Raw genomic sequence first — 57,671 nt, 5'->3', positions numbered from 1 at the left:
TCATTAATATTTTTCGACTGAACATTCTCGCGGTTGTCCATCATTTCACCTCATTCTATATTTTCACATAGAGTTTACTTTCAGCTTTGTGATTATTCCAAAAACCCAAAAGTCATAGGTTAAATTCCCTCTCAATGGAAATAATGGAATCTAAAAGATCTTTTGGAGAAGACTAATGACCAATATATTATTAATTGCAACACTTGCAATGATTTCCTTATTATATATTTTTTTATTATTTATGCTTGTTATCGGCTGGCGCTGGATCATGAAGCGGGCAGTGAAGCAGGCAGGAAAAATTATTATGACAGACAGCTATCAGGAAAACCTCATTGAGCTGATTCCCGGCTTTAAGCATATGGGCATTCAAAATGCGCTTGAAAACAACCTTCGTGCTGAAACGGGGGATGTGCTTCACCGTCCATTTGGCTCCTCAAAAAAATGGCCGCATTTTGAAGAAATTACGTTTATCCCTGCACAAACATCACCTTTTCCCATTGACGGCGACGAAGATGTTGATGTGAAAGTGACAATTGGTCCAAAAGCGAAAAAGCCGATGAAAATCAAAATTCCACTGATGATTAGTGGAATGGCCTATGGAATCGCTTTAAGTGAGCAAGTCAAAATTGCATTGGCCACAGCTGCCAAGAATACAGGAACAGCCATCAATTCCGGTGAAGGCGGAATACTGCCTGAAGAGCTTGAAAGTGCGGGGAAGTACATTCTTCAGTTCTCCAAGACGGAGTGGGGTAAGGAAGAAAAGACTATTAAAAGGGCGGACATGATTGAACTTAAGCTGGGTCAGGGAGCTACACTGGGTATGGGCGGCAACATCTCCCCTGAAAATTTAACCGGTCGTGCAAGGGAAGTCATGGGGTTAAAGGAAAACGAAACTGCCCATATAATGGAACATTTTTTTGAAAAACAGACATTGAAGGATTTAAAAGAGCTGGTGGATGAGCTGCGTAAAATGTCCGGAGGTGTCCCGATCGGCGCAAAAATAGGGGCAGGCGGAAAGATCGAAGATGATATTGATCATTTAATCGAAATCGGGGTGGATTTTATCGCGGTTGATGGGGGACAAGGGGCTTCTGTCGGTGCACCTCCCTTATTGGCAGACGATTTTGGAATACCAACCCTGCATGCTATCACCCGTGCCTCAAACCATCTTGAAAAAAGAAAAATGAAGGGGGATATCAGCTTAATTGTTTCTGGCGGTCTTTTTACACCAGGACACTTTTTAAAAGTCCTGGCGCTTGGAGCGGATGCGGTTTATCTGGGATCTGTAATGCTGTTTACTGTTTCTCATAAACAAACATTGAATGCTCTTCCTTTTGAACCGCCAACACAGGCTGTCTGGAACCAGGGGAAATTCAAAGATGTATTTAAAACGGAGGATGGGGCTAAGTCGGCGGAAAAGTTCTTGACCGCTAGCACCGAGGAAATCAAAATGGCTTTAAGAGCCATGGGGAAAAAGTCATTAAAAGAATTATCCAAGAAAGATCTTGTGTCTTATGATGAACTCACCGCGAAAATGATCGGAATCCCATTTTCCTTTGAACCATGGGAGGACAAATCTAAGAAGATATAAAAAAAGCCTGGCACTTGTAAGCCAGTGGTATGATCCCCTTCAGGTAGACTGTAAAAAAAGAGAACATGATATGATGTTCTTACTAGTCTACTTAGGGGTTTTTTTTTCTATGGCCAAAAAAGGACAAACCTTTTAAACCTATACAGAGGGGCAAATTGGGTTCAAAAAGTACGAAACGGAGAATCATTTGATGACCAGCGTGGGCATTGGAATAAAAAGAACTTTAATAGCCTGGAAGAAGAGAATGCCTTTCTGAAAGCGCAGGTGGAATAATTAAAAAAGCGCAATCCAAATCTACATGGGAAGGACTGATCCTAAAAGCAGATCGATTTCAAATTATTGATAACTTAAGGGAAAAGTATCCCCTTACGTGGCTATGAAAATTGGGGAGGTTTCAAAAGCAGGATATTACAAGTGGCGCAGCACAAATCCTATACGAAGAATCCGTTTTGAGGAGAATATGTTATTAAAAGAGCATATCCTAGCCATCCACAAAATGCATCCTTACTATGGATATAAACGAATGACAAGGGCTCTTTCCCAGGAGGGAATTGTAGCTAATCATAAACGGGTCAGAAGATTGATGAGGGAATTAGGTATTCGTTCTGTCATTCGCAAGAAACGTCCATTCTATGGACAGAAAGGATCCGTTTTATTTCCCAATGACTTAAATCGTGAGTTCTTTGCTGAAAAACCGTATGAAAAACTCGTCACAGATATTACTTACATTCGAGTTGGGAATGAGTTTGTCTATCTGTCAGCTGTATTAGACTTATATAACAACGAAATCGTTTCATGGCAGTTATCTTGAAAGGAACGATCTTAAGTTAGTCCTAGACACTATAAAACAGCTAGGAGGCAAGCAGTTCGAAAAAAATGCTTTACTCCACTCGGATCAGGGGTTTCAATATACAACCAAAGCATACGAAAAACAAGTGAAGGAAGACCTCCAAATTATAGGCAGCCATTCAAGAAGAGGAAACTGTCATGATAATGCTTGTATAGAGTGTTTCTTTTCTCATTTAAAGACGGAGAAAGTTTATTTAGTACGCCCTAAAACAATGGAAGAAGCTTATGTAGCAATCCAGGAATATATACATTATTACAATCAAGACCGTTTTCAAAGTAAATTAAACGACCTTTCCCCGATTGAATATCGTGAAAAGGCCGCAGCTTAGTATACTCTTTTTTCAATGTCTACTTGACAGGGTTATGTGCACAGGCTCTCTTTTTTATTCATTCATCAATATCTTTCTTGACCTTTAATTTTTTCTGAGGCTGGAACCGATGGGGATTTTGCGTTCTTAAATACACAGGCCTCAAAGGCTGAAACGGGAATCTTATAAATGAATCTTTCAAGTCCCGATATCTGGGAGGATAAAACGGCTCCATAAAGGGTCTGCCGAGAGATGTGAGCCTGATCATATGAGTTAACAAAATACATGAACAGAACAGCACACCTACAAAACCCCATAAATTTGCGAATAATAAAAACGGAAATCTTAGAAATCGGATGGTATTATTCATCTTATATACAGGTGTAGTAAAAGCGGCAAGTGCTGCAAGGGCGATAAAGATTAACAGGACATTACTTGTCAGCCCTGCCTGTACAGACGCAGTCCCAATAACAATCCCCCCTACGATACCGATTGTCTGACCAACTTTCGTAGGCAATCTGGCTCCAGCTTCTCTTAAAAGCTCTATTACCAGTTCAAGCATTAACGCTTCATAGAAAGGAGGCAAAGGAATATGCTGCCTTGAAGTTACCAATGTTCCTAATAAATCGGTGGGGACAAGCTCCATATGATAAGTAAGCGTTGCAACATAAATAGACGTGATCTGTATGGAAAAAATAACAGAAAAGGCCCGCAATATTCTGGCAAAAGAAGCGATAGTCCAATTTAAAAAATAATCTTCAAAGGAACTGAAGAATTCAGAAAAAGTTGTAGGGGTAATAAGTACATGCGGTGACCCATCTACGGCTATCACTATTTTTCCTTCAGCAAGGACAGCGGCTGCCCTGTCCGGTCTTTCTGTATCCAGCAGCTGAGGAAAGGGGGAGTTCTTATTATCTGAAATGAGCTGTCCAATGTAAGAACTGTCAGTGATTTCGTCAAAATCTATATTTTCGATTCGTTCTTTTACCATGCTGACATTATCTGTATTCGTAATTCCCTCAATATAGAGAACGGCCACTACTGTTCTGGATATGCTTCCGATTATATATTCCTCGATGATCAGTTCAGAGATGGGCAGCCGTTTGCGGATTAAATTCAAATTATTCTCCAGAGACTCAACAAAGGCTTCCTTTGCTCCAATAACCGTTTGCTCGACTTCCGGATGTGTGATTTCCCTGACATATGAACATTTAGCAGCCATAAAAGCCGCTTTTTGCTTCTCGGCTTCTGATGTAACCATCACATAGCCATTCAAAAGCATATGTTCTGCTTTTGAGAGATCTTCGCATATTTGAATGCTTGCAGATGGCAAAAGTTTTTTCAAATCATCAATTCTGTTGAACTCACCAAGAAGAAGCTGAGGGAGCAAACTTTTTGTGATTATTTTTTGGTCAATCAGTGTTTTGAAATAAGTAAAAGAAAAGCAGAGGCTAGTTTGTCTGTTACAATAATGAACTTTTTGAAAATCATGAGACCGTGAAAGCGACTTTTCCAGCTCGTCAAGTTCAATCTCTGACACAGGTCTCTTCTTTTTTAACTCTTTTTTCATTCTGTAATCACCAATTTTTTCGGCATTAAGTGTAGTGTTACCGTTTTTGGAAGGATTATGAATGAATAGGGGAAATAGCTAAAAAAAGCCTCCCTCAGAATGGGGCAGGCCTAAAATTATACCGGTTCTTCTTCCAGGTGTTTAAAGCAGGATGAAACCAGATTTTCAAGATTCTCAAATTCTTTGGCATCCAAAAATGCAATGCACCTGCTCAAAGATTGGAGTGCGCTATCAATGAGAAATTTTCTTGGCTTTTTCGAATGAATCATTTCTTCCTGGATAAAGTCCAGAAGATCCATGCAATCGTTCTGTTCTTCCTGGTTGATGGATTTCTTTAAAATCAATATGGATTTGCAGAGAATATGCACATTTCTATAATCTGTCTGCTTAAATCTATTTTCAATCAGTTCAGGCTTCAGCAAGTATTCATCGGCAGAACTGACCTCTTCAACGATCTTCCTGATTCTCTCGACACTATAACGGACCACTGGATTAATGCTGGAAGAGAATTCAAAGAATTTTGTATAGTATTTTACGTTATGATGGAGGATGCCAAGGAACATTATGGCACAGTCCAGTAAATAGGGTTTCTTGTCCTCACCAAAGATTTCAATAAACCGGCTGAAAATCCAATTCACCATTCTAAGCTGGCCTTCCTTAATAAACTGCTTGAGCTCAGGGTCATTTGACACAAGTACTTCTTCAAAAAGGGCAACCAGCTTATTGGTCCGATTCATATTCATTTGTAATTCGATCTGCTGTGTGAATACTTCTAAGCTGCTTGGGTCCTGGCCAATAAGAAGTTTATTGCGTTCTGATTCCATTTTTTCATGCAATGTTTTAAAAATGGAGATAAGAAGCTCGTTTTTTGAAGAAAAATAATTATAGAAGGTGCCCTTAGAAATCCCGCTGTAATCTAAAATATCCTGAATGGATGTAGCCTGAAAACCTTTATCCAGGAATAATTGATGTGCTTTTTTTATAACATGCATTTTCCTGTTATTCATCTATAATCACCTGTCATTTTATTTGAACTATGTGTATAACTTAATAGTACCTCATTGTATTATTTTACACAAACCCTCTATTTTACAAGGATTTTTTTGTTGCAAAAGTTGAACTCATAGTATATTATATGATTTGTGTGTAACGAGAGTATAAAAGAATGAACTGATTGTACAGGAGGAAAGATAATGGAACAAGCAATAAACAATAAAACAGACCGGCCGCCTTATGGGATTCTTGCTGTTTTAATGATCGGGGCATTTATTGCCTTTTTGAATAATACATTATTAAATATTGCCCTGCCATCTATCATGGCAGATTTAGAAATAGAAGCGGCAACAGTGCAGTGGCTGACTACCGGTTTTATGCTGGTTAATGGTATCTTGATCCCGGCTACTGCCTTTTTAATTGAAAAATATACAGTCCGCAGGCTATTTATTGTGGCAATGGGACTATTTACAATCGGTACGCTTGTAGCGGGTATTGCTCACGTATTCCCGGTTTTGCTGGCAGGCAGAATGCTGCAGGCTTCAGGGTCGGCTATTATGATGCCGCTTTTGATGAATGTAATGCTGATCAGCTTCCCGGTTGAAAAACGCGGAGCAGCCATGGGTGTATTTGGTCTGATCTTAATGTTTGCCCCTGCAATTGGGCCAACTCTCTCAGGATGGATTATTGAACATTATGATTGGAGAATGTTATTCCACTTCCTTTCACCAATTGCGGGTGTCATTTTAGTTCTTGGAGCCGTCATGCTGAAAGACAAAAAGGAAAAAGTGAATATCCGTCTGGATATGTTTTCTCTTGTCCTTTCAAGTATAGGGTTTGGCGGAATACTTTACGGATTCAGTTCTGCAGGTAACAAGGGCTGGGACAGCCCTCATGTGTATTTAACAATTGCAGTTGGAGTCATAAGTTTAATTTGGTTTATTTTAAAACAAACCAAATCAGAACGTCCGATGCTTAATTTTGGTGTTTATAAGTACCCAATGTTTGCATTATCTTCAGCTATCAGTATGACGGTAAATATGGCACTGTTCTCAGGAATGATTCTGATTCCGATTTATGTTCAGACATTAAGGGGGATTTCACCGCTGGATGCGGGATTGATGATGCTTCCAGGTGCCCTTGTTATGGCTGTGATGTCGCCATTAACTGGAAAGCTGTTCGATAAAATCGGGGGCCGGATTTTGGCGATCATTGGTTTAGCCATTACAGTAGGAACTACGTATGTATTCAGCAGGCTGACTCTAGAAACAACCTATACTCAACTGATTATACTCAACTCAATCAGGATGTTCGGGATGTCCATGGTCATGATGCCAGTTTCAACAAATGGCCTGAACCAGCTGCCTAGAAGATTATATCCGCATGGAACTGCAATGAACAACACACTGAACCAGGTGGCAGGTGCCATTGGCACAGCCTTATTGGTAACAGTTATGTCAACAAGAACGGAAACGCATGCTGCTGAAATTGCGAAAGAAGCAATGAAAGGCGGGGCTATGGCTAATGGCGGCCAGATGACTGAAGCTGCTGTGGCGGAAATGCAGCAGCAGGTTCTAATGAAAGCCATGCTTGAGGGAATCAACGATGCTTTCTTCGTAGCAACCTTTATAGCTGCAGCTGCACTTGTTCTGGCTTTCTTCATTAAACGCGCAACACCAATGGAGGACTCGGTTGAAGAGCCTAAGCAGGAGAATATGGTGCCTAAATTGGCTAAGAATTAATCGGAAAGGGAAATCAAGGATTTCCCTTTTTTTTATGCGCAGGAAATGAATATGAAATATAATTGGCCCGTCGTGCGTCTAAATTGGTATGCAAAGATTGTTTTACTAAAATGCTGATTTGGAGGTTGAACATTTGTCGATTAGGGGTATAAATCATTTCTTATTTTCCGTTTCAGATTTGGAGAGGTCGATACAATTTTATAAAAATGTATTTAATGCAAAGCTGCTGGTAAAAGGCAAAACGACTGCATATTTTGAATTGGCGGGAATTTGGATTGCCCTGAATGAAGAACGGAACATACCAAGGAATGAAATTGCCCATTCGTATACTCATGTTGCTTTTAAAGTCGATGACTCAGATTTTGAAAATATGTGCAATAAACTTGAAAAGCTGAAAGTTCATATCCTGCCTGGTCGTGCGAGAGACATGAGAGATAAGAAATCGATATATTTTACTGATCCGGATGGACATAAATTTGAATTTCATACAGGAACATTAAGGGATAGATTGGAATACTACAGATCTGAAAAAGGACATATGGAGTTTTTTGGTTAAAAAAAGCCTGCAATGCTATGTGAGCATTTGCAGGCTTTCTTATTATCTATTTTTTCCTACTAATTTAATTGATTGATGTCCGCTGTGAGGGTGAGGAGAAAACAAAATATGATCCAGATACAGAGCTTCCAGCTTTCGGTCACTTAAATTAAACAAGCTGTGATTATGCTGGAATTTAGAAAGTGATAATAATTTGCTGATTAACGTTTCTCTGTTTAATGGCATGTAATGAACCCTCCCTTATTGTTAGTTTTATTTTAATTCATATTTATCCGATTAGTCAAGTAGGAATTAAATTTTGTCTGTTAATTATGAACAATTTGCACTTTGACTGCTCTTAATCCCAAAACCAAATTGATAAAAAGATCACTTAAACAAAGTTTAATAGCACAGGCTACCTGTCCTCAAGGTTAATAAAGTAGTATAAATATCTAATAAGGGTGGGTATAGCCTAATAGGGAGAGAGTTTTTATCCAATTGTAATATCGCCCATCATGTTGCCAAAAAACGTCTTCAGCTTTCACCGTGTAGCAGAAATGGAGATCCGCTTCAGTTCACCATCAGCAAAAGATTCTTAAACGTAAAGGGATACATTTCCAACATGCAGACTGTTTGCCCTTTCATGAAATGGTTTGCTCCAATGCGCTGAGGAATTGGGACTAATGCTTAACATAAAATTTACTCTTATGAATTTTCTGTCTATATTTGCTGATTCCTAAAAATAACATGCTAAAATAGGAAGAAGACGAATATTTAAAAAAGGGGGGTTAGTATGAACAATACGGCACTATTAATCAATAATCAATTGCTGGACTTGATTTTTGAAAGTACATACTATGGAATTGTTATTGTTGATGCAGATGGAATCATTCAATATATGAGCAATAATTATTGTGATTTTCTTGAAGTTCAAAGAGACGAAGTTATTGGCAAACATGCAACGGATGTTATTGAAAATACAAAAATGCATCTCGTTGCACAAACTGGTAAACAGGATTTTGCTGATTTACAATTTTTGCAAGGCGATTTTGTCATCGCCAACCGCATTCCGATTATCGAAAATAATGATATTGTCGGAGCAGTCGGTACGATAATATTTCGTGATTTGGATGAATGGAAGAAATTGAACAGTCATATTAAAGGGGTATTATCTGAGCTCAATTATTATCGAAGCGAATGGAATGAGTCGAATGGATTAAGATATTCCCTTCATGATCTGATCGGGGAAACACCGGAGATTAAAGATCTGAAAGATAGAGTCATGCGCATTGCAAGAGGCGATATTTCTGCTCTTTTGAGGGGGGAGAGCGGTACAGGGAAGGAAATCGTTGCCCAAAGCATTCATCAGCTGAGTGAAAGGAGCGAGAAGCCTTTTGTTAAAGTAAACTGCGGCTCCATACCTGAACATTTATTGGAATCTGAGCTGTTCGGCTATGAGGATGGAGCATTTACAGGTGCAAGAAAAGGCGGAAAAATAGGGAAATTCCATTTGGCTGATGGAGGGACTATTTTTCTTGATGAAGTAGGGGACATGCCATTGCATATGCAGGTGAAACTATTAAGGGTTCTCCAGGAAAGAGAATTCGAGCCTATTGGGGCGCTTCAGCCTAAAAAAGTGAATGTGAGAGTGATTGCTGCTACAAATCGTCCGCTTGAAAAAATGATCAATGATCAATTATTCCGGGAAGACTTGTTTTACAGGATTAATGCGGTGCAGTTATTTATACCGCCTTTAAGGTCCAGAAGATCTGATTTGCCGATCTTGACCGAACACTTTTTGAGGAAAGCGACTAAGCGGATAGGCAAAAGGGTGACTGGAACAAGTCCTGAGGCAGCCGCTCTGATTAGACAATATGACTGGCCGGGAAATATCCGGGAATTAGAAAACGTTCTGGAAGCCAGTGTCCACTTAACTGACAGTGAATTGATTGGTGTTGAGGAACTTCCTGATTATCTAAAAGGCGGGAAAAAGAAACCAGAAGTGAAAAATCTAAAAGTTTTATTGGAAGAAACCGAAAAGAATGCAATCGAAGCCGCTCTAAAAAGGTACAGGTATGACAAAAATAAAGCTGCAGAATCATTGGGAATTGGCAATTCTACTATTTACGATAAAATAAAAAAATATAATATTTCTTTTTAATGCCAAAAATCCGGGAACTCGGAATCCAATCCGAAATCCCGGATTTTTGCGTTTTTCATTTTAGTTTTAATATTTGAGGACATGTATATGCAGTAATATTTCTGAAAAGTCGGAAAAATAATATCGTGAATCTGGCAGGAATGGCTTATCCATTGAAATTCCAATGTGGCACAAAACTTGCATTATGTTTTTAATAGAAAACTATTTTGAAAGATATGTATACGCTTACATAACTAAAGGAGGAGGATTTCTTGGATCTCGGATATTTTACAAGGAAAATGGCACTTGATATTAATCGTGAAAATCCTGCCAAAGTGGCTATTAAAGAAGAATCCGGCAGAGAATGGAGTTACGAATGCCTTCACCGGACTTCAAACTCTTATGCAAACAAGCTTAAAGATCTTGGTGTCCAAAAAGGCGATAGGATAGGGATTCTGCTCTATAACTGTCTTGAGTATTTCGCGTTGTATTTTGCAGCTGCAAAAATTGGAGCTATCGCTGTCCGTCTGAACTTCCGTCTGACCAGCAGCGAATTTGAGTATGCCCTAAATGATTCCGGTACAAAAATTTTATGCTTTCACTCGGAGCTGGCTCCCAGGATTGAATCTATTCGCAAAAATACAGGAGTGGAAAGGTATATTTGCCTGGCGGGTAGGACTGGGCCGATACCGGTATGGGCTCAAAGCTGGAGTCTGCTGGAGAATGGCGGTGAAGATGAAATCAGTACAGACTCCATTCGCCTCAGCGATCCCGTAATGTTAATGTATACGTCCGGTACGACCGGTAGACCGAAAGGGGCCATCTGGACTCACGAAACCACTTTTTGGTTCTCTGTTATGCAGGCTCTTAAGTGGAACTTTAAAGGAAAGGAAATCGGAATGACTACCGGCCCGCTCTATCATGTAGGAGCAATGGAAGATATTGCGCTTCCCATTTTAATGATGGGGGGAACGGTGATTATAACTGAGAGCAAAGGTTTTGAAATAACCAGAATCTTATCAGTGATAGAAAAGGAATACGTAACGGATTGTTTCCTTTTCCCTTTTATGATTTATGAAATGCTCAATCTTGCTAATCTTGTGGATTACAAATTTATAAATCTAAAGACAATTTATACAGGCGGAGACCCGTTAATGCCTTGGGCACTTGAAAAATTAAAAGAGAATTTCCCGCATATAGGCATTGTTCAGGTTTATGGACTTACAGAAGGAACTCCCATTGCCGCCTGTCTTGATTCCGAGGATGCTTTGAAAAAGGGGAAAACGGTTGGAAAGCCATTGCCATTGACTGAAATTCAAATTATTGATCAGAACAGAGTGCCCCTTCCTCCAGGGGAAATCGGGGAAATTGCCATTAAAAGCCCTGCCGTGTCAGCTGGATATTGGCGAAAACCGGAAGCCACCAAAGAAACTTTCACAGGCGGATGGTGCAGGACAGGAGATTTAGGGGTGCTGGATGAAGAAGGATATTTATCCATTGCCGGACGAAAAAAAGATATGATTCGGAGCGGCGGAGAAAATGTGTATGCTGCTGAAATTGAAGATGTCTTATACCGCCTTGAAGGTGTGAAGGAAGTATCCATTATTGGTGTTCCTGATCCGAAATATATTGAAGCTGTATGTGCAGTCATAGTCAAAAAGGAAGGCAGCACGTTTACAGAAGAAGAAGTCATCGAACATTGCAAAAAGTATCTTGCAAGCTATAAAAAACCAAGAAAAATTATCTTTACAGAAGAGCTGCCCCGCACACCTTCAGGTAAGGTTCAGAAGTTCATGCTAAGAGAACAATATAGCTGAGATGAGGAGGAATGAAATTGGAAAAAACAAAAGCTGTTTCCTGGTCCATTCAAAACAAAATTGCCATTATTATAATCGATAATCCACCACTGAATGTTCTAAGTGAGGAAGTCATTGAGCTTTTATCAATTGCTGCGGATGAAATTGAAAGCGATTCCAATATCAAAGCTGTTATCGTTACGGGGGCTGGAGAAAGGGCTTTTGTCGCAGGTGGCGATATAAAGGGTTTTCCTGATTGGATGGGAAAAGGGATTGAACTGGCAAAGGAAAAGTCTCTCTGGCTTCAGGAGCCTTTAAATAAACTGGAAAGGCTGCCGCAGCCCACGATAGCTGCCATTAATGGGTTTGCTCTGGGAGGTGGCTGTGAATTGGCTTTAAGCTGTGATATCCGGATAGCAGAGGAGCACATAAAAATCGGGCTGCCTGAAATCAAGCTTGGCTTATTTCCAGGTGCGGGAGGAACTCAGCGGCTATCACGTCTTATTGGTAAATCAAAAGCAAAAGAAATGATTTTCACCGGTGAGCCACTGTCTGCAGAGGATGCCTGGCGGATAGGCTTAATTAACCGGATTGCCCCTAAAGGAAAGTCGCTTGAAACAGCCTTGGATCTGGCGGAATCTATCAGCAATCATTCACTTCCCGCCCTGGCTTTTGCCAAGAGGTCGATAGATAAAGGTTATGAGCAAAGGCTTGAAAACGGACTCATCACCGAGGCTGAATATTTTGGCCAAGTTTTTCAGACCGAGGATATTAAGGAGGGGGTCGGGGCTTTTATACAAAAAAGGGACCCTAAATTTACTGATCAATAATTTAAAGATTAGGAGGAATAAAAATGTTTGGATTATCGCCATTAATGACTTTTATGTTATTTGTTTTTTGGCCGCTGTCATTGGCCGCCGCTGGATTATGGGGATTATTGGCATTTAAAAATAAAGAGGAAGAGGATGATGCTTTATGATTTTGGCAATCGGAATTATCTATCTGCTTGTGATCCTGGTTATAGGGTTATTATCGATGAAGCATCAGAAAGACATGGACACCTTCTATACCGGGGGCCGGAGATTTGGCCCGTGGCTTGTTGCCCTGGCTGTCTCTTCCACAACCATGTCCGGATACGGTTTTATTGGATTGACTGGGCTTGTGTATGAGCATGGCTATGCCATTTTTATGATCGGTATTTTTGCCACTGCCGGGATTTTTGTAAGCTTTTTGGTATTGGCTAAGCCGATGAGGAGAATTACACAAAAATTTGGCGCTCTGACCATTCCGGATTTATTGGAAATCCGCTATAACAGTAAAACAGTGCGGGCCATTACTGCACTTGCCATTCTTGGAGGAGCAATAGGCTATCAGATGGCTCAATATAAAGCATTGGGCAATATGCTTGAAACTGTCTTAGGAGTTGATTATAAACTTGCTTTATTTATAGGAGTGGCCATATTAACGGTTTATGTTGTTGGCGGCGGAATGATCAGTGCCGTCTGGACAGACTTTATTCAAATGATTGTCATGATTGTTGGTTCTTTAATTGTTTTCATAGGCGGAATGAGAATGGTTGGAGGCATGTCCCAGATGAATGCTGAACTGACAGCTATTAATCCTGATATGGTTCAGGCCTTCCATACTACAGGCCCAATCGGAATTTTTGCTTTTATTTCTTATTTCTTTATTTATGTAATTGGACATCAGGGACAGCCGCATGTGGTAACCAAATTTTATATGATCAGAAAAATTTCCATGCTTAAGTGGGCTTGCATTATAGCGGCATCCACTTACGCATTAACAGCTTTATTATGGTTTGTAGGATTATATACACGCGTAATGGTAAACCGCGGGGAAATGGCAGCACCGGCAACTCCTGATATGGTGGCCCCAATGTTTATCGAAAACTTTTTCCCGCCTGTTGTCGCCGGGATCATATTTGCCGCTGTAATGGCAGCAATCATGTCAACCAGCGAAGCATTTCTTCTAGTAGCAAGCTCATCGATTGTAAGAGATATATACCAGCAGATTATTAAGAAAGGTGAAAAATTACCGGAGAAAAAGGAATTGGCCCTATCCAGATGGTTTACTCTTATCATCATTGCTATTACATTCCTGCTCTCACTAAATCCGCCTGATCTCGTTGGCTGGCTTGGCAATGCATCCTGGGGAATCTTCTCAGCCTCATTGCTGCCTGTATTGAGCATTGGTCTGCTGTGGAAGCGCGCAACAAAGACAGCTGCTATTTGCTCATCTGCATTAGGTTTCATCTCGAGCCTTGGTCTTTACATTCTGAAAGTAAAAGGGATTTTTGTTCCGGCACTTGATACTGGTGCTATTGCTATGATCATCTCTACTTTATCATTGGTTGGAATCTCCCTCATCACAAAACCGGCATCCAGCCCAATTTTTGAAGATAAGCCCGGTCAGGCTGCTAAAACCGATCCTGCTGCAGCTAATCTTTCATAGTTTAAGAAAACTTCCGCAGGTGTTTTTTTAAATAGGTAAAAAGGTACAACTTAACTTGCAGAATGGCAGGAATACCCCTTTCCGCCGGTGAATACAATTAGAAAATGGAAACAGCTTTCTATATAGAGAAAGGAAGCAAATATTTAAAAAAGCTGGGGGAAAAATGACTAAGCGAAAATGGGGAATAGCACTTTTGTTTATTGTCTGTTTCATAGGATTAGCCGGGTGTTCAGGAAAAACTGCCGGCGATAATGAGCCGGAGAAAAAGGCCGCGGAAGAGAAGTCTAAAGAAGATAAGACAAAAGAGGAGGCAAAGGCAGAGGAGCAGGCTAAAGAGGAAGAAAAGAAGGAAGAAATAAAGCCGGTTGTGGTTAATGTCATCGATCCTGATGCAAAAACAGTGCTAAAGACCTTCAGCCCTGCTGAAATGGGATTTGGTGAGGATGATGAAAAATATAAAGCAGATCTTTCCCAATGGGCCAAGGAAATAGCGCGAGGAACGGATACAATAAAAGGCTATGACCAAAGGATGACCCTTGACAAAATTGGTCCCGATGGCAATATCATTAAAGGGCAGCCTGAGATTATTCTTGAAGAAAGCGAATTAGTGGATAAGATTTTCGCTGCTTCTGTAAGCGGCGGGGATGTTGAGCTGCCGCTCTATGTTTCAGAAAGCGGTTATGATCCTGCTGATGTACCTCATTTAGGAGAAGTAATCGTCGCATCCTATAGTACCAATTTTAACAGCGGCGTGGCAGGCAGGACAAAAAACATTGAACTCTCAGCAGAAGCCATCAATAATATCATTCTTGGTGAGGGAGATCACTTTTCTTTTAATACAACAGTGGGGCCCAGTGATGAAGCACATGGGTATCAGCCTGCAGAGGAAGCCATTAATGGCAAGCTCGTAATGGGGATTGGGGGCGGTATTTGCCAAACATCCTCCACTCTATACAACGCTGTTGATAAAGTCGGGGTCAGTTATGTAGAAAAACACCATCATTCTGTAACGGTGGGTTATGTCCCAAAGGGCCGGGACGCAACCGTTTCATATGGAGGCAAAGACTTCAGGTTTGAAAACACAACCGGCATCCCGCTTCTTGTAAAAGCAAACTTCGGAAATGGTGTCTTAACAATTGAAATCAGAACAGCAAAAAAGTATGAGGGAATGCTTAAGAAAGCAGTTTAACTGCATCAGGCACCTAAGACTTATTTCCGGTTTAGGTGCCTGAGCTGTTTTTAATGCACTGAATAAGTTATGGAAAAATAAGCAAATAGCGGAGGGGTTTGTCCACACCATTCCAGTCACTTTTAATACAATAATATAGAAGATCTCCTCCCTAAGGATCTTTGGTCTGCATAGTCGCCGCTAATCTGCCAGCCGGATTAGCGGCATTTTTTTTGTATTATTATGAAAATAATAGCGAAAGAAGGAGAATTTTCTGTACATATCTGAAGATCCAGGTAAAAAGTACCTGACTTACCAGTTGTGTTCATGATAAATTATAAGTAGAATATCCTATCATATCTGGAAATGAGGAAAAGGCATGAAATTATCTGTGGCAAAAAAACTGTTCCTCGGGTTTTTGTCTGTCCTTTTATTATTTGGTCTTGTCGCCGGTTTATCAAATTACGAACTCGGTAATGTTAACAGAAATTATCAAAGTTTAATAGATGATAATGTCTCTGAAGTGATGCTTGTAAAAACACTGAAGGCAGAGCTTATGAATGAAGCAGGGGGAATCCGCGGCTATCTCCTGACAGGCGACTCTACATATCTGAGTGACTATGAAAGTTCCCGCAAGAGGATGGAACATCATATCAATAAACTGAATGAATTAGCCGGCAATAAGAAGGAGAAGGAATTGGCGCAAGAACTGGAAGTGCTCCATAATCGCTATCAGAGCATTATTGACAAAGAAATTAAGTTTAAGCTGGAGGAAAATAATGCTTATATGTCATTAGTTGAAACTTCCGATAAACAGATCAGCCAGGATTTTAATAAAAAAGCGGATGAACTTGTAAAATTTTATGAATCCCAATTAAATGCCGGGATAAATGAAACTGTCTCTGGCGTTAAATTCTCTCAGACGATTACTTTAATTATTTCGATTACAGCCGTTATTGCTGCCATGCTGATCGCTTATTTTATAAGCAGAATGATATCCAGGCCGATTAACCTGGCTGCAGGAGCGATAGACAAAGTGGCAGGTGGAGATTTAAGTCAGACCTCTATTAAAGTAAAAAACCGGGATGAAATAGGAGTGTTTATTTTATCATTAAATAAAATGGTCCAGGACTTGAGGTCTCTAGTCAGCCAGGTAAGAAGCACATCAGAACAAGTGGCATCAAGCAGTGAACAGCTGGCTGCAAGTGCAGACGAAAGTTCTTTGGCTTCTGAACAGGTAGCTGCTATTTCGCAGAAAAATGCTCTGGGGACTGAACAGCAGCTTTACCGTTTTAGAGAGGTATCTTCTTCAATTAAGGAGATTGCTTCCGGAATGCAGCAAATTTCTTCAAGTAGCGAGCTGATGCTTGAAGCAGCGGAAAAGGCAGATTTTTTAACTAAACAAGGCACTAATTCAGTCGATAATGTTGTAAGGCAAATGAATGAAATAAATACTACAGTAGGCAGTGCTGCTCAGCATATTTATACGCTCGAATCCCGGTCAAAAGAAATCAGCAATATCGTTGAATTGATCACGAATATCGCAGAACAGACAAATTTGCTTGCACTCAATGCTGCCATTGAAGCTGCAAGGGCGGGTGAGCACGGGAGAGGCTTCTCGGTTGTCGCTGACGAGGTCCGTAAATTGGCAGAGGGATCCAAGCAATCTGCCATTCAGATTCAGCAAATGATAGGGCTTATTCAGGAAGAAACAAAGCATGCCGTTCTGGCAATGGAAAAAGGAAATGAACAGGTAAGGGATGGCCTCGAAGATACAATGGAAGCAAGTGCAGCTTTTGATGAGATCGCCCATTCAATGGGTGATGTAACATACAAAGTTGAAGAAGTCTCATCCTCAGTGGAAGAACTGACTGCCTTAACCACCCAGATTATTGATGTTATGTCCAATGTGCAGGACATTTCAGAAAAAAACGCAGCAGCTTCACAGGAAACTTCAGCCGCAACAGAAGAGCAGCTTGCCACCATGGAAGAAGTATCAACATCAGCGGGGTCTCTTGCAAAACTTTCTGAAGAATTGCAGGAACTTGTATCAAGATTTAAATTATAAAAGGGACTCAGCTGAGTCCCTTTTGAATTTTACTACAAGATTTTAATGGTTAATGGATACAGGTATGGAATGAACGGCTCCTCAATTTCTTTCCATTCCTTAATTTTAATCATCGGCATCTCTGTTCCATTATAGGCTGCTTTATCTATAACTCCGCTAACTTTGACCCACATATTATCATAGAGGTCCGGAGCTTCCTCCAACTCTGATAGAAAGCCAATCATACTTGCATCTGCCACACAATGCGTAATCAAAAATCTCGAAATGACAAGCTGATTGGAAGCAAGTCCTTCTTCTTTATATATAAATCCCTGAAATTCAATTTCCCTGCCAATGAATTTATCAATATCCTTACTGATTTCCTCATAATACAAGCTAAAAACTTTATCATCCATCTTAATAGCAGAAGCGGAATAAAGGTCCTTTTTTAATTGCTCAAACTCTTCATTGGATATTTCCTCTACTTCTTCATTTACAGACAGGTCATGTTCCAGCTCCCCGGCTTCCTCCAGCTCTTCTTCAAAAGAATAGTCTTCTAGGTCAAAGTCTGATTCATCAGACCCTGTCGAGGAGCTCACCTCTTGTTTTTGATTACCAAGTATGGCCAGTCCGCCTTTTTTTTCAGCTATGGAAGCATCAAGCGTCTTTGCAGGCAAGAAGAATCCTGTTAATAGCGGAAATAATATAATGGAATAAGACAGCAGCTTTTTTACTGTAAACGGTGTATCTCCATGATCATGATGATGAGAACAGGTATCAACATCATGATGGCAGCAGTCCTGACCTTGATGATGTTCGTGAACAACGTTTTCTCTATTAAAAGTCCATATTCTTGTAATTTGAATAAAAAATAAAAATAAAAACAGTATGGAAGCGGATTGGCTTAAGCGGACATATTTGGGATTAATATACTTGGTTATGTCGCCTGTATAATGAAGCTGAAAAATCAGGCCGCAAAAAGCCAGTAGAATCAGTGCCCTTAATGCCTGCTGGAAATGGATTTTCATAGCAATCCTCCTAAATGAAATTCTGTACAAGAAGCAGCGTGAAAAAGACAACAGAAGCAGTCAGCGCTAATACGCCAAGAACAAACTTCATCCGAAACACACTAAGCATCATGATTGTATTTTTAAAATCGATCATCGGACCAAAGATCAGGAATCCCAGTACGGAAGACTTAGGAAATATGCTGCTGAATGAGGCACCAATAAAAGCGTCGGCCTCTGAGCATAGTGACAAAACATAAGCAAAGCCCATCATGATCAGTAAGGATACAACTGGATTATCAGCATTTTGCAGAAATGTTTTTGCAGGCATATAGACTTGTACAATGGAAGCTAATAAAGCGCCAATAATCAAATATTTGGCCATGTCAAAAAATTCATCGATTGAATGAGTCAGCATGGACCAAATCCGGTCCAGGAAAGGACGATTGATTTCACTGCTGTGGGGTAAATGAAGAGTTTTCTTCAATTGCCCGGACTTAAAGAAGATGCTCACACTAAAGGCAACTATAATGGCAATTAGGAATCCCAATCCCATTCGTAAGCCCGCCATTTCAAAATCGTTTCCAAAAGCCATGTATGTAGAAGCAATAACGATGGGATTAATCAAGGGCCCAGTCAGCATAAAACCAATCGCTGCATATACTGGAACACCCTTGGACATAAGACGGCGGATGATAGGAACAATTCCGCATTCACACGCTGGAAAAAGTGCGCCAGCCACACAGCTCATGACAACAGCAGCTGTTCTATTTTTCGGAATCCACCTTTTAATATGGTCTTCTGTAATGAAAATTTGGATAAACCCTGCAATCAGCACACCTATCAGCACAAAAGGCAATGCTTCTATTAAAATGCTGATAAAGATTACGTTCAGATTTAACAGGGAAGTCGGAATATCAAAAGACAAACCTAATCCAGAGCTGAAAGATATTAAATATACCAGAATGGCTATCAATATTATGCCTGTTATATCAATAATATGGCTGCGAAAAATTCGGTTCATAGTATCCTCCTGAATTAAAATCGTAATGATTTCGTTTTATACTCTATATTAATTTTATGAAATTGTAAATGGGATTATGAGCATTTTGAAAGGATAGGAGAATTGGAGGATAAAAGGATATAAAGTTTATCCTTGCAATCGCATAAAAATTTTAATATCATTTAAATCGAAACAATTACGATTTATCAGATACTTCTCCATACCCACCAGTAATTCTTGATTTATCAGAGCAAGGGGGGAATTAATCAATTGCAAATCGTAATGAATACTATTTATATTCAAAAGGAGAAAGTCCATGACAAAGAAGATACCCGTCACTGTACTGAGCGGCTATTTAGGTTCAGGAAAGACCACTCTGCTGAACCACATTTTAAATAATCGCGGCAATAAGAAAATGGCAGTGATTGTAAATGATATGAGTGAAGTCAATATTGATGCATCCATGGTTAAAAAAGGCGGTTTTTCAAGGACCGATGAAAAACTGGTAGAGCTTCAAAATGGATGCATCTGCTGTACGTTGAGAGAAGACTTAATGATAGAAGTGGCAAGGCTGGTTAACGAAGGGGATATCGAATATATCCTGATTGAATCCTCAGGCATCTCAGAACCTATTCCGGTTGCCCAGACTTTTACTTATATGGATGAAAGTTTGGGAATTAATCTTTCAAATAGGTGCACGCTCGACACCATGGTTACAGTTGTAGATGCAAATCGTTATTGGCATGACTATGCATCCGGAGAAACACTGCTGGACCGCAAACAGGCCACAGATGAAAGTGACGTCCGGGAAGTTGCTGACTTATTAATTGACCAGATTGAATTCGCAAATGTCGTGGTGCTGAACAAACTGGATCTGGTTGATTCAGAAAGTGCTGATGAACTGAAGGCTGTATTGGAAAAATTAAATCCAGATGCAAAAATAATTAAAGCTGTAAATTCAGAAGTTGAATTAAAAGAAATACTCAATACAGGTCTTTTTGACTTTGAAAAAGTAAGCCAGGGAGCAGGATGGATTAAGGAACTGAATGAGGAGCATACGCCGGAAACTGAAGAATATGGAATTTCATCATTTGTCTATAGAAGAAAAAGGCCTTTCCATCCAGAAAGATTTATGCGATGGCTTGAAGATTTTCCGGTAGATATTGTGAGAGCCAAAGGTTTTTTTTGGCTGGCTTCACGAAATGACATAGCCGGTCTCCTGTCTCAGGCCGGTCCATCTATAACACTGCAAGGGGTAGGGAAATGGATTGCAGCACTTCCAGAGATGGAGAGAAACCAAATCTTAAAAGATGAACCAGAACTGCTTGATAGATGGGATAAGGATTTTGGAGACAGGATGACAGAGCTCGTGTTTATTGGCCTGGGTATGAAGAAATCAGAAGAGATCGCATCAAGTCTAGATGGCTGTTTACTAACTGATAAAGAAATGATTTCAGATTGGAGCAGGCTTGCTGACCGGCTGCCAGCTTTTCAAACTAATATGATGGAGGAAATAATATGAGAGCATTGGCATGCACTGTAACAGGGGATCGCAACTATATAACAGCCAAAAGATCCTGAAAGAATGGAATTAATGAAATACTCTCCAAAGCTAAAAAGGTACACTAAGCACAGGGAAACAAAATTACACAATCGTTCCCTTTAATATCTGGTTGAGCTCAGACATATATAACAGAGCAATTTGAAAAATTATGTTGCTTTTTCCTGGTCTTGCAGATATGCTCAAATTAGGAGATATACGGAAGGGGAATTGAAATTCTAAATGTGGCATAACTTGTAATCATTTTAATTTAATAAACGTCTGCCTGCTTTTTTGGGGAGAGGTTTGTCTATTTATAAAATGATATGAACAAGGAATGCTTGCTGTGGAATTTCAAACCATAAATTCGCAGATACCTTGTTGTGTATCTGCATTTTTATTGGAATCCAATCTCCATGCCAGTCCCGGCAGGCCCTAAATGGAGGGAACGCTGTATGATCGAAAAGCAGAATAAAACCGCAATAGTTACAGGTGTCAGCAGCCATCAGGGTATTGGTGCAGCTATTTGCCGAAAATTAGCCAGCCAGAATTTTAATATTTTTTTTACTTATTGGGACGCGGAGCCCCTTTGGGAAAAAGTATTCAGCAAGGAATTATCGGAAACTGGCATCGTATGTAAAGGCCTCGAAATTGACTTATCGAATGTTCAATCAGCAGAAAAGGTGCTGAAATCTGCTGCCTTGACAGTCGGAAATCCGATGATACTTGTTAATAATGCAGCCCATTCAACAAGAGATGGATATCTGGAGTTTGATGCAATAACACTGGATGCACACTATGCTGTTAATATGAGAGCCGTATGTCTTCTTTGTACAGAATTCGCCAAAAGATTTCCAGAATGGAATTTGCCTTACGGCCGAATCATTAATATGACTTCCGGCCAAGAGCTTGGGCCAATGCCCGGCGAATTGGCTTATGCTTCTACCAAAGCTGCCATAACGGCATTTACCAGGTCGCTTTCAACAGAAATTGCTCATTTAGGGATTACGGTAAATGCGATTAACCCGGGACCTACTGACTCTACATGGATGAATGAGGAGATAAGAAATCACCTATTGCCCAAGTTTCCAGCGGGCAGAATCGGCCAGCCTGAAGATGCAGCCAATCTGGCAGCATTCCTGGCAGGAGAAGATTCAAGGTGGATAACAGGACAGGTGATTCATTCTGAGGGAGGGTTCATACGCGGTTAACACGAAAGCAAGTGACATTTACTTAACAAATTAGAGCTATTTATATCATTTTCGATACAAAATACCCAAATGGGTTTATTGATCTCCTCCAATGTGTATAAATAGAAGTTATAGAGGGGAGAGAACAATGTTAAATTTATTAAATGACCCTGATTTTGTGCAGAATTGTGAAACTGCTTCCCCGCTTGAGCTGGTTGAGTACTTAACAGGCGGCAATATTAGAGGATTGGAAAAAATCGCTTTGGGCACGCTTGCAAACAGAAAACAGCTGCCGCCAAATGTCGTTAATGTTCTGATCGTTTATTTTTTCAGCACGTTTGCCAATAAAGTATATGACCGAAATGATCTTGCCAGGCTTTATGATTACTGGGCATCGAATCATGTATACAGTTTTGGAAAAGCACACGAAATGACTGCCGAAGATATAGAAAAAGTCCTGGCCGGCTTAAAATAATAGATTATATAAAAAGTTCATCCCAATTGGATGAACTTTTTTGATATTACCTATTTCTTTTTATTGCTGTATGCACCTTCTATAGTCTGTTTCATCATTTGATGTCCAAGCACCGCCACGCCTGCTGCAACGATTCCATTAAGGAGCCCTTCAAAAGAAAAGCCAAATGCAAGACTGCCTGCAGAAATCGAAATCATTAGAAGAATCCATACGATGGACCAATCGGGAACTTTGGGTGTCTGTTTCAATGCATACCCAATTACCCACAAAGCCGGGACCAGCATGTAATAATTCTGATTTAAAAAATCCAGTAAGTTCAATCCACTCACCCCCTGGTTAATGTTTTTATATAGTTTATGAAATCCCCTTATAAGTTGTTTGTCTGCTTGTCTATAAAATAGTAGAGATTTTATTAATAAGCTTGGGAATTATTACGCTCGAAAAAGACGGAATAGTTTGATAAAACGCTATCAAAGACGCGCAGAATAGTTGACAATCATTTCTATAAGTGCTAAATTTGAATCAGCCGTTATGCATCGTGTTATATTTTGCTAGCTGCTTTTTCAACCGTTAGGCAATGGTCTGGATGAGTAATGAACGTAAAGTAATAAGCGTGTATATGGTGAATTTACACATGGCTTTTTCTAGCCAATAGGAGGATTTTTTTCATGAAAAACGGTAAAGTAAAATGGTTCAATGCTGAAAAAGGTTTCGGATTCATCGAAGGTGAAGACGGAAACGACGTATTTGTACATTACTCTGCTATCCAATCTGAAGGTTTCAAATCTTTAGAAGAAGGCCAAGAAGTTTCTTTCGAAGTTGTTGAAGGTGCACGCGGACCTCAAGCAGCTAACGTAACTAAACTATAATCGACACACCCATACAAAAACAGCCTGGCCATTAGGTCAGGCTGTTTTATTTTGCGCTAACTTGAATATTCCTCCACCAGTTCCATACCCTATTAGAAAAAGGAAGGTGTATCCAGATGAATTTTGCCTGGCAATCAGTGATTCTGGTTTTAGCAGGAGTTTTGCTTTTACGTGTAGCAGGCAGGAAGTCTATTTCCCAAATGACGCTGGCGCAAACGGTAGTTATGATTTCCATAGGTTCCATTATCATTCAGCCTATCATTGAGACAAGTGTATGGAAGACCATCGTGGCTGCTGGAATCTTTGTTGGATCACTAATTATAATGGAATACTTGCAGGTGAGATACAATTTCATTGAAAAATTTATTACAGGCAAATCCAAAATAGTGATTGAAAATGGAAAACTAAAAACAGCAAATATGAGGAAATTGCGCTTTACAGCAGATCAGCTGGAAATGAGGCTCAGAACCAACGGTATTACTAAAATTTCAGATGTTAAAATGGCTACACTTGAGCCAAATGGACAGCTTGGGTTTGAATTAATGGATGATGCAAAGCCTTTGACAGTTGGAGAATTTAAAAAGCTGATGGGAGAAATAATTTTGCAGTCACCCGTTCAGCCTGCTCATCAAGCATCAGATGATATTTTTCAGGAGCTGAAAAAGGGCCATTCCCCGCCGAATTTTAAAGATCTTCACTAGTTTTTAGCCGCATTGCGGCTTTTTATATTTCAATCTCCGTCTTTCCCCCTTTAAGCATTATTCAAATTCCAATTCCATTAAGAAAAAAGTACTTGAAGTTTAGCGAGTTTCCTGTATAATTTTCAAACGTGAGTTATTTTAGAATAATTTAATACTATTCACTTATCAAGAGAGACGGAGGGGCTGGCCCGAAGATGTCTCGGCAGCGGGCTCTGCAGAGCGCTGTGCCAAATCCAGCAAGCATTAATGCTTGGCAGATAAGAAGAGAACAATTGGTAGATCAAGATCTCTTCTTGCTTGAAGGGGTCTTTTTATTTTGCTTGGAAAATCCATTATTAAAGGAGAATTCAATGAAAAACAGGGGCAATCCATGGGCTTTATTGCCGCTAGCCGCTTTCCTGCTTATTTTTATTGGCAGCGGTATAGCAACTGGTGATTTTAACAGCATACCAATTATTGTCATTGTATCCGCAGCAGCCGGAATTGCGCTGGCAATGAATAGAAAAAAGCCATTCATGGAAAAAGTAGAGATATTCACAAAAGGGGCTGGACATCCTGATATTATATTAATGTCCATCATTTTTATCCTGGCAGGGGCTTTTTCCGCTACGGCTAAAGGAATGGGTGCGGTTGATTCGACTGTGAACCTTGCACTCTCTTTTATCCCGCAGAATCTGCTCATGGTCGGAATTTTTATCATTGCATGCTTTATTTCATTATCGATGGGAACATCAATGGGGACAGTTGTTGCTCTTGCTCCAATTGGTGTAGCCATTTCAGCAGAGACAGATATTACAGTAGCTCTAGCCATGGCAGCAATAATTGGCGGTGCAATGTTTGGCGATAATCTTTCTGTCATTTCTGATACGACGATTGCAGCGGTCAGGACGCAGGGAACGAGAATGACTGATAAATTCCGTGTGAATTTTTTAATCGTACTGCCTGCTGCAGTTCTTACTGCTATAATTCTTGCAATTTTAACAGCAGGTCAGGAAAGCGTCGTGACCAGCGGAGATTTCAACTTCTTAAAAGTAGTCCCTTATCTTGGCGTATTGGCTGCAGCTTTGTTCGGCATGAATGTTATTCTTGTGCTTAGCGGGGGTATCCTTCTTGCAGGCCTGATTGGAATTGCTGACGGCAGCTATACGTTTGTTTCATTCCTGCAGATGATTGCTGAGGGAATGGCCGGTATGCAGACCCTTGCGATTATTGCCATCCTCATTGGCGGATTGGTGGAGATCATCCGGGTTAATGGAGGAATAGATTACTTGCTTCACATGGCTACCAGCAAAATAAAATCCCGCAGGGGAGCAGAATTTGGTATTGCGTCGCTTGTCTCTGTGACAAATCTATCTACAGCCAATAATACTATTGCCATCATTATTGCAGGGCCGCTTGCCAAAAAAATTGCTGACCAATATGAGATTGACCCGCGTAAATCAGCAAGTATACTTGATATATTTGCCTGCTTTGTACAAGGGACTATCCCTTATGGAGCACAGATGCTCGCTGCTTCGGGGCTCGCTGCCATTTCGCCGGTGAGCATCATGGCATATTCCATTTATCCAATATTAATTGGCATTTGCGGTATTATTGCCATTCTGATCAACTTTCCTAAGTTAAAAAGCAATAAATGAGAGAGCCTGCCGGGCTCTTTTTTCTTTGAACAATGCTGTGTTTTAAAAATAATTGATGATATAATTAGAACGAATGTTCTGTGAATTGTTGCTGAGCCTCAGCCGTTTTTTGATTTGGTATAATGGTAATATTGCAGAAAGAATCTCAGGCAAGGAAAAGAGGGTGTAAGATATGAAATTTATCCATACAGCTGATTGGCATTTGGGCAAGCTGGTCCATGGTGTATATATGACCGAAGATCAGCGCCATTTTTTGAATCAATTTATTGATGTGGTAGAGGAAGAAAAGCCGGATGCAGTCGTAATTGCAGGAGATTTATATGACCGGTCCGTACCTCCGACTGATGCTGTAGAATTGCTGAATGAAATTCTTTTTAAAATAAATGTAGAGCTTAATACACCTGTGGTTGCCATCGGAGGAAACCATGACAGTGCAGAAAGGCTGTCATTTGGGAGCTCCTGGTATAAGCAAAGCAAGTTCTACTTGTCTGGAAAACTGTCAAATGATTTTAAGCCCGTAGATATTAATGGTGTGAACTTTTTTCTGGTTCCGTATGCTGAACCCGGAATGGTCAGGCATTTGCTTGATGATGACCGTGTACACTCACATGATGATGCAATGAAGGCAATTGTGAGCAGAATTGAAAAGGACCTGAATCATAATGAACCGAACGTTCTTGTAGGACATGCTTTTGTCCTGGGTGGCTCTACCAGTGATTCGGAGAGGACCCTTTCAGTCGGCGGATCAGGCTGTGTCCATTCAAGCTGCTTTGATCCTTTCTCTTATACAGCACTGGGGCATTTGCATAGTCCTGATGCCATAAAGCATGAAAAAATTCGGTATTCTGGCTCCCTCTTAAAATATTCTTTTTCAGAAGCCAAACAGGAAAAATCGATTTCAATTATAGAAATGAAGGAAAATGGCGAATTTGATTTGCGTACCCGTTCACTGAAGCCCCAAAAAGACTTGAGAGAAATCGAAGGGCATTTAGATGAATTGATGGATCCAGCATTCTATGAAAAACAGAATCTTGATGACTACCTGAAAATCACCCTTTTTGATGAAGGCGCATTGCTTGATCCAATTAATAAGCTGAGACAGGTCTACCCGAATGTTCTTCATCTGGAAAGAAGAATTGCCGTTACAGATTTGAAGAAAAAAAGCTCATTCTTATCGATGAAGGAAGAGAAAAAGTCGGAGCTTGATCTGTTTAAACAATTCTATGAACAAATGACTACTTCTGAGTTTACAGAAGATAAACAGCAAGTAATGACGGATGTGATTGAAAAAGTGCTTAGGGAGGAGGCCCTGAAATGAAGCCATTAAAATTAACGATGCAGGCATTCGGCCCCTATGCAGACATTGAAAGCATTGATTTTACCCAACTTGGAAATCGGACCATGTTTGTCATATCCGGAAAGACGGGTTCAGGCAAGACCACTATTTTTGATGGCATCAGCTATGCCATTTATGGAAAGGCAAGCGGAGAAGATCGAAATGGTCCTGAGCTTCGGAGTCAGTTTGCCAAAAATAATACACTAACCGAGGTTTCCCTGGAATTCTTTTTAAGAAATAAACGGTATCATATTATAAGATCTCCTCAGCAGGAAAAGAAAAAAGAGCGGGGCGATGGGACAACAACAGTAAGTGCAAAAGCAGAACTGTATATATATGATGAAAATGGAGAGCAAAAGCTCCTGGCTTCAAATGTCAGGGATGTTGATGAAAAGATAAAAGAAATTATGATCATTGACAGCAATCAGTTCAGGCAAATTCTGATGATTCCCCAGGGAGAGTTCCGAAAGCTCCTGACTTCTGAAAGCAAAGATAAGGAAATCATTCTGCAGCGGTTATTCCATACTCAAATATACAAGCGCATCGAAGAAAAACTTAAAGAAGATGCAACTGAATTAAAAAGAGCGGTAGAAGAACAGATTAAATTGCGAGATCAATACTTTAATCATGTGCAGCCTGTATACAGCGGGGAGCTGAAAACGTACCTCGAAGCAGGAAGTGTTAATGACACCCTGCTCTTGCCGCTCCTAGCAGAGGAAATTAAGGAGATGGCAGAAGGTCTTGCCGAGCTGACAGAAGCAGGCAGGAAAAAGAAGGAACAGAGAGATCATCTTCAGCAAAAGCTCTATGAAGCAGAAATGGTGCTTAAACAGATGAAGATGAAAGAAGAGCTTAAGCAACGGAAAGAACAGCTTGAAGAGCTGAAAGACCAATATACTGTCAAAGAGAATGCCATTACTCTCGCCCACAAAGCAGCACTGCTTAGTCAGCAGGAGAAGCTCTGTCATGAACTGAAGAAAGATCTGGATGCAGCACATGCTGATATTGAGGGACTTCAGAAAAAAATAGGCACTCTTGAATCTCTGCTAAAAGAAAAGCAAGAAAAATGGGAATCTGAAAAGAACCGGGAGGAAGAAAGAAAACGAGCTGCCGAACAGGTCAATCACCTGCAAAGTATGAAAGAGGATATTCTCTCTTATGCAAAAGTGGAAAAGCTTGTCCGTTCTCTTGAAAAAAATCTTGAAAACCTCAGGCTTCAAAAAAAACAGAAAGATGAAGCCCTCCTAAAAGCTGATCTGCAAATAAAAACACTTGCTGCAGAAAAGCAGGACATTGAAAAGAGCAGGCTCGCACAGTTTGAGAATGAACGAAACCTGGAGAAATTATCAGACGAAATAGAACGGCTTCAAAGATATGAAGAGCTTCATAAAGAGCATCTCTTATCACTGAATGCTTTCAGCAAGAAAAAAAGTTATTTTGAGCAGACTTCGTCCAGGCTGACTGACGCCAAACTGCTTGTAGATGAACTGGAGGGCAAATGGCTTCATGGACAGGCATCAATCTTAGCTGACAGGCTCCAAAACGGAGAGGCATGTCCAGTCTGCGGCTCAGAACACCATCCAAATCCAGCTGTCTCTCCTCAAGATATTCCTGATGAAAAAGATCTGAAGGAAGCAAAAAAACAGGCAGCTGAAATGGAAGCAGAGAAAGCGAAAGCAGAGTCTGCATTTTATGAAGCTCGGTCTCAGCTGAATTCCAGTGAAAGTGGATTAGCGGAATTAACAGCCCAAATACAGAAGCACCGTCCTGATTTTAAACCTGAAAGTCTGCTTGTGCTGAAAAATACACTTTCCGATCAAAAAAAGGATTTGCTGACACTTGATGCAGAACTGAAGGAGAAATCTTCAAGACTGGAAAACTGTTCTGTAGAGTTAGAAAATTCACAGGAGATGAAAGAATCTCTTGCTGCAGAAATTGACCTTCTGCAAAGCCAAATAAATGACGCTGCCATTATGCATGCGGAAAAGAGAAGCAACTTAGCGAGGATGACGGACACAATTCCTGAAAACCTGCGGTCTGTTGAAGCTTACGAGTCAAGTTTTAAAAAAGCGGCTGAAAAACTTGAAATTATGCAAAGACAGCTGGAAACTGCCCAGCAGAATTATCAAGATGCAAAGTCGGTTCATATGGCAGAACAGGCAAAGCTCGAGACACTTCAAAAGCAGGCTGTTAAAAACGAGCAAAAGCTTGCAGCTGAAAGGCAGAATTTTGTACAGCGCATGAAGGACCAGGGCTTTGAAGTATACGGAGAATATCGGGATGCCAAAAAATCAGAAGAACAAATCAGGCAGCTTGAAGGTGAACTTCGGGAATATCGGGAAGAAGTCCGTTCTATTCATGACAGATACGCTGAACTGGTGGAACTCTTAGAAGGGATTGAAAAACCTGACCTGGAAAGCTTGCAGCTATTATTGCAGGAAACCGATGATCAATTGAAACAGCTGCAGGATCAATATACAAATCTGTTTATGAAGAAAAAGCAAAATGAAGAGACTTTGCAAAAAATCAAAGAAATAAATGAAGATATGAAGACCCTTGAGGAAAGGTATAAAGTAATCGGACACTTATATGAAATTTCCAAAGGGCAGAACACTTACCGTATTACTTTTGAACGTTTTGTCCTGGCGGCATTTTTAGATGATATACTGAGGGAAGCCAACGGACGTTTATCGAAGATGACCAGCGGGAGATATATGCTGCTTCGAAAAACAGACCGCTCAAAGGGCAGCGCACAAAGCGGCCTGGAATTACTTGTGTTTGATCAATACACTGGGCAGGAAAGGCATGTTAAAACTTTATCCGGCGGGGAAAGCTTTAAAGCCGCGCTTGCACTTGCTCTTGGTCTGGCAGACGTGGTGCAGCAATACGCAGGAGGCGTATCTCTTGAGACGATGTTCATTGATGAAGGATTTGGGACACTAGATCCCGAATCATTGGATCAGGCAATAGAAGCATTGATCGAAATTCAAAGCAGCGGAAGGCTAGTAGGCATTATCTCGCATGTTCCTGAGCTGAAGGAAAGGATAGATGCGCGTCTGGAAGTAACTGCAAGCCAGACAGGAAGCCGAACACAGTTTCAATTTTTAAATTAGGATTCAGAGGAAAAAGGATAGACCTCCTATCCTTTTTCCCATACTATTAAAGTTGGTGATGACTCTTGAGTAAGAAAGTCGTTTTATCATGGAGCGGCGGCAAAGACAGCTGTCTGGCTCTGGATGTTCTGGTAAAACAGGGATACGAGGTTGCATGTCTTCTGACAACGGTTCCGCAGGAAATTGGCAGAACCTTTGGGCATGGAGAAAAAAAGGAATTAATCCAGCTTCAGGCTAAAAGTTTATCCATACCTGCAGAGTTTATTTATTGTACCTTTGAAGATTACTCTGAACGTTTTGTGAGTGATTTAAGAAAAATAAAAGATACATATGGGATTACAGGCATTGCATATGGGGATCTTTACTTGGGTGGACACCGTGAATGGGGAGAAAAAACAGCGGCTGAAGCAGGATTGGATGCGGTATACCCTCTATGGATGGAGGAGAAAGATAGTCTTAAGGCTTTAAAAGCCTTTGTGGTATCAGGCTATAAAGCCAAAGTCATACGGGTTCGGGAAGAGGTATTGGACAATTCCTGGCTGGGCAAAGAACTTGATTATGACTTTGTAAGCAAAATAGAAGATGAGCCTGTATGTCCGATGGGTGAATCAGGTGAATATCATACATTTGTGTATGACGGTCCGCTATTTTCTAATAGGATTCAGCTGGACTCTCCTGAAGTGATTCAGCTTGAGACAACAAAAAAATTGGAATTTGGCGAGTTTAGGCTCGCTGTAAAATAATAATAAACGTCAATGACGGGAATGTGCAGGTAACGAAATGATTGAAATTAAGACATCAGCAGTAAGCGATGGCGAACATAACAGAGGAGTCTTTGCTACTCGTGATATCAAGAAGGGTGAATTGATTCATGAGGCTCCGGTTCTGCCTTATCCAAACAATGAGCATCAGCATATTGAAAAAACGGCTCTGGCTGACTATGCATTTGAATACGGGAAAAATCACAGTGCCCTTTTATTAGGCTATGGAATGCTTTTCAACCATTCCTACCAGCCAAATGCAGTATATGATATTAACTTTGACAACCATACGTTTGATTTTTTCGCCTATAAAGATATTAAAGCGGGTGAAGAGGTTTTGATTAATTATAATGGGGAAGCTGAAAATGATGATCCCCTTTGGTTTAATAAATAATTTTACTGGAGTCCAGCTCTTTCCTGGCCGGGGAGTTATAGTCTCCAGGCCAGAAGGGAGGGTATAGTTTGTCTCATTTTTTTTCTCACGATTATCAAGCTTTCCCTTTCAGTACTTTTACCCTATCCCATATTGCCATGATTGCATTATTTGCTGGAGTTGCGGTGTTTTTATACAAATTCAGAAAAACTATAAAAAGATATGACCGGAAACTCAGGATGACTATGTTTCTCTTGCTTTTTGTATTGGAGCTCCTCTATCATTTCTGGCTTTATCTTGGAGGCTATTGGGAAATTTCCTTCACTTTGCCGCTTCAGCTTTGTTCCATAAGCTTACTTCTTTGTTTAGTATTATTAGCAACGGAATCTAAGGCCGTCTTCCAAATTGTCTATTACATAGGCGTCACAGGTGCGTTAATGGCCATTCTGACTCCTGAGCTGTTTTTAGGCTTTCCTCATTTCCGATTTTTTCAATTTTTTATTACTCATAATCTAATCATCTGGACTTGTCTTTATTTCGTGTTTGTTCGTCAATTCAGACCAACAGGAAGGGGTCTGATCGAATCTTTTATCTTCTTAAACCTTTGCGCAGCTGGGGCATTTTTTGCAAATAAGCTAACGGGCGGGAACTATATGTTTCTGGCCCGTAAGCCGCAGAATAATTCATTATTAGATTACTTTGGGCCTTTTCCTTATTACATAATAACACTGGAAATAGCGGCATTACTCCTGTTTTTATTACTGCTGCTTCCATTTAAAATGATTGGCAAAAATAAAGATGGAAAGGCGGAATCTGCATGAAACCTGCAAAAATAGGGATTGATGCCGGAGGTTCTTTGCTGAAGATGGCATTTGAAGAACAAGGACAAATCCATTATAAAAACTATCTGATTGATGAGCTGGATAATTCAATGAATTGGCTTAAGATGACTGCTGCTGATGCAGAAGTTGCCTTGACAGGCGGGAAGGCTGAATATCTTAAAAAAGAGTATTTTCAAAATGCCCCGATCTTTCCTGAATTTGAGTCTTCCAGTATAGGTGCATCCTATTTGCTTATGCAAGATGGATTATCCTATCAGAATTTCATCTTAAGTATTATAGGCACAGGGACATCGATTTGCCTAAACAGCGGCGGGAATATCTCAAGGGTTTCCGGAAGCGGCATCGGCGGGGGCACATTGATGGGACTGGGACGTTTACTGACTGGTGAAAAGGATTTCACCAGGCTCGTTTCGCTGGCTGGCAGCGGGAAAGCGGAGAATGCAGATATAATGGTCAATGATATTTATTCACCATTCGATTCGCCGATAGATGGAAGCCTGACTGCCAGTAATTTTGGGAAGATTAAGGATGATCAGATAAGTAAGGAAGACAAAGCTGCCAGCTTAACTAACATGATTGCAGAAACGATTGTACTCCTAAGCACTCAGGCAGCAGTTCGGAATCAAATCGACGATATCATTTATATAGGAAGCACGCTTCGGCAAAATGCCCCCTTAAAGCACCTTTTAGAGAAATATACCGCTATGGTTGGCAAAAAACCTGTATTTATTCAAAACGGAGCTTACTGTGGAGCACTAGGTGCGCTGCGCTCCTGATAAAACCAGATGATTGAAAGATTCTTTTTTTCAGGATACAGTTGAAAAAGAATGCAAAAGAAGCAGGTGGCAGATTTAATGAAAAGATATTTTACAATCGGTATGGCTGGCCATATCGATCATGGAAAAACTACATTGACGAAAGCATTAACAAATGTGGATACAGATAGGCTTAAAGAAGAAATAGAGAGGCAGATATCCATAGAACTGGGATTTGCCCCTTTGCATGAAGATGAGGAAATTCAAATATCAGTAGTGGATGTACCAGGTCATGAACGCTTTATCAGACAGATGATTGCCGGAGTTGCAGGGATAGACTTAGTCATCCTTGCTGTCTCAGCCGATGAAGGAGTAATGCCCCAAACAAGAGAGCACCTGGAAATTCTCGACTTCCTCGGGATCCGTAATGGCATTGTCGCCATAACAAAGATTGATCGTGTCGATGAAGAGTTCACTGATCTTGTAAAAGAAGAAATTCTTGAGGAACTGAAAGGCACTATTTTTGAAGATGTTCCATTTATGTTAACAGATAGCCTGTCAGGCAAAGGAATTGAAGAGTTAAAGCAGCTGATTATCCAAATCCTGAAAGAACAGGACACACGGGATGCAAAAGGCGCCTTCCGGCTTCCAATCGATCAGGTATTCACGGTGAAAGGGCAGGGTACTGTAGTCAGAGGCACTGTTTATGAAGGAAAAGTAGAAGAGGGACAGCTTCTAAAAATCATGCCAAATGGCATCGAGACCAGGGCACGCCAGCTGCAGGTGCATCATCAGCCTGCAAAAGCAGCATTCGCAGGGCAAAGGGCGGCGATTAACCTTGCGGGTGTTTCGAAGGAGGATATAGAGCGGGGGGAGGTCCTTGTTTCATCTGAGCATTTCAGCGTCACAAAAACCATTGATGTAGCTGTAAGAATGGTAGGGGATTTAGAGCATATCGTCAAACAGAGAATGCCGATTAAATGCCATATTGGTACGGCAGAAGTCATGGGCAAAATCGTCTTTTTTGACCGTAATGAATTATCCAATGCAGAAGGTGAAATTCTCTGCCAGCTGCGTTTGGAAGAGGAAGTGGTAGCAAAAAGGGGGGATCGGTTTATTTTAAGACGGCCAAGTCCCCAGGAGACCATCGGGGGGGGCTGGGTTATTGATCCCAATGGAGAAAAGTACCGGTTCGGCCAAAAAACCATTGAGGATTTAAGCAGGAAAAAAGAAGGAACATCGACAGATCGCATAATAGCCGTGTTGTTCGAAGATAAGGTCCTTTCTCTTTCAGAGATTACAGCAAAGACTTCACTGGATGAATTGACGGTTCAAGAAATACTTAAAGAAGAAGATTTCCAAGGCATCAGCAGCAAGGAATTCACTTTAGCAGCCATCCAAGAGGCAATAGAGGAAGAAATAGCTGACCGCCTGAATGAGTTCCATCTGGAAAATCCAATGAGGCAAGGGGCCAATAAAGCAGAATTGCTGCAGGCAATGCAAAATATATATCCAAAAATACTGGTTGAATTTGTCTTAAATTCAGGTATTGAAAAAAATGCATTTCAACGAAAAGGTCAGTTTTTGCAGAATAAAGGTTTTCATCCTCATGTACCGAAAAGCTGGCAAAAACGTACTGACAACCTTCTTGCTGAATTAAAAAGAGATGGCTATAAAGTAAAGCCGTTTGATGAATATTACGCTTCCGCAGGAATCCCTGAGAATCTAAAAGGCGATCTAAAACGATATTTAGAAGACCAGGAAATAGTCATACCGCTTGATTCACAATACTTTTGGCACGGTGATCATTTTAGGGCAGCAGTAGAAGAATTAAAAAAGAGAACAGATGCTGAATTTGAAGTAAGCAGTGCAAAGGAAGTATTAGGTCTTTCCAGAAAGTATATGATTCCATTTCTCGAAAAACTTGATTCTTTAGGAATGACACGCAGAGCAGAAAATAAGAGAATCTGGATGTAAAGAGTTTGTTAATAATAGATCAGCCTTAAGGGCTGGTCTATTTTTATTGTATAAAAGAAAGTTTAGTTAAAATATTCAGTTAAACAATGAAAAACTACCCGGTTACACCAGAAAAGTTACCCTTTTTTACCAATATATCCGTGTCGAAATTACTACAGATTGACCGTTTTATGCAATTATATGAAATTATAGATTATTTTACCTGTTTATCCATAATTTTAGGGTAGGATTTTACTAGAATAATTACTAATATTAGGATGTCAAAGAAATTTAAGGAGTGTACAACTTGAAGAAACAACTACTTACATTGGCTGCGACAGCTGGTTTTTTGATTACACCGTTCAATGGAGAAGCAAGTGCTCATGAAAATAAATATATTGTTCAGACTGGCGACACATTATGGGGAATCTCACGCTCTAACAATCTTTCAATTGAAGAGTTAAAGACTTGGAATAGTATCTCAGGATCGACAATATATAAAGGACAAGCCCTGACTCTGTTAGCACCGCACAGCCATAACGATTCAACAAGCGGGTCTCAAAGCGCTGCAGTCAGCTACACTGTGAAATCAGGCGATACTTTATGGGGAATTGCAAGAAATCACGGCCTTTCGGTCAGGACACTAAAGAGCCTTAACGGAATCAGCAGTGACACGATATATCCAGGGCAAAAGCTGCAAGTTAAAGGCTCTGCTCAAACAGCTGCACCTTCTGCTCCGGCAGGCACTGGATCTTATACCATCCAAAGAGGAGACACTCTTTCGGGGATTGCATCTCGCCATAACATATCGGTTTCACAATTAAAAGCAATGAACAATCTTTCTTCTGACTTAATTTATGCTGGCCAAACTCTAAAGGTATCCGGTTCAGCAACAAGCAAGCCGGCTGAATCACAGGTTGCAGCTCAATCGACATCAAAGGTGAATGAACTCGTTTCTGAGGCAAAGAAATACATCGGTTCACCTTATGAATGGGCAGGCAGCACACCTGCAGGGTTTGACTGCAGCGGCTACCTGAACTATGTATATGGTAATGTGGGAATCTCTATTCCTCGTACAGTAGCATCCATTTGGGATGCCACAAAACATGTTGCATCACCAAAAGTTGGGGATTTGGTTTTCTTTGAAACTTACAAGTCCGGACCATCCCATGCCGGAATCTATCTTGGCAATTACAAATTTATTCATGCTGGATCATCACGAGGTGTAGAAATCAGCGACATGAATAATTCATATTGGAAGCCTCGTTATTTAGGAGCTAAAACAACTTTCTAATAACCTGCTCTTAAAAATACTCAACGCCTCTAATTCGGCGTTGAGTATTTTTATTAATCTCTCCGATCATTGAAAGTCTTTGACAGTGCTTCTTTTGCATCTCCCCATTTTTCCTGGGCCTGTCCTTTTACTTTATCCATATTTCCTTCAGCTTCTTTGGATTCATTATTGGTCAATTTGCCGTATTGTTTTTTAAGTTCGCCTTTTAATTGATCTGCATTGCCATTTGTCTGATCTCTGTTCATTTGTATTTCCTCCTCTATTACTGTTTGATTATTGTTTACCCAAATTCTATTATTCAAAACTACCCAAGTTTTTTTTCCTGGCAGCAGCTGCACTTATTTTATTTGCAGTAAGGACTAAAATAATAATCGATGACAATTTATGAAAGGTGAAGTTTTCACAAAGTCTTGTTACAATAAGAAACAGCAATCTGTGGAACCCACAAAGAAAGGACAAAAAACCTTGCTTTTTAGAAAACTAAGAAATTTTATTGTTTTTTTATTAGTCCTTGCAGCTTGCGGACTTTTAATCTATCAATATATTCATTTTATAGAAGAAACTGATTTCCCTGATGTGCCGCCACCAACTTCCCTTCACCCTTTGGTTGAAGATAAGAAAGACGAGCTGATTGCCGAGGCTGCTGATAAGGGCATTAACGTAGTCATCACCCAGGATTTCAGAAGCATTGAAGAACAGGATGCTTTATATGAAAAAGGCCGTACTGCTGAGGGAAATATTGTTACCCATGCAAAAGGCGGGGAGTCCTACCATAATTTTGGCCTGGCAATTGATTTCGCACTGATGTCCGTAGATGGCCAGGTGATCTGGGACATGAATTATGACGGCAACGGCAACAGCAGGGCCGATTGGATGGAGGTTGTTAAAATTGCAAAGGACCTTGGTTTTGAATGGGGTGGAGACTGGACACAATTCAAGGACTATCCACACCTTCAAATGGATTTCGGTCTTTCTATCTGGGAGCTGCAGAGAGGGAAGGGGCCGCCTGAAGCCGAATGATAATAAGAGAAACTGCACTCGAGTGCAGTTTCTTTATTTGCTAAATAATCATCTCAGATTGTACATAGTGATACAGCAGTTTAGCCGTATTTTCAATCGAATCCTCATGTGTACGCTCAAAAGCATGTGATGAATCAATTCCTGGGCCGATCAAGCCGTGTACGATATCATGGCCGGAACGGATGGCTGCTGATGCATCAGAACCGTAAAATGGGTAAATATCCAGCTTGTACCCGATTCCATTTTCCTCGGCAAGCTGCACGAGACGCTTTCTTAATTCGTAGTGATAAGGACCGCTTGCATCCTTCACACAGATGGATACCGTATATTCATCAGTGGATTGGCCATCACCCATCGCACCCATATCCACAGCCAGATATTCGACCGTTTCCGCTGTAATATTGGAATTGCCGCCATAGCCGATTTCTTCATTGTTTGAGATGAGGAAATGGGTTGTGTACGGCAGCTCAGTGTTATCGGCTTTCAGCTGTTTAATCAGCTGAAGAAGGATCGCCACACTAGCCTTATCGTCAAGATGGCGTGATTTAATGAAGCCTGCAGGGGTCGTCTGCACACGCGGGTCAAAGGATACAAAATCACCGACCCCGATTCCCAACCCACGGACTTCGTCAGCATTATGTACTTTTTCATCAAGGCGAATTTCCATGTTTTCCTGGTTTCTTTCAGCTTTCCCGGCATCTTTATAGACATGAACAGAAGTCTGATGCATCAGAATAGTGCCGGTGAATTTTTTGCCTGATGATGTTTCGATTTCACAGTACTCTCCTTCAATCGAGTTGTATTTAAATCCGCCGATTAAATCAATCTTCAGGCGTCCGCTCGGCTTTATTTCCTTTACAATCGCGCCAAGGGTATCAACGTGCGCAGTCAGCATTCTGTGATTATTTTCGTCTTTTCCAGGAAGGGTTGCAATAAGTCCTCCTTTCCGGTTGCGCTTCGTTTCCACATTAAGCTCGTTTAAAAACTTTTCTACATATGTAATCACTTCATTTGTATTTCCGGAAGGACTTGGAATTGAAACAATCTTTTTTAATAAGCTGATCGTTTCTTTTGTACTCGGGTATGCCATTCAAAAACTCCTCTCAAATTATTCTCACGCAATTCTTATTATACTGTTATTTGTCGGGATAAGCATGTGCTATAAATAAAAAACTGCCATAACGGCAGTCCATTTGATTAAATCTCTTCGGATAGCAGGCTTTTCCTTGTTCTTAATCGGTAAAACCTTCTGAAGTCTTTTACGAGAACCTTTATGACAGAATAAAAAGGTATAGCAATCAGGATTCCGATAAAACCATAAATCGATCCTGCTGCCATTAAGATAATAATGACTGTAAGCGGATGGAGGTTAAGTCTTTTGCCCATCACATGAGGTGAGACGAGATTGCTTTCAAGAAGCTGAACTGAAATCAGTACCATGATAATTTTCAATACCATTCCCGGTCCCTGCAATAACCCGATGAATACTGCAGGAATGATTCCGAGTACAGGACCAAGAAAAGGGACAACAGTCAGGAACATCGCAAACACAGCTAATATCAATGCGTATTCCAATCCGATAATCATATATCCGGCATACATTAACACGCCATCGACGACTGCCACAATAAACTGGCCGGTTACATAGGAAAATAAGGTCTTGTCTATATCCCCCAAAATCCGCTGGCCTTCTTCCTCGTGTTTGTCAGGAAGGTATTTTAAAAGAAAAGGCCTGAGCTTGTGGTCATCCTTAAGGAAGTAGAAAAGAATAAAAGGTACAACAAAGATGACAGTGACAATACTAGTAATGGTAGAAAAAACTTTCATAACATTTTCTCCTGCCCCTGATAAAAGTGTTTCCAGGAAGTTCAGTACTTTATTTTTTACACGGTCATAGGAGAACATGCCCATATTATTTTCCTCAACCACTTTCTCCGTTTCATCCGATAAGTCTTCCATCTTAGCAGGCAGATTTTCGCTGATTTCTGCTATCTGGCTGCCAATTGTTGTGCCCAGCAGATTAAAACCTAAATATCCTAAACCCAGGACCGCAGCAAAAATAAGCAGAATGCTCGCTGTTTTTGGCACAGCCCTTGAAACCAGCCTGACGAGGGGTCTTAGAATATAGTAAAAAATGCCGGCAATTAAAACAGGGAAGAAAATAGTTGCAATCAGGGCACGGATCGGCCATAAGAAATAATCAATTTTCCCAAGGAGGAAAATGATGATTAAAACGAAGATAGTGCCTGCTGCATATTTAAAAAATGGTTTATTGATCCACATGCATATACCCCAACCCTTATATATGTATTTACTACTCACTGTTCCTTTTTTTAAACAGGATTAAACACCGGTTTAAGAATCTATGTAAGAGGAATAGTTTAAGAATGAACTATATTACAGTGAGGGAATCTGACGATGCTATTTTTTAAAAATGTAACCATGCAGGAAATACTGCTGTTTTTATTGTTTGCAGGAGTGATATTGGCTGCCAAATGGACAGTTAACTTTCTTGTGAAAAAGAGGAGGGGCAAGTCTGTTCAGAACGACCGGATCATGCAGGGAGTTTCTTCACTCGTGAACTGGGCTGCTTTTTATGGAATTATCATTCTATTCTTGTTCTATTTTTCAAAGGAGAAGTGGCTTTTTTATACCTTGTTCACAGCAGGGGAAGTAGATGTGACGCTATATTTAATAATTGTAGCGTTTTTGACAGTCTCACTCGCAAGTCGAATCGTAAAAGTATTCACCAAATATGTATTAACATCTGTTTATGAATTCTATGGGGTTGACCGGGGGCTCGGCTATTCATTCAACAGAATGATCTATTATACTGTCATGATTGCAGCGCTCGCCATCAGTCTGACAGCGGTTGGCCTTGATTTAACAGCGGCTGCTGCCATACTGGGTGTTCTCGGTATTGGGATAGGGTTCGGCATGCGCAATATTGCCGGTAACTTTATTTCAGGCATTATTATCCTCTTCGAACGACCCATTGAAATTGGGGAAATGATTGAGATAAACAACAAAATCGGTAAAATAGAAAGCATCCGTCTCAGATCCACTATCGTCCGCACAGCTAAAGAGGGAACCCTGATTGTGCCAAACCAATACTTTATCGAACAGATCATTAAAAACCGTACAGGCTCAGAAATGCTTGCCCAGGTTCAAATCAGCGTAGTGTACGGGACTGATACTGAAAAAGTTGATAAGCTTCTGAGAGACGCTGTGGATATGGTAATCCCCAAAACAGAAGGGGTTTTAACCGCTCCTGCACCTGATATCCGCTTTGTCGATTTTCGCAGTAAAGCCATGGACTTTCTAATAGAGGTCCCTGTTGCAAACTTTGAAGCCAAGCAGAAATTTGAAAGCCGGCTAAGACATGTAATTGCAGAGAGCTTTTATTTGAACGGAATTGAGCTTGCCTCAGCACAGCTGCTGCCCAGTGAATGAAGGATAAAGTTAGCAGGAGAAATAACGAAAACACCAGCTGCTAAGGGCTGGTGTTTTCCTACGTAAAATCTATTTTCCTAACAGAGCTTTCACTCCAAGATAAAGAATGGCAAGACCAAAGATGATCATAGCCAGACTGCCGACAACGGTGAAAAAGCTGGCAATACCTGAAGTAATAACTGCAGAAACAGGTACCATTGTCATGCCGTAGCCAGCAAGCATACATGCAAGATATAATAATGCCAATTGATACATTACAAATCCCTCCTTTCCATACTAACGTATGAAAAGGAAGCAATCTTGCTTGGTCTAATATCCCGAATCTTCAGAATAACTCAAAAATAATTCTGTTGAATTATTTAATGTGCATGCTTTGCTTCCTGTACTGCAATGATTTTCAGGGCAGTTAATTCTTCCTCGGATAACCTTTCTGTTAAAAGACTGTATAGTTCGTTTTTCTCTGCAGCAGTCAATCCGCCTTTAACTTTTGAAGCACTCTTCTGGATTTCATCAATCGAGAAGCTTTCTGATATCTTTTTCATAGCCTCTTCTTTTGTCTTGATCGGCAATGATGTCTTTTGAAGATCTACAGCTATTAAATCATCCTCACTGCTTCCAAGCAGTGCCTCTACATTTGGGTCACTGGCAAGCATCGCAAGGTCATCCTCAGTAATGCTGCCGGCAACTTCTGTCATTACTTTATTTGATATGGAGTTCATTGAAGCAAAATAAATGAGAAAACCCAATAGAATAAAAGACCCTCCAGTGATTGTCCAAAAAATAATTTTTTTCAACTTTATGGACTGCTCAAGAAGCGAACAGTTCCATTCACACTCCTCTCATTTTCTTTCTTCTTAAATTGTATATGGTTAGTTCCTTCTTTTGCAAATCTTTCTTATATGCAGAACGTATGTGCTATAATAGATGAATAGTAAAATAAGGGGCCGTTTCAATGGATAATAAGATAAAAATATCAGTAAGATCACTGGTTGAATATGTATATAAAAGCGGCAGCATTGAAACGGGCTTCCGTTCTGCAGTGCCGCTTTCAGAAGGAACAAGAATTCATCAGAGAATTCAAAAGCAGTATGGGGAAGAGGATCAAAAAGAAGTGTATCTGCAAGCAGGATTAACCTTCAATCACCTCGACTTTCAGCTCGATGGAAGATGTGACGGGCTTATCATTAAAAATGGCGAACGGATTATTGATGAAATTAAGTCTGTATCTCTCCCTCTATCTGAAATTGATAAATTTGCATATCCAGTCCATTGGGCTCAGGCTAAATGCTATGCTTTCATGTATGCGAAAGACAAAAATATTTCAAATATGACAGTTCAATTAACATATGTACATGCTAAAACAAATGAAGTGAAAAGATTTCTGCAAAGCTATTCGTTTTGTGAACTGGAAGAATTCATAGTGCATCTTCTCGAATCCTATTCTCCCTACACAGAATTAAGGGTTCGGCATCAAAAGGATTTAATAAAAAGTCTTCAGGAACTGACTTTTCCTTTTCCAGCTTATCGAAATGGCCAGAGGAAATTGGCAGGGGCAGTATACAAAACCATTGCCGAAGGGAAAAACTTATTTGCCAACGCACCTACAGGCATTGGCAAAACCATTTCAACCCTTTTTCCAGCATTAAAAGCCATTGGGGAAGGACATATTCAGAGGATCATCTATGCCACGGCTAAAACCATTACCCGTCAGGCTGCAGAAGGGGCCATTAGCCTGATGAGGGATAATGGTTTGAATCTTAAATCGGTCACAATCACGGCCAAGGACAAAATTTGCTTTAAGGAAGAAACCAAATGCCACAAAGACAGCTGTGAGTTTGCCAATGGGTATTACGACAGGATTAATAATGCAATACTTGATCTCCTGAAAAATGAGAGCATGATAACCAGAACGACAATTGAAAAATATGCACTGAAGCATAAAGTCTGCCCTTTTGAATTTTCATTGGATGCTGCATATGCAGCTGACACCATTGTTGGTGATTATAATTATATTTTCGATCCGAAGATCTCACTTAAGCGATTGCTGGAAGAGGAGAAAAAGAAGACGTCGCTCCTGATCGATGAAGCACATAACCTTGTGGACCGCGGAAGGGAAATGTATTCAAGCTCGCTTGACAAATCAGCCTTTCTTCAATTGAGCAGAAGCTTTAAGGGGAAGGGTGAAAGGATTCAAAAAAGTGCAAAACAGGTTAATGGAATTTTTATTGCATTAAAAAAGAAATGTGGTGAAAATCAGGAAATCGCAGAAAAAGATCCTCCTGAAGAACTTTTTGAAGTTCTTGAGGAATTTGTTCAATATGCCGAAGACTATCTGGGGCAAAACAGAGACAATACGGACGAAGAATTGCTGGAAGTATTCTTTGCTGCCCAGAACTTTATCAGAATAGGTAAACTGTATGATGAAAGGTTTGTAACGTATATTCAAAAGCAGAGAAATGACCTGAACATCAAGCTATTTTGCCTGGATCCATCGAATCTTCTGCACAAGGCCAGAAAAGGATATAAATCATCAATCTTTTTTTCTGCTACCTTAATGCCTCTTAATTATTATTTGGACATGCTTGGCTTTCAAGAGGAAGACTATATTTTAACCGTACCTTCTCCTTTCTCAAAAGATCAGGCTAAGGTATACATACAGCCGATTTCCACAAGATATCGCGACCGGGAAGGGTCTATCGGACCGATCGTCAGTACTATTAAGAGCATGTTAAAGGAACAGAAGGGGAACTACTTGATCTTCTTTCCATCCTATCAATATATGGAGGATGTCTATCGTCGGTTACTCGATGAGGAACTGCCGGCACATACAATCATTCAAAGGACTGGAATGGATGAAGGGGAAAGGGAGAAGTTTCTGGATGCATTTCAGCCAAATCCTTCTGGAACTCTGTTGGGGTTCGCCGTCATCGGCGGGATTTTTTCAGAGGGAATTGATTTGCAGGGAGATAGGCTGAACGGTGTATTCGTGGTGGGTGTAGGGCTTCCGCAGTTAGGGTTTGAACGCAACATTATGAAAGCTTATTTTAATCAGCAAGGAAAAAACGGCTATGATTATGCCTATACTTATCCTGGAATGAACAAGGTTTTGCAGGCAGGGGGCAGATTGATCCGCTCTGAGGACGATACAGGAATGATTGTTTTAATGGATGACAGGTATGTGCAGGCAAAATATCGGGCCCTGCTGCCAGAGGAATGGAAGGATTTTAAAGTATTAAGAAGTTAAAAACATCCTGCTCAAAAAGCAGGATGTAAATCGTATTATTTAGTAATGACAGGACCTTTCGGGGCCTGCATTTTTCCGAGCGCTCTTTCGAAAACCGGGTAAAAGAATTGCACAACAAGTCCAAGTGTTAATGTTACCACGATTGTGCCTACTCCGATTGCACCTCTGAATAAAAACGCAAGCAGCAAAGCAAAGCTCTCGCTGATGATCCTTGAATTCCTTAAATTTAATCCGAATCTGGTGTGAATGGCTACCATTAATGTATCCATCGGGCTTGCCGGAAATTTAGCCTGAAGATAGATGGCAACTCCCATTCCCATCGAAAGGATTCCAACGAATAATATGATTGATTGCATTGCCAATGTCTGCGGCGATAGGTCACCAAAAATGATGAGAAGCCAAAAGTCAATCAGTGCGCCAATAATCAAAATGGAGATGGCTGCAAGGACTTCAGGCTTTTTTTTCATTAGAAAGGCATTTATAAAAATGAGCACGATTCCATTTATAAAAACAAAGGTGCCAACTGTTAAGTTAAACATTTGCGATTCACCAACAGCCAGGGCATCCCATGCAGAAGCTCCGAGGTTTGACCTGATAATCAGGGCTACACCCATTGTCAGGATCAGCATCCCAATTATAAAAAATAATAGACGTTCTTTCATGAAGACTCTCCAATCCAACTTGTTTAATTTTAGCTTGGCCCTTTTTAAAATCAATACTCCTTCAGCATTGAAATTATGAAGGGAAAATTCATTTTACCATTAAAATATATTGGGTAACAGGTTGTTTTAGTAAAAGTTGTTGGTTTTTGCAGGAAAAAGGCGAAAGATATAAAGGAGATAACCATTTTCATCGATTTGAAATTGTGCTATATTATTTTACATTCGTTCACCATTTATTAATGCTGCATCTACAAAATTTTTACATAATAAAAACTTTAGCCGCTGCTAAGTTTTTCGTATTGTACAATTTAAGAGGTGAAACCACACTAATGAGAAAGTTATTTAAATCGCCTGTCAAATTGGCGAAAAGCAGCCTTGCTGTATTCTTTCTGACTGTCATTCTTTTTTGGCTAAAAACATATGTAGCCTATCGCATTGAATTTAACTTAGGGATTAATAATGACATACAGCGATTTCTCCTGTTTTTGAATCCGTTAAGTTCTACACTGGTATTCCTGGGATTGGCTTTGTTTTTTAAAGGGAAATGGCAATCCGGCATGCTTATTGGCTTGGATTTCTTCTTATCCTTCCTGCTTTATGCAAATGTCGTTTATTATCGATTCTTTAACGACTTTATTACGGTTCCTGTTCTAATGCAGGCAAAAGTAAATGGGGGGCAGCTGGGAGATAGTGCTCTGTCGTTAATGACTCCTTGGGATATCTTTTATTTTACAGATACACTGCTGCTTCTTTTTCTGGCAATCAGGAAGTGGTACAAACCTGGAAAGAAAATTAGCCGAAAACCAGCCCTGGCTGTTATGGCTGCCGGGATTATTGTTTTCTTCATCAATCTTGGAATTGCAGAGAATGACCGCCCTGAACTGCTTACACGTTCTTTTGACCGCAATTATTTGGTGAAATACCTGGGAGCATACAATTTCACGATTTATGATATTGTGCAGAATGCGAAGTCTGCCAGCCAGAGAGCTCTTGCGGATACGAACGATGTGACTGAAGTGGAGAACTATGTTAAAGCAAAATATGCACCTCCAAACCCTGAATACTTCGGAAAAGCCAAGGGCATGAATGTTATTTATGTATCCATGGAATCACTGCAGACTTTTATTATAGATTACAAGCTGAATGGAAAAGAAGTTACCCCATTCCTGAACTCACTGGCACATAGCGGCAAGACATTTTACTTTGATAATATAGTCAATCAAACCGGACAGGGAAAGACTTCCGATGCTGAGTTCATCATGGATACATCGCTATATCCCATGTCACAGGGAGCCGTTTATGTAACAAAAGCTCAAAATACATTCCATGGCACACCTGCTATCTTAAAGCCACATGGCTATACTTCAGCAACTTTCCATGGAAACTACAAGACATTCTGGAATCGTAACGAAATGTATAAAACCATGGGCTATGATAAGTTTTTTGATGCTGAGTATTACAATATGAGCGATGAAAACACGAAAAACTATGGATTGAAAGATAAGCCTTTTTTCAAGGAATCCATGCAGATGCTAACCAGTCTTCCGCAGCCATTTTATACAAAGTTCATCACTCTTTCTAACCACTTCCCTTTTAAGATGGATGAGTGGGATACTGATTTTCCTGCTGGAGAAACAGAAAATGATGTGGTTAATCACTACTTCCAGTCGGCGAATTATATGGACCAGGCACTCGAGCAGTTCTTTAACGATTTAAAGGATTCCGGACTGTATGATCACACAGTAGTTGTCTTATATGGAGATCATTACGGAATTTCTGAAAACCACAATGAGGCAATGGCAGAGGTGATCGGAAAAGAAATTACTCCGTTCGAATACGCCAGGCTTCAAAGAGTGCCAGTATTCATACATGTACCGGGAGTAGATGGCGGCATTATCCATAATGTCGGCGGACAGGTAGATGTGCGTCCGACTTTACTTCACCTGCTGGGCATTGATACGAAAAATCACCTTGAAATGGGATCAGATCTGTTATCGGCAAAACACCGTGAAGTTGTCCCATTCCGAAACGGCAACTTTATTTCACTGGAATATACCCAAATTGAAGAAACCTGCTATTTTACGGAAACCGGCGAAATAGCTGAGGCTAATGCATGTAAGTCACTTTCTGATCAGGCGAAAATAGAGCTGGAAATGTCGGACAACATTGTTTATAAAGACCTGCTGCGCTTTTATAAGCCGGAAGGATTTGTTCCAGTGAACCGGAGTGATTATTCATATATTAAGAAAGAGGTCCCGTTTAAAGAGGAAAGAAATGGGCCTGGTGTACAGAAGTAAGATTCAGGAGCGGAGAGAATACTCTCTGCTCTTTTTTAACCCTTAAATATATGCAGAAAGTATGGAGTTTACTGAGAAAATGCAAGGGTAGAATATCATTGAAAAGATATAATGAAAGGGTGATAAGGATGTACAACCAATCTTTTGAAGAATGCATCCAAGCTTGTTTAGAGTGCATGAAAGCCTGTAATGTATGCTATGATGCATGCTTGGGAGAAGAGGATGTTAAAATGATGGCAGAATGTATTCGACTGGACAGGGAGTGTGCTGATATCTGTGCCTTTGCTGCTAAGGCAATGCAGTCTGACAGCCCCTTTGCCAAGCAAATTTGCAATCTATGTGCAGATATATGTGATGCATGCGGAAATGAGTGCAAAAAACACGATCACGATCATTGCCAGCGCTGCGCTGAAGCATGCTTTAAGTGTGCAGAAGAATGCCGTAAAATGGCTGCTTAAATCAGCAGACAAAACAGACATCCAGCAGGGTGTCTGTTTTTAATCCAGTTTATTTGCAATATTTGGTTATGGAGACTGTACATATTTTCCGTCTGAAAAGGCAGTATTAATTTAGACATTTGCATACCTGTTTCATAATTTCTGCACAATTTATTGCCATACTAACTTCATGAAGAAAAGGAGGAATTGAATATGTTAACAAGAAAAAAATTCGCCATTTGGTTTGTTTCCCTGGCTGCAGCGATAACTTTAACTGCATGCGGCGGAAGTGACGGGGATACTGGAGAGGAAAGTGCCAGCAAGGAAGAGAATACAACGAATAATGAAAGCAGCGGCCATTCAGGAGACCATTCAGGCATGGATCATTCCGGCTCAGGAGAAGTTCCTAAAGGAATAAAGGAAGCTGAAAACCCGAAATATGAAGTTGGAAGCAAAGCCTTTATAACAGAAGGACATATGGAGGGAATGGAGGGAGCGGAAGCAACCATTGCAGGTGCATATAATACAATCGTATATACGGTCTCTTATACACCAACCACTGGCGGTAAAAAAGTTGAAAACCATAAATGGGTAGTTCACGAGGAGATTGCTGATGCAGGTGAGGAGCCATTTAAAGAAGGCGACGAGGTAACATTAAACGCAAGCCACATGAAGGGGATGGAAGGAGCAACTGCCGAAATCGATTCTGTGAATGAAACAACTGTCTATATGGTTGACTTTACTACAGCTGACGGGCAGGAAGTAAAAAATCACATGTGGGTGACAGAAAACGAGCTTTCTCCTGCTGAATAATATAGAAAGTTAAAGAGCTTATCTGCCGAAGATAAGCTCTTTAGCTTAATTTAGCATTTTTATATAAATAGTAAATTAAAAGGAAGAACGCAACTAATAGAAAAATGGCTATTTGCATCTCCTTTTCAAATTTTAGTATATGTGAAACCGCAAAGGCTTCCATGAACAATGCAGGTACTTTACCGATCGTGCTGGCAATGCTAAAGGGCAGAAGCCTCATTTTGATGTATGCAGCTGCCAGTGTGACTGCACCTGATGGGACAAAAGGCAAGACCCTCAGCAAAACAACCATGAAAAACGCATCTGGACCTTCCGCACTCTGAAGCTTTGAAAAAAATTTGTTATTCTTTGGCTGAGGAAAAGAGGAGGTAAGCTTGGTGATTCCTTAACGATAAAGTATAAAACTTATAATTGCTCCGGCTGCTTCTCCGATGATCAAAAGAACTAGCCCCATTTTTAAATCAAAAACGGCAACTGTTCCAGCCGTAATAAAGGCACTTGGGAGGAATCCCGTTATCGCTGCAGCAATGTTCATGAAGATACTAAATAAAGCCGCCAATATCGGTTCATCTGAAAGCGATTCGATGATATCAGAAAACATCTATTAATCCTTTCCGGCCCATTTATAGCCTAAACCCCAGACAGTCGTCAGATACTCATCTGCAGGAAACCCGGCTTTCCTTAATTTTTCACGTAAATTTCTTACATGCGAATCAATGGTGCGATCTTCGATTGACACCCCATAACCCCAAACAGAGCCTATTAAATGCTCACGTGAGAAAACTCTGTTCAAGTTTGAGAGAAAAAGGCTTAACATTGAAAACTCTTTTGGGGTTAACAGAATTTCCTTATTTTTATAGGAAAGCTCAAAAGAATCTTCTTTAAGTTCCAGCCCTTTAAAGGTTTTGGTTTTTCCATCTTTTTTGCTTCTTCTCAAAACCGCTTCAATCCTTGCAGATAATTCCTCTTCATCGAACGGCTTCAGAATATAATCATCTGCTCCAATGTTCAATCCTTTTACAATGTCCGGCTTTTCGCTTTTGGCAGTGAGCATGATGATAGGAATATCCCAATATTTTTTAATTTCCTTGCATACACTCCATCCATCCATATCAGGCATCATGACATCTAAAAGGACCAGATCTGCAGAATGGGTTTCCAAGTAAAGCAAGGCATCTGAACATGAAGTCAATTTTATGCAATTGTAGCCGCGGGGCGCTAAGTATAGAGAAATTAGATCAAGCATTCTAGTTTCATCGTCAACCAAAAGTATTGTTTTCATCTTTCCGTTTCTCCCTTAAAAACAATTTCAAATTCTGTTCCGTCACCTTCTCTGCTGAATACAGAAATAGTCCCTCCATGGGCATGGACAAGTTCTTTCACAATGGCGAGTCCAAGACCTGTACCCCCAAGAGCTCTTGCACGTGATTTATCCACTCGGTAAAAACGATTAAAGATAAAGGGCAGTTCCTCTTCAGAGATTCCTCTTCCGGAATCATTTATTCTGATGATGACATGTTTTTTAGTCCTGCTTACCTCTACTGTTGTTTTGTTTCCAGCTGAGGAATATTTAATCGCGTTATCCAGAAGATTAAATATGATTTGCTCCAGCCTTGATCCATCCGCAGAAAGGATGATTGATTCAGGGCAGCTGACAGATAGCTGCATGCCTTTTTCAGCGAATGCCGGAGAAAATTTTGTTTCAATTTTATTCATGAATTCGTTCAGGTCTATTGGTTTTTTTATAATATCAAAGGTATTTTTATCGATCTTAGCCAAATCGAAAAGGTTTTTAACCATATCTGAAAGCCGGTTGGTTTCCTCCAGGATAATCGATAAATACTGATTTCTCTCTTCCGGGCTCAGGTTCCGCTTCTGAACTATATCCGCATATCCTTTAATATAAGTAAGAGGAGTGCGAAGCTCGTGGGAAATGCTGGATAAAAATTCACTTCGTTCTTCTCTGAGATAATTCAGGTCGCCCGCCAATAACTGGATGGACCGTGCTAAATCCCCAAGTTCATCGTCACCGGTTTTAGGAAGGGAAACTGAAAAATCACCGCTGCTTATTTGTGAGGTGGCTTCCTTCATTTTAATCAGCGGTTTCGCCAGAGCCTTTGATAAAAAGATAATGATCGTAATGGTAAAAATGACGGCAACGAACCCGGCGATTAAAAATTGTTCATTTAAGCGTGAGATTAACGACTGAATCCAGGCTGTATCTTGAAACATATATACATGGCCAATCAGCACACCATTCTGTTCAATCGGGCTGACAGTTGAAATATAATCTTCTTCTTTCCAATTCTCACCGATGGTTTTGCCCTCCCTTTCAGAAGATATAGTCGGCTTTTCTATGTACCTTTGGATCAAACTGCTATCAACAGAAGAACCAAGGATCTCCTTGGTTGAATTTGTAATAACTACATCTGTAGTGGCTTCAGATTCCATCAGAGCTACATGGGAAATCGTATTTTCATCAAAATGCTTTTCGAGTATAGCACGGTGTGAATTGCCGCGTGTCTGCAAGGCTATGAGCTCTTCTTCCACACGTGATTCAACAAGGGTACTATGTAAAAAGAAGAACATAGTTGTTTCAAGGCCAAAAAGGATCAGAAGGAACAGCAGACCGAGCTTCACAGACAGTTTTTTCAAAGAACTCACTCATTTCAAATCAATTAGTTCTATTATAGTCGAAATGTTTGAAGAAACGATGCAGAAGAGGTATATGTTTTAATAGGACTGTAGAAGGTAAAATAGAATAATGATTAATACTAACGAAAAAAAAGTATACAGTCATACAGGAGGTTTTTTTAATGAGCGAATGTAAATTGGATCATACTCCGGAAGATGTTCAAAAGAAATTTGAACAGCAGAGAAGTTTTCTCCCGGAAGATATGAACCCGCTGTTTCAGTCATTTTTCCAGCAGGAACATACACAGGATATTTTAAATGAAGTCTTCCATCTGCTGAAAAAATTTGATCTTGCTTCTGAAGAAGAACGAACAGAGCGTGTCAGCAGGCTTTACCTTGTACTAAAGAATGTATAATATTGAATTGCCGCATATAAATCAGATGCGGCATTATTTATTTATCTTACAATTTTTTTGTAGCTATTAAAATTTTATTTTAACTATATTGTTTTTATGGTATTATGAAATTGAAGAGAAATATAGAGTAGTATAATATTGAAAGCGATTTCATAAAAGGAAGTGACAAAGTTGAAGGAATGCCATAGACCTGTATTTGATTTGGCGATCCGGACTGCTGATATGCTTGTGCGAATGTTTGGTTCCCGCTGTGAAGTGGCCGTTCACGATTTCAGCGACTTAAAAAAATCGCTTATCCATATAGCAGGAGATATAACAGAAAGAAAGATCGGCTCACCCATCACCGACCTTGTATTAAATGAATTAGCCAAACATAAAAACGAAGTTAATGATATTGCGAATTATAAAACTCAGTCAAAAAAAGGAAATGTTATGAAATCATCTACGATTTTTCTCCGGGATGATGAAAATAAAGTAATTGGCGCATTATGCCTTAATTATGATATTAGTCTGCTCATGCAAGTCGGAGGAGAAATTGAACAATTTATCAGCTTTGATGAACATTCGTCTAAATCGGAAACCTTTTTTAATTCCGTTCAGGATGTTATTCACGAGATGGTAGATCAGGTTCTTCAGGGCTTTAAGAAGGCACCTTCATTGATGACGCTTGAAGAAAAAGTCGAATGTGTACGCCAGCTTGATGATAAAGGGACATTCCTCATTAAAGGGGCAACTGATTATGTCGCATCGGTTCTGGGGGTTTCGAAATTTACCATCTATAATTACCTGCAGAAAATCAGAACAATAAATGAGCTCCAGCCTGAAGCAGCCTTGGAGCATAAATAAGAGTAGTTATTAAAATAGATGCTGTTATCAATACAGCTGTATCCAATTATAGACCTTAACAGTAAAGGGGCATACAAAATGAAATACAGATCAGCATTTGATATTATCGGCCCGGTTATGATCGGTCCTTCAAGCTCTCATACAGCAGGAGCTGCACGCATTGGACGTGTTGCCCGTACTCTTTTTGGAAAACAGCCGTCCAAAGCAGAGATTTCCTTATATGGTTCTTTTGCAAAAACCTATAAAGGACATGGCACGGACGTGGCGATTGTTGGCGGTATCCTTGACTTTGATACCTTTGACGAGCGAATTCCTTCTGCCCTTCAATTAGCTGAAGAAGCTGGGATTGAAGTCATTTTTACAGTTGAAGATACTGTTACAGACCATCCTAATACGGTAAGAGTGAAGCTAACTGAAGGTGATCGTGAAATTGAACTTGTAGGAATATCCATTGGCGGCGGAACTATTGAAATAACTGAACTGAATTCCTTTGAACTTAAATTATCCGGGGAGCATCCTGCCATTTTAGTTGTTCATAACGATCAGTTTGGTGTTATCTCCGCTGTAACGAATATTTTATCCAAGCACCAGATCAACATCGGCCATATGGAAGTTTCGCGCAAGGAAAAAGGAAAAATGGCCATCATGGTTATTGAAGTGGATCAGAAGATCGACCAGGATGTGATGAGGGAGCTTGAAGGGCTTCCAAATGTAACGCAAATAATTAGAATGGTTGACTAATAGTTAGCTGGTCATCAGGAGGGAAAGTCTAATGTTATTTAGAAATGTTGCTGAGCTTGTAGAGCTCGCTGAAAATAAAGGTGTAAAAATAGCTGAAATCATGATTCAGCAGGAGATAGAAGTAACGGGATTAACACGTGATGAAATTATTGCCAAAATGGACCGCAACCTGACTGTCATGGAACAGGCAGTTGAGAGGGGACTCAAAGGGGTAACATCTGTTACAGGACTTACAGGCGGCGATGCAGTTCTTCTGCAAAAATACATTCAGAGCGGAAAGGCTTTATCAGGAAATATTTTATTGGATGCTGTCAGCAAAGCAGTCGCAACCAATGAAGTTAATGCAGCAATGGGTATAATCTGTGCCACACCGACAGCAGGTTCAGCGGGCGTGGTGCCGGGTACGTTGTTCGCTGTAAAAGAAGTCCTCAAACCCACACGGATGGAAATGATCGAATTCCTGTTTACTTCCGCAGCTTTTGGCTTTGTTGTGGCAAACAATGCCTCCATTTCAGGTGCAGCTGGAGGATGTCAGGCTGAGGTGGGGTCTGCAAGCGGCATGGCGGCAGCTTCCATCGTAGAACTGGCAGGCGGAACACCAAAGCAGGCCGCCGAAGCGATGGCAATTACACTTAAGAATATGCTGGGCCTTGTATGTGATCCAGTTGCCGGACTAGTAGAAGTTCCATGTGTAAAGCGGAATGCCATGGGTGCATCCAATGCCATGACAGCTGCGGATATGGCACTTGCCGGAATTACGAGCAGAATTCCATGTGATGAAGTCATTAATGCAATGTTCCTAATCGGACAATCCATGCCTTCAGCACTAAGGGAAACAGCTGAGGGAGGACTCGCTGCTACGCCTACCGGCAGAAGACTGCAGGAAGAGATTTTTGGTAAAAAGCAGTAATTTTATTTTATGGCCTGTAAACACCAATTCATTAGTGAATTGGTGTTTAAATTTGGAAGGAAAAAAGGTATGCTTATTTAGGGAAATTTTATAAAGGGGAGAAATAAGAGTTTGAAAGTTATAAGATGGACTATTATTACTATTGTTATTGTGTTTATGCTTTTAATGGGCATAGCTGCTCCTGCAGCATTTATCGGGTTAGCAGTCTTTTTAATTGGATTATATTTAAGTAACCAGCACCGTAAATATAAAATAAATTTTAAAAAATCGGGCTGGATTATGGCAGCAGGCTTCATTTTATCTATATTTTTAGCAACTGCAGATTCCGATGCAACCGAAACTGTGGATGAGCCTGAGAAGGAACAAATACAATCAGAAGAGAATGAAGCAGAGAAAAAAGCTGAAGACGAAAAGCTTGCCAAAGAGAAGGCTGAGGAAGAGGAAGCAAAAAAGCAAGCTGAGGAGCAAGAACGGCTAGAAGCAGAACAGGAAGAAAAACAGAAGCAGGAAGAGGAAGAAAAGCAAAAACAGGAACAAGTACAAAGTCAGGCTGCAGAGAGCTTAGGCCTGGAATTAGTTACCGTTGGCAGAGTAGTAGACGGTGACACAATTGAAACCTCTGACGGCAGGAAAGTCCGCCTGATTGGAGTGAACACTCCCGAATCAACGACAAGAGTTGAAGAATACGGAAAAGAAGCAAGCCAATTCACCACTTCTGAGCTGACTGGCAAGAAAATCTGGATGCAAAAGGATGTTTCAGACACAGATCGGTATGGCCGCCTGCTGAGAATTGTTTGGCTGGACATTCCGGCGGATGATATGGACGAAGGTGAAATACGTGAAAAAATGTTCAATGCCCATTTGGTACTGAATGGTTATGCGGAGCCATCCACCTACAATCCGGATGTGAAATATAGTGAATACTTTAGAGAATTTGGCAGGGAAGCAAGAGAAGCCAACAAAGGGTTATGGGCCCTGGGAGATGAAGGAACGACTAAAGGGGACCTGGATTCTAAAGCTGTGAGCGGTTCATCAAGTAATACCGGTAAAAGCGGGTCCAATGACAGCATCGGTACAGCCGGCAATTCAACTTCTTCAGAAAGCGGTTCAGAGTCCTATCAAAACTGTACGGAGTTGAGAAAGGTATATCCAAATGGTGTGCCATCTACACACCCTGCATATGATTCAAAGCATGATAGAGATAAAGACAATTATGCTTGTGAACGATAAGAGAAGGGCTGGCTCAGGATGTAGAGCCAGCCTCTTTTAATAGGCTCAATGTGAAAAATAAAAAATTAAGAGCACTGGCGCCAGTGCTCTATGAGGTTCTTTTATGGTGACCATTCAATTTAATAAGAGAGCCTCTTTTAATCCAGTAATGAAAGTTTTCTGCCGGAAAAACTCCGCGTCCATTTGATCTGTCCATCTGAATGACAACGCTGTTCTGGGTCACCTCCAGAATTTTAAGTGTTTGGGAACGGTTAAGATTTGGCATGAAGGTACTTGTGATTTCAAATTGCATATCCTTATCCAGGTTCAATGATGGCACCTCCTGATTGTTTTATTAAAATTATTATCCCCATACAACGTTTTTCTATCCAATTATTGGCCGGTATATTTTTGGTCCATACTCTGAGAACTTATAAGATAAATTAAACTTTTGAATATTTGCAATTAACGATATAATTCACTTAGTACATGATTTTTCATAAGAAGGTGAAGTATGTGAGAGAAAAGATTAAAGTTGGATTGATAGGGATGGGTGCCGTAGGGGAAAGAATACTCCGTCAATTTCGGCAGAATGAGGAGTTTGAGATTGCAGCACTTTGTGATCGAAATGCTGAACGACTAGATAAATTTAAAGCTGAGCTGCCGGATGCAACAATGCATACCAATTATTTGGATGTACTTCAGGATGAAACCATCAAGCTGATCTATTTAGGTGTTCCGCCAAAATTTCATCATACAATTGCAATGGATATTATAAAGAGCGGCAGGCATCTTCTTTGTGAGAAGCCTCTGGCCAATTCCATTGAAGAGGCCAAGGAAATGTGTGAAGCTGCTGTGAATGCCGGAATCATACACGCAATGAATTTTCCCATGGCATATAGTCCAGCTTTTAAATTGTTTAAGGATAAGATACATAATGGTGAGTTGGGTAAGATTAAGAAAGTTGAACTGCACCTGCAGTTTAAGCAATGGCCGCGTGAATGGCAGCAGAACGATTGGATATCAAGCAGGGAACAGGGAGGCTTTATCAGGGAAGTAGCGCCCCATTTCATCCACATGATTCATGATACCTTCGGAGAATTGGACAATGTCCATTCTTTTGTTGAATTTCCTGAAGATGAACGATTATGTGAAACAAGCTTTTCGACTTTATTAACGCTGCCAGGCGGTATTCCGGTTGTGTTTAACGGAATAGCCGGAATTGGGCAGCAAGAACATCTGTCTTTTAAAGTTTTTGGTGATAAAGGAACTTTAGATATGCAGAACTGGAGTATTCTGGTTCAAACTACCGATGAAAAGAACGGAGAAATTATAATGCTTGATGAGCCAGAAAAAAGTCTTCCTGCAGAACTCCTCAAAGCAATAAGAGGAGATAAAGCATTTTTGGTATCCTTTAAAGAAGGCCACCAGGTGCAAAAGGTATTAGAAAGAATCCTATTGAATTGATCAGAGGCACATTTGTGTCTCTTTTTTCACTTATAAGCCAACAGTCATTATCAAGAAACAATGCTCGAAAAAAACAGGTGTCTTAATGTATAATAATTTAGTGAGAGTTCTTCAGAATACTGAAGACTCTATAACTTATTTGATCCAAAGTTGAAAGAGAGTGGGACATATGGGCCGTAAATGGAACAATATCAAAGAAAAGAAAGCCTCAAAAGACGCAAATACGAGCCGTGTTTATTCCAAGTTTGCACTTGAGATATATGTGGTTGCCAAGCAAGGGGAGCCTGATCCGGAAGCAAACCAGGCCCTGAAATTTGTGCTTGAGCGTGCAAAAACATATAACGTGCCAAGAAATATTATTGATCGTGCAATAGAAAAAGCAAAAGGCGGAGCGGAAGAAAACTATGATGAGCTTCGCTACGAAGGATTCGGGCCTAGCGGATCCATGATTATTGTTGATGCATTAACGAATAACGTAAATCGCACAGCTTCTAATGTACGTGCTGCATTTGGAAAGAATGGCGGAAATATGGGTGTGAGCGGATCTGTTTCCTATATGTTCGACTCAACCGCTGTTATCGGCATTGAAGGCAAATCAGAGGAAGAAGTACTGGAAATACTAATGGAAGCAGACGTAGACGCACGTGATATTCTGGAAGAAGAAGATACGGTAATTGTATATGCAGAGCCCGATCAGTTTCATGCAGTTCAGGAAGCATTCAAGTCAGCAGGCATCAATGAATTTGCTGTTGCTGAATTAACAATGCTCCCGCAAAATGAAGTCACCCTTGAAGCTGATGCACAGGTACAATTTGAAAAACTGATTGACGCCCTTGAAGACTTGGAAGATGTCCAGCGTGTATATCATAATGTTGATTTAGGTGAATAATGGAGAAGAGGAGTCCGCTTAATAGCTGGGCTCCATTTTTATTTAATAAGTTTTCTATAATAATGTTATGTAAACTACAAATCCAATTTCATTTCCACTAAATGAAATTGAGGTTGTCGAAAAAAATGAACCTTTATTAAAATAGTGACGGTAAGTGCAGTTTTATGGTGATATCAGATGATATCTGTCGAATATCATATTGCTAGCAAACGCTATTTATGTCTGCCTGATATAGATAATGCCATTAAATTCCCACTGAAAGATTATAATTCTGGTTATTGGAAAATAACTGAAATAAGAATTTTTGTGTTTTAATCACTGAAGTGATGGGAACAAAAATAGGGAAAGGAGAGTTTTACACACATGAATAAATTTAAAGTTATTTATACTTTTGAAAAAGGCGTTACCGTAACAGAAGAGATTGAAGCAGAAAATAAATCCGAGGTAATCGGGAGCATTAAGGATCTGGAAGGGTATGTTGAACTGACATGTTCTGAAGGTCACTATCACCGATTTGATTTCGCTGATGTAAAGTTAGTCACAATCACAGAATAAAGTGAAACTTCAATC

The 57,671-nt window shown here is 40.3% G+C and carries 56 protein-coding genes, 3 pseudogenes and 1 riboswitch (1 of these 60 running past the window's edge); of the genes and pseudogenes, 41 read left to right on the top strand and 18 right to left on the bottom strand.

The window, feature by feature from the left end:
* A protein-coding gene (locus tag CE058_RS06535) for a hypothetical protein (protein ID WP_163141170.1) crosses the window boundary here: on the bottom strand, positions 1 to 44 show its beginning. Its footprint begins 115 nt before the window's first position; only the first 44 of its 159 coding nucleotides appear in the window; it begins with the start codon at positions 42 to 44; its stop codon lies beyond the left edge, outside the window.
* Positions 45 to 175: 131 nt separating this feature from the next.
* Here CE058_RS06535 and CE058_RS06530 point away from each other — a divergent pair, with 131 nt between their 5' ends.
* Positions 176 to 1,591 carry an FMN-binding glutamate synthase family protein gene (locus tag CE058_RS06530; protein ID WP_163141348.1) on the top strand — a complete coding sequence of 472 codons (1,416 nt, stop codon included), beginning with the start codon at positions 176 to 178 and terminating at the stop codon, positions 1,589 to 1,591.
* Between the two features lie 174 nt (positions 1,592 to 1,765).
* Positions 1,766 to 2,769 (top strand): annotated as a pseudogene (locus CE058_RS06525) (IS3 family transposase); the annotation flags it as partial.
* Positions 2,770 to 2,827: 58 nt separating this feature from the next.
* On the opposite strand, the gene CE058_RS06520 reads toward CE058_RS06525, so the two are convergent.
* Both CE058_RS06520 and CE058_RS06515 read right to left on the bottom strand, forming a co-directional pair.
* Positions 2,828 to 4,318, bottom strand: coding sequence for a spore germination protein (locus CE058_RS06520; RefSeq protein ID WP_163141345.1), 1,491 nt, complete (start codon positions 4,316 to 4,318; stop codon positions 2,828 to 2,830).
* Between the two features lie 116 nt (positions 4,319 to 4,434).
* The gene (locus CE058_RS06515) at positions 4,435 to 5,325 is read right to left on the bottom strand and encodes a TetR/AcrR family transcriptional regulator (protein ID WP_163141342.1); all 891 of its coding nucleotides are present in this window, start codon (positions 5,323 to 5,325) and stop codon (positions 4,435 to 4,437) included.
* 186 nt (positions 5,326 to 5,511) lie between these two features.
* Here CE058_RS06515 and CE058_RS06510 point away from each other — a divergent pair, with 186 nt between their 5' ends.
* Both CE058_RS06510 and fosB read left to right on the top strand, forming a co-directional pair.
* Positions 5,512 to 7,053 carry a DHA2 family efflux MFS transporter permease subunit gene (locus tag CE058_RS06510; RefSeq protein ID WP_163141339.1) on the top strand — a complete coding sequence of 514 codons (1,542 nt, stop codon included), beginning with the start codon at positions 5,512 to 5,514 and terminating at the stop codon, positions 7,051 to 7,053.
* Between the two features lie 133 nt (positions 7,054 to 7,186).
* The gene (gene fosB / locus CE058_RS06505; protein WP_048008813.1) at positions 7,187 to 7,609 is read left to right on the top strand and encodes a metallothiol transferase FosB; all 423 of its coding nucleotides are present in this window, start codon (positions 7,187 to 7,189) and stop codon (positions 7,607 to 7,609) included.
* Between the two features lie 42 nt (positions 7,610 to 7,651).
* Here fosB and CE058_RS06500 read toward each other — a convergent pair whose 3' ends face one another.
* Positions 7,652 to 7,834, bottom strand: a complete 183-nt coding sequence (locus tag CE058_RS06500; RefSeq protein WP_009334884.1) for a hypothetical protein — start codon at positions 7,832 to 7,834, stop codon at positions 7,652 to 7,654.
* A gap of 547 nt (positions 7,835 to 8,381) precedes the next feature.
* Here CE058_RS06500 and CE058_RS06495 point away from each other — a divergent pair.
* The 8 genes and pseudogenes from CE058_RS06495 (at position 8,382) to CE058_RS25315 (ending at position 17,232) form a co-directional block, all read left to right on the top strand.
* Positions 8,382 to 9,749: a sigma-54 interaction domain-containing protein gene (locus CE058_RS06495; RefSeq protein WP_163141336.1), complete on the top strand. Its 1,368-nt coding sequence runs from the start codon at positions 8,382 to 8,384 to the stop codon at positions 9,747 to 9,749.
* A 251-nt stretch (positions 9,750 to 10,000) separates the two neighbouring features.
* Positions 10,001 to 11,545, top strand: coding sequence for an AMP-binding protein (locus CE058_RS06490; protein WP_163141333.1), 1,545 nt, complete (start codon positions 10,001 to 10,003; stop codon positions 11,543 to 11,545).
* A 17-nt stretch (positions 11,546 to 11,562) separates the two neighbouring features.
* Positions 11,563 to 12,354, top strand: coding sequence for an enoyl-CoA hydratase (locus CE058_RS06485; protein WP_048008810.1), 792 nt, complete (start codon positions 11,563 to 11,565; stop codon positions 12,352 to 12,354).
* A gap of 23 nt (positions 12,355 to 12,377) precedes the next feature.
* A complete protein-coding gene (locus tag CE058_RS25030; RefSeq protein WP_261391473.1) occupies positions 12,378 to 12,503 on the top strand; it encodes a hypothetical protein in 126 nt (41 codons plus the stop codon).
* Complete coding sequence (locus CE058_RS06480; protein ID WP_163141330.1) at positions 12,500 to 13,996, top strand: sodium/proline symporter; 1,497 nt, start codon at positions 12,500 to 12,502, stop codon at positions 13,994 to 13,996. The genes CE058_RS25030 and CE058_RS06480 overlap by 4 nt, the downstream gene beginning before the upstream one ends.
* Positions 13,997 to 14,159: 163 nt before the next feature.
* Positions 14,160 to 15,185 (top strand): VanW family protein, encoded by a 1,026-nt coding sequence (locus tag CE058_RS06475; RefSeq protein ID WP_048008808.1) that lies wholly within the window; start codon positions 14,160 to 14,162, stop codon positions 15,183 to 15,185.
* 358 nt (positions 15,186 to 15,543) lie between these two features.
* Positions 15,544 to 16,290, top strand: a pseudogene (locus CE058_RS25320) (CHASE3 domain-containing protein); the annotation flags it as partial.
* Positions 16,285 to 17,232 carry a methyl-accepting chemotaxis protein gene (locus tag CE058_RS25315; protein WP_483297535.1) on the top strand — a complete coding sequence of 316 codons (948 nt, stop codon included), beginning with the start codon at positions 16,285 to 16,287 and terminating at the stop codon, positions 17,230 to 17,232. The pseudogene CE058_RS25320 and the gene CE058_RS25315, both read left to right, overlap by 6 nt.
* Positions 17,233 to 17,264: 32 nt before the next feature.
* On the opposite strand, the gene CE058_RS06465 is transcribed toward CE058_RS25315, so the two are convergent.
* Positions 17,265 to 18,239: a TIGR03943 family putative permease subunit gene (locus tag CE058_RS06465; RefSeq protein ID WP_163141324.1), complete on the bottom strand. Its 975-nt coding sequence runs from the start codon at positions 18,237 to 18,239 to the stop codon at positions 17,265 to 17,267.
* Between the two features lie 10 nt (positions 18,240 to 18,249).
* A complete protein-coding gene (locus CE058_RS06460) occupies positions 18,250 to 19,242 on the bottom strand; it encodes a permease (RefSeq protein ID WP_048008805.1) in 993 nt (330 codons plus the stop codon).
* 295 nt (positions 19,243 to 19,537) lie between these two features.
* Here CE058_RS06460 and CE058_RS06455 point away from each other — a divergent pair, with 295 nt between their 5' ends.
* The 4 genes and pseudogenes from CE058_RS06455 to CE058_RS06440 all read left to right on the top strand — a co-directional run bounded on the left by CE058_RS06455 (position 19,538) and on the right by CE058_RS06440 (position 22,426).
* On the top strand, positions 19,538 to 20,743 hold the full coding sequence (locus CE058_RS06455; protein ID WP_163141321.1) for a GTP-binding protein: 1,206 nt from the start codon (positions 19,538 to 19,540) through the stop codon (positions 20,741 to 20,743).
* Positions 20,740 to 20,887 (top strand): annotated as a pseudogene (gene rpmG, locus CE058_RS06450) (50S ribosomal protein L33). Before CE058_RS06455 ends, rpmG begins: the two are co-directional and overlap by 4 nt.
* 329 nt (positions 20,888 to 21,216) lie before the next feature.
* Positions 21,217 to 21,972, top strand: a complete 756-nt coding sequence (locus CE058_RS06445; protein WP_163141318.1) for an SDR family oxidoreductase — start codon at positions 21,217 to 21,219, stop codon at positions 21,970 to 21,972.
* Positions 21,973 to 22,099: 127 nt separating this feature from the next.
* A complete protein-coding gene (locus tag CE058_RS06440; RefSeq protein WP_163141315.1) occupies positions 22,100 to 22,426 on the top strand; it encodes a hypothetical protein in 327 nt (108 codons plus the stop codon).
* Positions 22,427 to 22,476: 50 nt separating this feature from the next.
* Here CE058_RS06440 and CE058_RS06435 read toward each other — a convergent pair whose 3' ends face one another.
* Positions 22,477 to 22,755 carry a phage holin family protein gene (locus tag CE058_RS06435; protein WP_396021350.1) on the bottom strand — a complete coding sequence of 93 codons (279 nt, stop codon included), beginning with the start codon at positions 22,753 to 22,755 and terminating at the stop codon, positions 22,477 to 22,479.
* A gap of 339 nt (positions 22,756 to 23,094) precedes the next feature.
* On the opposite strand from CE058_RS06435, the gene CE058_RS06430 reads away from it, so the two are divergent.
* The 11 genes from CE058_RS06430 (at position 23,095) to CE058_RS06380 (ending at position 36,063) form a co-directional block, all read left to right on the top strand.
* On the top strand, positions 23,095 to 23,295 hold the full coding sequence (locus CE058_RS06430) for a cold-shock protein (protein WP_009334826.1): 201 nt from the start codon (positions 23,095 to 23,097) through the stop codon (positions 23,293 to 23,295).
* 116 nt (positions 23,296 to 23,411) lie between these two features.
* On the top strand, positions 23,412 to 23,996 hold the full coding sequence (locus CE058_RS06425) for a DUF421 domain-containing protein (RefSeq protein WP_048008800.1): 585 nt from the start codon (positions 23,412 to 23,414) through the stop codon (positions 23,994 to 23,996).
* 159 nt (positions 23,997 to 24,155) lie between these two features.
* Positions 24,156 to 24,260: riboswitch (SAM riboswitch) on the top strand.
* An 86-nt stretch (positions 24,261 to 24,346) separates the two neighbouring features.
* Positions 24,347 to 25,633, top strand: coding sequence for a Na+/H+ antiporter NhaC family protein (locus CE058_RS06420; RefSeq protein ID WP_163141309.1), 1,287 nt, complete (start codon positions 24,347 to 24,349; stop codon positions 25,631 to 25,633).
* A 172-nt stretch (positions 25,634 to 25,805) separates the two neighbouring features.
* Positions 25,806 to 26,951 carry an exonuclease SbcCD subunit D gene (locus tag CE058_RS06415; protein ID WP_048010179.1) on the top strand — a complete coding sequence of 382 codons (1,146 nt, stop codon included), beginning with the start codon at positions 25,806 to 25,808 and terminating at the stop codon, positions 26,949 to 26,951.
* Positions 26,948 to 30,082, top strand: coding sequence for an AAA family ATPase (locus CE058_RS06410; protein WP_163141306.1), 3,135 nt, complete (start codon positions 26,948 to 26,950; stop codon positions 30,080 to 30,082). The genes CE058_RS06415 and CE058_RS06410 overlap by 4 nt, the downstream gene beginning before the upstream one ends.
* A gap of 65 nt (positions 30,083 to 30,147) precedes the next feature.
* Entirely contained in the window at positions 30,148 to 30,825 is a 678-nt protein-coding gene (locus tag CE058_RS06405; protein WP_048010177.1) for a Dph6-related ATP pyrophosphatase, read from the top strand.
* 37 nt (positions 30,826 to 30,862) lie between these two features.
* Entirely contained in the window at positions 30,863 to 31,237 is a 375-nt protein-coding gene (locus CE058_RS06400) for an SET domain-containing protein (protein WP_035330469.1), read from the top strand.
* Between the two features lie 68 nt (positions 31,238 to 31,305).
* Positions 31,306 to 32,037: a YwaF family protein gene (locus tag CE058_RS06395; protein WP_048010176.1), complete on the top strand. Its 732-nt coding sequence runs from the start codon at positions 31,306 to 31,308 to the stop codon at positions 32,035 to 32,037.
* Positions 32,034 to 32,834 carry a type II pantothenate kinase gene (gene coaW / locus CE058_RS06390; protein WP_048010175.1) on the top strand — a complete coding sequence of 267 codons (801 nt, stop codon included), beginning with the start codon at positions 32,034 to 32,036 and terminating at the stop codon, positions 32,832 to 32,834. The genes CE058_RS06395 and coaW overlap by 4 nt, the downstream gene beginning before the upstream one ends.
* Positions 32,835 to 32,912: 78 nt before the next feature.
* Positions 32,913 to 34,790, top strand: coding sequence for a selenocysteine-specific translation elongation factor (selB, locus tag CE058_RS06385; RefSeq protein ID WP_204260520.1), 1,878 nt, complete (start codon positions 32,913 to 32,915; stop codon positions 34,788 to 34,790).
* A gap of 286 nt (positions 34,791 to 35,076) precedes the next feature.
* Positions 35,077 to 36,063 carry a C40 family peptidase gene (locus CE058_RS06380; protein ID WP_048010174.1) on the top strand — a complete coding sequence of 329 codons (987 nt, stop codon included), beginning with the start codon at positions 35,077 to 35,079 and terminating at the stop codon, positions 36,061 to 36,063.
* 53 nt (positions 36,064 to 36,116) lie between these two features.
* Here the strand turns inward: CE058_RS06380 and CE058_RS06375 are convergent, their stop codons facing one another.
* Positions 36,117 to 36,308 (bottom strand): CsbD family protein, encoded by a 192-nt coding sequence (locus CE058_RS06375; RefSeq protein ID WP_035330463.1) that lies wholly within the window; start codon positions 36,306 to 36,308, stop codon positions 36,117 to 36,119.
* A gap of 220 nt (positions 36,309 to 36,528) precedes the next feature.
* Between CE058_RS06375 and CE058_RS06370 the strand changes: the two genes are divergently transcribed.
* Positions 36,529 to 37,083, top strand: coding sequence for a M15 family metallopeptidase (locus CE058_RS06370; RefSeq protein ID WP_048010192.1), 555 nt, complete (start codon positions 36,529 to 36,531; stop codon positions 37,081 to 37,083).
* Positions 37,084 to 37,123: 40 nt separating this feature from the next.
* Here CE058_RS06370 and CE058_RS06365 read toward each other — a convergent pair whose 3' ends face one another.
* Both CE058_RS06365 and CE058_RS06360 read right to left on the bottom strand, forming a co-directional pair.
* A complete protein-coding gene (locus CE058_RS06365; RefSeq protein WP_163141303.1) occupies positions 37,124 to 38,173 on the bottom strand; it encodes a M42 family metallopeptidase in 1,050 nt (349 codons plus the stop codon).
* A 107-nt stretch (positions 38,174 to 38,280) separates the two neighbouring features.
* The gene (locus CE058_RS06360; RefSeq protein ID WP_048010173.1) at positions 38,281 to 39,366 is read right to left on the bottom strand and encodes an AI-2E family transporter; all 1,086 of its coding nucleotides are present in this window, start codon (positions 39,364 to 39,366) and stop codon (positions 38,281 to 38,283) included.
* Positions 39,367 to 39,501: 135 nt separating this feature from the next.
* On the opposite strand from CE058_RS06360, the gene CE058_RS06355 reads away from it, so the two are divergent.
* A complete protein-coding gene (locus tag CE058_RS06355) occupies positions 39,502 to 40,536 on the top strand; it encodes a mechanosensitive ion channel family protein (RefSeq protein WP_163141300.1) in 1,035 nt (344 codons plus the stop codon).
* 69 nt (positions 40,537 to 40,605) lie between these two features.
* Here CE058_RS06355 and CE058_RS06350 read toward each other — a convergent pair whose 3' ends face one another.
* Together CE058_RS06350 and CE058_RS06345 are read right to left on the bottom strand one after the other, a co-directional pair.
* Entirely contained in the window at positions 40,606 to 40,791 is a 186-nt protein-coding gene (locus CE058_RS06350; RefSeq protein ID WP_048010171.1) for a hypothetical protein, read from the bottom strand.
* Between the two features lie 104 nt (positions 40,792 to 40,895).
* A complete protein-coding gene (locus CE058_RS06345; RefSeq protein ID WP_048010170.1) occupies positions 40,896 to 41,330 on the bottom strand; it encodes a hypothetical protein in 435 nt (144 codons plus the stop codon).
* A gap of 158 nt (positions 41,331 to 41,488) precedes the next feature.
* Between CE058_RS06345 and CE058_RS06340 the strand changes: the two genes are divergently transcribed.
* Positions 41,489 to 43,780 (top strand): ATP-dependent DNA helicase, encoded by a 2,292-nt coding sequence (locus CE058_RS06340; protein ID WP_163141297.1) that lies wholly within the window; start codon positions 41,489 to 41,491, stop codon positions 43,778 to 43,780.
* 35 nt (positions 43,781 to 43,815) lie between these two features.
* Here the strand turns inward: CE058_RS06340 and CE058_RS06335 are convergent, their stop codons facing one another.
* Positions 43,816 to 44,442 carry a YczE/YyaS/YitT family protein gene (locus CE058_RS06335; protein ID WP_048010168.1) on the bottom strand — a complete coding sequence of 209 codons (627 nt, stop codon included), beginning with the start codon at positions 44,440 to 44,442 and terminating at the stop codon, positions 43,816 to 43,818.
* A 329-nt stretch (positions 44,443 to 44,771) separates the two neighbouring features.
* On the opposite strand from CE058_RS06335, the gene ltaS reads away from it, so the two are divergent.
* The 3 genes from ltaS to CE058_RS06320 all read left to right on the top strand — a co-directional run bounded on the left by ltaS (position 44,772) and on the right by CE058_RS06320 (position 47,989).
* On the top strand, positions 44,772 to 46,739 hold the full coding sequence (gene ltaS / locus CE058_RS06330) for a lipoteichoic acid synthase (protein WP_163141294.1): 1,968 nt from the start codon (positions 44,772 to 44,774) through the stop codon (positions 46,737 to 46,739).
* Positions 46,740 to 46,867: 128 nt separating this feature from the next.
* Complete coding sequence (locus CE058_RS06325; RefSeq protein ID WP_163141291.1) at positions 46,868 to 47,197, top strand: four-helix bundle copper-binding protein; 330 nt, start codon at positions 46,868 to 46,870, stop codon at positions 47,195 to 47,197.
* A 192-nt stretch (positions 47,198 to 47,389) separates the two neighbouring features.
* Positions 47,390 to 47,989: a YdhK family protein gene (locus CE058_RS06320; protein WP_163141288.1), complete on the top strand. Its 600-nt coding sequence runs from the start codon at positions 47,390 to 47,392 to the stop codon at positions 47,987 to 47,989.
* 40 nt (positions 47,990 to 48,029) lie between these two features.
* Here CE058_RS06320 and CE058_RS25025 read toward each other — a convergent pair whose 3' ends face one another.
* The 4 genes from CE058_RS25025 to CE058_RS06305 are packed head-to-tail and all read right to left on the bottom strand — an operon-like array spanning position 48,030 to position 50,644.
* A complete protein-coding gene (locus tag CE058_RS25025; RefSeq protein ID WP_286167924.1) occupies positions 48,030 to 48,371 on the bottom strand; it encodes a VTT domain-containing protein in 342 nt (113 codons plus the stop codon).
* A 3-nt stretch (positions 48,372 to 48,374) separates the two neighbouring features.
* Positions 48,375 to 48,590 (bottom strand): hypothetical protein, encoded by a 216-nt coding sequence (locus CE058_RS25020; RefSeq protein ID WP_286167903.1) that lies wholly within the window; start codon positions 48,588 to 48,590, stop codon positions 48,375 to 48,377.
* A 3-nt stretch (positions 48,591 to 48,593) separates the two neighbouring features.
* Positions 48,594 to 49,271 carry a response regulator transcription factor gene (locus CE058_RS06310; RefSeq protein WP_163141285.1) on the bottom strand — a complete coding sequence of 226 codons (678 nt, stop codon included), beginning with the start codon at positions 49,269 to 49,271 and terminating at the stop codon, positions 48,594 to 48,596.
* Positions 49,268 to 50,644 (bottom strand): HAMP domain-containing sensor histidine kinase, encoded by a 1,377-nt coding sequence (locus CE058_RS06305; protein ID WP_163141282.1) that lies wholly within the window; start codon positions 50,642 to 50,644, stop codon positions 49,268 to 49,270. The genes CE058_RS06310 and CE058_RS06305 overlap by 4 nt, the downstream gene beginning before the upstream one ends.
* Positions 50,645 to 50,805: 161 nt before the next feature.
* Here CE058_RS06305 and CE058_RS06300 point away from each other — a divergent pair, with 161 nt between their 5' ends.
* The 5 genes from CE058_RS06300 to CE058_RS06280 all read left to right on the top strand — a co-directional run bounded on the left by CE058_RS06300 (position 50,806) and on the right by CE058_RS06280 (position 54,766).
* On the top strand, positions 50,806 to 51,039 hold the full coding sequence (locus CE058_RS06300; protein WP_163141279.1) for a group-specific protein: 234 nt from the start codon (positions 50,806 to 50,808) through the stop codon (positions 51,037 to 51,039).
* 171 nt (positions 51,040 to 51,210) lie between these two features.
* Complete coding sequence (locus CE058_RS06295) at positions 51,211 to 51,885, top strand: helix-turn-helix transcriptional regulator (RefSeq protein ID WP_286167902.1); 675 nt, start codon at positions 51,211 to 51,213, stop codon at positions 51,883 to 51,885.
* Positions 51,886 to 51,963: 78 nt separating this feature from the next.
* Entirely contained in the window at positions 51,964 to 52,626 is a 663-nt protein-coding gene (gene sdaAB, locus CE058_RS06290; protein WP_163141276.1) for an L-serine ammonia-lyase, iron-sulfur-dependent subunit beta, read from the top strand.
* 31 nt (positions 52,627 to 52,657) lie between these two features.
* The gene (gene sdaAA / locus CE058_RS06285) at positions 52,658 to 53,536 is read left to right on the top strand and encodes an L-serine ammonia-lyase, iron-sulfur-dependent, subunit alpha (protein ID WP_048010158.1); all 879 of its coding nucleotides are present in this window, start codon (positions 52,658 to 52,660) and stop codon (positions 53,534 to 53,536) included.
* A 111-nt stretch (positions 53,537 to 53,647) separates the two neighbouring features.
* The gene (locus CE058_RS06280; protein ID WP_163141273.1) at positions 53,648 to 54,766 is read left to right on the top strand and encodes a thermonuclease family protein; all 1,119 of its coding nucleotides are present in this window, start codon (positions 53,648 to 53,650) and stop codon (positions 54,764 to 54,766) included.
* 88 nt (positions 54,767 to 54,854) lie between these two features.
* On the opposite strand, the gene CE058_RS06275 is transcribed toward CE058_RS06280, so the two are convergent.
* Positions 54,855 to 55,085, bottom strand: a complete 231-nt coding sequence (locus tag CE058_RS06275; RefSeq protein ID WP_226619234.1) for a hypothetical protein — start codon at positions 55,083 to 55,085, stop codon at positions 54,855 to 54,857.
* Between the two features lie 176 nt (positions 55,086 to 55,261).
* Here CE058_RS06275 and CE058_RS06270 point away from each other — a divergent pair, with 176 nt between their 5' ends.
* The 3 genes from CE058_RS06270 (at position 55,262) to CE058_RS06260 (ending at position 57,656) form a co-directional block, all read left to right on the top strand.
* Positions 55,262 to 56,212, top strand: a complete 951-nt coding sequence (locus CE058_RS06270) for a Gfo/Idh/MocA family protein (protein ID WP_227886972.1) — start codon at positions 55,262 to 55,264, stop codon at positions 56,210 to 56,212.
* A gap of 169 nt (positions 56,213 to 56,381) precedes the next feature.
* Entirely contained in the window at positions 56,382 to 57,101 is a 720-nt protein-coding gene (locus CE058_RS06265; protein WP_048010155.1) for a YebC/PmpR family DNA-binding transcriptional regulator, read from the top strand.
* Between the two features lie 363 nt (positions 57,102 to 57,464).
* On the top strand, positions 57,465 to 57,656 hold the full coding sequence (locus CE058_RS06260; RefSeq protein WP_048010154.1) for a hypothetical protein: 192 nt from the start codon (positions 57,465 to 57,467) through the stop codon (positions 57,654 to 57,656).
* The last annotated feature ends 15 nt before the right edge of the window (positions 57,657 to 57,671 follow it).

The sequence above is a fragment of the Bacillus sp. 22-7 genome (genome assembly GCF_010628845.1).
In the GTDB taxonomy this organism is placed as follows: domain Bacteria; phylum Bacillota; class Bacilli; order Bacillales; family Cytobacillaceae; genus Cytobacillus; species Cytobacillus firmus_B.
The sequence above is the reverse complement of the archived record's forward strand: the minus strand, read 5'-3'. Positions and strand labels throughout refer to the sequence as shown.

Bases quoted from the DNA above. Each gene is read 5' to 3' on its own strand.
- CE058_RS06530 (WP_163141348.1), top strand. From the start codon at position 176: ATGACCAATATATTATTAATTGCAACACTTGCAATGATTTCCTTATTA.
- CE058_RS06520 (WP_163141345.1), bottom strand. From the start codon at position 4,318: ATGAAAAAAGAGTTAAAAAAGAAGAGACCTGTGTCAGAGATTGAACTT.
- CE058_RS06515 (WP_163141342.1), bottom strand. From the start codon at position 5,325: ATGAATAACAGGAAAATGCATGTTATAAAAAAAGCACATCAATTATTC.
- CE058_RS06510 (WP_163141339.1), top strand. From the start codon at position 5,512: ATGGAACAAGCAATAAACAATAAAACAGACCGGCCGCCTTATGGGATT.
- CE058_RS06500 (WP_009334884.1), bottom strand. From the start codon at position 7,834: ATGCCATTAAACAGAGAAACGTTAATCAGCAAATTATTATCACTTTCT.
- CE058_RS06495 (WP_163141336.1), top strand. From the start codon at position 8,382: ATGAACAATACGGCACTATTAATCAATAATCAATTGCTGGACTTGATT.
- CE058_RS25030 (WP_261391473.1), top strand. From the start codon at position 12,378: ATGTTTGGATTATCGCCATTAATGACTTTTATGTTATTTGTTTTTTGG.
- CE058_RS06480 (WP_163141330.1), top strand. From the start codon at position 12,500: ATGATTTTGGCAATCGGAATTATCTATCTGCTTGTGATCCTGGTTATA.
- CE058_RS06475 (WP_048008808.1), top strand. From the start codon at position 14,160: ATGACTAAGCGAAAATGGGGAATAGCACTTTTGTTTATTGTCTGTTTC.
- CE058_RS25315 (WP_483297535.1), top strand. From the start codon at position 16,285: ATGGTCCAGGACTTGAGGTCTCTAGTCAGCCAGGTAAGAAGCACATCA.
- CE058_RS06465 (WP_163141324.1), bottom strand. From the start codon at position 18,239: ATGAAAATCCATTTCCAGCAGGCATTAAGGGCACTGATTCTACTGGCT.
- CE058_RS06460 (WP_048008805.1), bottom strand. From the start codon at position 19,242: ATGAACCGAATTTTTCGCAGCCATATTATTGATATAACAGGCATAATA.
- CE058_RS06455 (WP_163141321.1), top strand. From the start codon at position 19,538: ATGACAAAGAAGATACCCGTCACTGTACTGAGCGGCTATTTAGGTTCA.
- CE058_RS06445 (WP_163141318.1), top strand. From the start codon at position 21,217: ATGATCGAAAAGCAGAATAAAACCGCAATAGTTACAGGTGTCAGCAGC.
- CE058_RS06440 (WP_163141315.1), top strand. From the start codon at position 22,100: ATGTTAAATTTATTAAATGACCCTGATTTTGTGCAGAATTGTGAAACT.
- CE058_RS06430 (WP_009334826.1), top strand. From the start codon at position 23,095: ATGAAAAACGGTAAAGTAAAATGGTTCAATGCTGAAAAAGGTTTCGGA.
- CE058_RS06425 (WP_048008800.1), top strand. From the start codon at position 23,412: ATGAATTTTGCCTGGCAATCAGTGATTCTGGTTTTAGCAGGAGTTTTG.
- CE058_RS06420 (WP_163141309.1), top strand. From the start codon at position 24,347: ATGAAAAACAGGGGCAATCCATGGGCTTTATTGCCGCTAGCCGCTTTC.
- CE058_RS06415 (WP_048010179.1), top strand. From the start codon at position 25,806: ATGAAATTTATCCATACAGCTGATTGGCATTTGGGCAAGCTGGTCCAT.
- CE058_RS06410 (WP_163141306.1), top strand. From the start codon at position 26,948: ATGAAGCCATTAAAATTAACGATGCAGGCATTCGGCCCCTATGCAGAC.
- CE058_RS06400 (WP_035330469.1), top strand. From the start codon at position 30,863: ATGATTGAAATTAAGACATCAGCAGTAAGCGATGGCGAACATAACAGA.
- coaW (WP_048010175.1), top strand. From the start codon at position 32,034: ATGAAACCTGCAAAAATAGGGATTGATGCCGGAGGTTCTTTGCTGAAG.
- selB (WP_204260520.1), top strand. From the start codon at position 32,913: ATGAAAAGATATTTTACAATCGGTATGGCTGGCCATATCGATCATGGA.
- CE058_RS06375 (WP_035330463.1), bottom strand. From the start codon at position 36,308: ATGAACAGAGATCAGACAAATGGCAATGCAGATCAATTAAAAGGCGAA.
- CE058_RS06365 (WP_163141303.1), bottom strand. From the start codon at position 38,173: ATGGCATACCCGAGTACAAAAGAAACGATCAGCTTATTAAAAAAGATT.
- CE058_RS06360 (WP_048010173.1), bottom strand. From the start codon at position 39,366: ATGTGGATCAATAAACCATTTTTTAAATATGCAGCAGGCACTATCTTC.
- CE058_RS06355 (WP_163141300.1), top strand. From the start codon at position 39,502: ATGCTATTTTTTAAAAATGTAACCATGCAGGAAATACTGCTGTTTTTA.
- CE058_RS06350 (WP_048010171.1), bottom strand. From the start codon at position 40,791: ATGTATCAATTGGCATTATTATATCTTGCATGTATGCTTGCTGGCTAC.
- CE058_RS06340 (WP_163141297.1), top strand. From the start codon at position 41,489: ATGGATAATAAGATAAAAATATCAGTAAGATCACTGGTTGAATATGTA.
- CE058_RS06335 (WP_048010168.1), bottom strand. From the start codon at position 44,442: ATGAAAGAACGTCTATTATTTTTTATAATTGGGATGCTGATCCTGACA.
- ltaS (WP_163141294.1), top strand. From the start codon at position 44,772: ATGAGAAAGTTATTTAAATCGCCTGTCAAATTGGCGAAAAGCAGCCTT.
- CE058_RS06325 (WP_163141291.1), top strand. From the start codon at position 46,868: ATGTACAACCAATCTTTTGAAGAATGCATCCAAGCTTGTTTAGAGTGC.
- CE058_RS06320 (WP_163141288.1), top strand. From the start codon at position 47,390: ATGTTAACAAGAAAAAAATTCGCCATTTGGTTTGTTTCCCTGGCTGCA.
- CE058_RS25020 (WP_286167903.1), bottom strand. From the start codon at position 48,590: ATGTTTTCTGATATCATCGAATCGCTTTCAGATGAACCGATATTGGCG.
- CE058_RS06310 (WP_163141285.1), bottom strand. From the start codon at position 49,271: ATGAAAACAATACTTTTGGTTGACGATGAAACTAGAATGCTTGATCTA.
- CE058_RS06300 (WP_163141279.1), top strand. From the start codon at position 50,806: ATGAGCGAATGTAAATTGGATCATACTCCGGAAGATGTTCAAAAGAAA.
- sdaAB (WP_163141276.1), top strand. From the start codon at position 51,964: ATGAAATACAGATCAGCATTTGATATTATCGGCCCGGTTATGATCGGT.
- sdaAA (WP_048010158.1), top strand. From the start codon at position 52,658: ATGTTATTTAGAAATGTTGCTGAGCTTGTAGAGCTCGCTGAAAATAAA.
- CE058_RS06265 (WP_048010155.1), top strand. From the start codon at position 56,382: ATGGGCCGTAAATGGAACAATATCAAAGAAAAGAAAGCCTCAAAAGAC.
- CE058_RS06260 (WP_048010154.1), top strand. From the start codon at position 57,465: ATGAATAAATTTAAAGTTATTTATACTTTTGAAAAAGGCGTTACCGTA.